Consider the following 55,368-nt stretch of genomic DNA (forward strand, 5'->3'; position numbering starts at 1 on the left):
CAGAACGCGGACATCATCGGCAATGGCCAGCAACAATTTGCGCAGGTTCTCGGCCTGCTTGGCCTCGCGCGACACCAGCTCCAGCCGCTTCAGCTTGGTCAGCCCCTCGACCAGCGCGCCGATCTCGGGCCCGAAGATCTGGTCGATCTCGGCACGCGTCGCCTCGGTGTCCTCGATCGTGTCGTGCAGCAGGGCGGCCACGATGGTGGCATCGTCGAGCTTCAGATCGGTGAGAATCGCCGCCACTTCGAGCGGGTGCGAGAAATACGGATCGCCCGAGGCACGTGTCTGCGAGCCGTGCGCCTTCATGGCGTAGACATAGGCGCGGTTCAGCAGGTCTTCGTTGGTATTGGGATTGTAGGACCTGACGCGCTCGACGAGGTCATATTGACGCATCATGCGCGCGCGAGGCTTGGCCGGGCGCCCCACCGGCGCAGTCGGGGCCACGGCAACCGATTCGGTTGCGGCCAGCATCTGCGTTTGTCTCCGGCGCCGATACACCATGCCATCCTGCCTTCAAACGGACCATGAGCTGCCCGTCGCATACATCTTAGCCCCGATCGCGCGTGCGTCCGATCAATTCGGTGACAGGCAAGCAACGCGATGCGGCAACGCTATGGTAACCACGAAAACGCCAACAAAAGCAAAGGCCCGAACACGGGTTCGGGCCTTTGATAAGATCACAAGAAATCGACGACTGCGACGGGACGATTACTCGTCCTCCTCGGGCTGTTCTTCCGGCGGCGCGAGGCCCTCGAGGCCCTTCAGGAGCTCCTCTTCGGTCATGCGCTCAACGGCAACTTCGGTATCGTCGGCATCGACGCTGGCACCGGCGGAACCGATCAGCGGGACCGTATCGGGCTCGGGCTCGTCGACCTCGACGAATTTCTGGAGCGAGTGGACCAGCTCCTCGCGGAGGTCCTCCGGCGAGATGGTCTCGTCGGCAATTTCGCGCAAAGACACAACAGGGTTCTTGTCGTTATCGCGGTCAACCGTTAGTTGTGAACCGGACGAAATCATGCGGGCGCGGTGGGCGGCCAGCAGGACCAGGTCAAACCGGTTGTCGACCTTGTCGATACAATCTTCTACGGTGACGCGAGCCATGGACTGTCGCTCCGTTGTGGGTGGGACGAAATATGTGGATGATTGGGGCTAGTTATAGGGGACAGGGCGATTTCGCAAGGCCAATTTGTGATTTGGCCTCGCCAAACGGCTCTGCTACCCCCACATTGGGGCTGGGATGGGTGGTTTGCCGGGCTGCTATTGAGGGTGGCACCGGGCGTATGCAGGTCCGCCATAACTATACCTTGATTGCCACGACTTCTCCGGATTTGCGGTTTCGACGGGCTTCGGCGGCACCATAGACCTGCGCGGCTTGCTGTCGCCGCGCCAACAATAAACGATCAATCACGAACGCTACGCGAGCAAACTGAATGTCACCTTCTGCCACTAACAAGATCGCGCTCTTCATCGATGGGGCCAATCTCTACGCGACGGCGAAAACTCTCGGCTTCGACATCGACTACAAGCGCCTGCTGAAGGAGTTTCAGAGCCGCGGGACGCTGTTGCGGGCGTTCTACTACACCGCGATCATCGAGGATCAGGAGTACTCCTCGATCCGCCCGCTGATCGACTGGCTCGACTACAACGGCTACACGGTCGTCACCAAGGCGACCAAGGAGTTCATCGACGCCTCCGGCCGCCGCAAGGTCAAGGGCAACATGGACATCGAGCTCGCCGTGGACGCCATGGAGCTCGCCGAGCACATCGACCAGATGGTGCTGTTCTCGGGTGACGGCGACTTCCGCTCCCTGGTCGAAGCCGTCCAGCGCCGCGGCGTCCGGGTTACCGTGATCTCCACCATCGCGAGCCAGCCGCCGATGATCGCCGACGAGCTGCGCCGCCAGGCCGACGTCTTCACCGACCTCGTCGAGCTGCAATCCAAGCTCGGCCGCGACCCGTCCGAACGCCCCGCCCCGCGTGACCGCGGCGAGCGTGGCGAGGGACGCCATCACGCCCCCCAGTTCCTCCAGCGCGCGACCACGATGGCGCCGAGGGGCGATGACGACTTCGAGGAGTGAGGCGGCCCGGTCAAGCCGCCAGCCTCTCACCCTCGTTCCCGACCGTGACTGTCCGCTTTGTCCGCGCCTGGTCGCCTTTCGCGAGGCGAACCGCGCGCGCGAGCCGTTGTGGCACAACGCGCCGGTCCCTCCCTTCGGCGACATCAAGGCGCGCCTGCTGATCGTTGGCCTTGCACCAGGCATGCAGGGCGCCAACCGCACCGGCCGCCCCTTCACCGGCGACTACGCCGGCGACCTGCTCTACGCCACGCTGCTCGAATACGGCTTCGCCAAGGGCACCTATCAGGCGCGGCCCGACGACGGCCTGAAGCTGGTCGACTGCCGGATCGCCAATGCCGTGCATTGCGTTCCGCCGCAGAACAAGCCGCTGCCGGTCGAGATCAACACCTGCCGCCAGTTCCTCGGGGCTACCCTCGCGTCGATGCCGAAGCTGCGCGCCATCGTCGCGCTCGGACGCATTGCGCACGACACGGTGCTCAAACCGCTGAACCTGAAGGCCTCGCAAGCTCCCTTCGGCCACGGCGCCGTGCATCAGGCCGGCGCATTCAGGCTCTACGACAGCTATCATTGCTCGCGCTACAACACGAACACCGGCGTGCTGACGACGGACATGTTCCGCAGCGTGTTCGCGAAGGTGAAGGCCGACCTGGACTAGGGCTCGGCTGGATTGGCCTTCAGCCAGTCCAGGACATCGCCGGCGTTCCGGTCGGGCGGAAACACCGGATAGAACACATGCGTGACTTTGGCGTCGTCGATGATCAGCGCAAGCCGCTTGATCAAGGTCAGGCCAGCGACCTCCATGGTCGGCAGATTGACGGCGCGCGTCAGCGCCAGCTTCTCGTCCGACAGCACGGGGAACGGCAGGTGCAGCCGCGATGCCATCTCGGTCTGGTACGCGTTGCTCTGGGTCGAGAGGCCGTACACCTGGGCGGCGCCGGCAGCTTTCAGCTCGGCAAACAGATCACGAAACGCGCAAGTCTGCGGCGTGCAACCGCGCGCGCCCGGGATCATGTCCCAATCGTCGACCAGTCCGATCTTGCCGGGCTCGCCGGTGCGCGGATAGGCGAACACCACGGTCCGGCCGGAGAGTGCTGACAGATTCACCGACGTATCGTCGGTCGCGAGCAGGCTGATCGCCGGCAGCGTCATGCCCTTGAGATGCGCGGCGCCGCCGTCGGCGGTGGGTGCGGGAATCTGGCTCCAATCGACCTCGAGCAGGTTCTTCTGAGTCATCCGCCAACCTCTTGCCGCTATCCCCTCGCCCGCAACAGTCGGCCCTTCTCCCGGCTCCAGTCGCGCTTCTTCTCGGACTCGCGCTTGTCGTGCAGCTTCTTACCCTTTGCAACCGCCAGCTGCAGCTTGGCCCGCCCGCGCTCGTTGAAATAGAGCTTGAGCGGGATCAGCGTCATGCCTTCGCGGTCGACCGCGCCCATCAGCTTGTTGATCTGCTTGCGATGCAGAAGCAGCTTTCGCGGCCGCTTGGGCTCGTGATTGAAGCGGTTGCCCTGGAGATATTCGGGAATGGTGGCGTTGATCAGCCAAATCTCGCCGTCCTTGGAATCGGCGTAGGACTCCGCGATCGTGCTCTTGCCGTTGCGGATCGACTTGACCTCGGTGCCGGTGAGCGCAATGCCCGCCTCGATCGTATCTTCGATCGCATAGTTGAAGCGGGCCTTGCGATTTTCCGCCATGACCTTGATTGGACGTTCGTTCTTATCGGCCATGGAAGACAAACCTGATCGAGATGCGCGAGGACGCTAACAGTTTGGATGAAGCGCGCGCGTCAAGACTTCTTGAGGAGATCGCGGATCTCGGTCAGCAGCTCGACCTCGGCCGACGGTTTTGCCGGAGCCGCAGGCGCCGCCTCCTCCTTGCGCTTCAGCGTGTTCATGGCGCGGATCACTAGGAACAACACGAAGGCGACGATGATGAAGTTGATCGTCAGCGTCAGGAAGCTGCCGTAAGCAAGTACTGCACCTTGCTTTTTCGCATCCGCTAAGTTGGTGGCGGTCACCGCCTTCGACAAGGGGGCGAAGTAGTTCGAGAAGTCGAGGCCGCCGGTCGCGGCGCCGATGATCGGCATGATGACGTCACCGACCAGCGACGTGACGATGGCGCCGAAGGCCGCACCGATGATGACGCCGACGGCGAGGTCGACGACGTTGCCTTTCATGGCGAACTCGCGGAACTCTGTGAGCATCTTCCTGCCCTTCTCGTCGACGCTCATGAACGGCTCCCCGGTTGGCTAAATCAGTTGATCAGCCCAGCATGAACCATCGCGCTGCGCACGGCAACGCGCGTCGGCTCGGTGACCGGAACCATCGGCAGGCGCAGCGTCTCGTCCAGCTTGCCGAGCAGCGACATCGCGTACTTGATCGGCGCCGGATTGCTCTCGATGAAGAGGTTGTTGTGCAGCGGCATCAGCTTGTCGTGGATTGCGAGCGCCGCCTTAGTGTCGCCCTTCGCCCAGGCGGCCTGGAATTCCGAGCACAGCCGCGGCGCGACGTTCGAGGTCACCGAGATGCAGCCATGGCCGCCATGCGCCATGTAGCCGAGGATGGTCGCGTCCTCGCCGGAGAGCTGGTTGAAATCCTCGCCCATCGCCGCGCGCTGCTGCGAGACGCGGACCATGCTGGCGGTGGCGTCCTTGACGCCGGCGATGTTCTTCAGCTCCCACAGCCGCTTCATGGTGTCGACCGACATGTCGATTACCGAGCGCGGCGGAATGTTGTAGATGATGATCGGGATGCCGATCGCATCGTTGATCGCCTTGAAGTGCTGGTACATCCCCTCCTGGGTCGGCTTGTTGTAGTAGGGCGTCACGACCAGCACGGCATCCGCGCCAGCCTTCTCGGCGTGCTGCGCGAGCTCGATCGCCTCTTTCGTCGAATTGGAGCCGGCACCCGCGACCACGGGTACGCGCCCCTTGGCTTCAGCGATGCACCATTCGACGACCTTCTTGTGCTCGTCATGGCTGAGCGTCGGGCTCTCGCCGGTGGTGCCGACCGGGACCAGGCCGTTGGTGCCTTCCGAGATCTGCCAGTTGACCAGCGAGCGGAACGCCGCCTCATCCAGCGAGCCGTTCTTGAACGGCGTGACCAAGGCGGTGAACGATCCCCGGAATTTCGTCTTGGCTGCCATGGACTTCCTCCGTACGCGGCTATCTCTTGAGCAAGCTGCATTCATATCGGGTCTATCCCGCCGGTAAAAGACCCGCTTCCGTGTGACGCACCGTTTAGGCCGCGATTTTGCCGCGGTGGTGGTGCAAACCGGGCAAAGGTAAGCAGCTGTTGGTATTTTGTCCGCATATTCAAGCGAATACAGCTAGGTCTTGAGCCAACTGACTGATTCGGGGCGACCAAACGCCGTGACCTCCTTTCCTCGTTCCGCATGGCGATCCACCGGTCTGGCCGTGTGCCTCATGGCCGGGCTGTCGGTCGGCTGCGCCGCCCTGGCCAAGTCCAATGAGACGACCGCGGACGGGGCCAAGGACACCGCGAAGCCGGCGGCCAAGGACGCCGCGAAGGGATCAGCCAAAGAAACAACGAAGGGAACCGGCAAGGAAACACCGAAGGGCGCGAGCAAGGGAGCAACTGCCGCCCCGGCCAAGGATGCCGCGAAGAAACCTGGCAAGGATGCTGGCAAGGACGCCGCCAAGGATGCAGGCAAAAGCGCCGGCAAGGAACCCGCCAAGGACAAGCCCAAGCCCGCAGCCGCCGCGCCAAAACCACAGCCGGCCGCCAACGGCTCGCCCCCCAAAACCGCACCCGCGCCGGCCGTGACAGCCACCGTCAGGCCTGCCGCCCCGGCGCCCGTCGCCAAACCCGTCGCAGCTCCTTTGCTTGCGCCGGCGACCCGCCAGCACGCCACGCCGCGCAAGCCGGTCACGCCGGCCGCGGTCGCTGCGACCTCCTCGACGTCGCAGGCCGACAAGGACACGCTTGAGAACGTCATCGAGCTCGTGCGCAAGCGCAAGGCGGCCGACGCCACCAATTACGCCGCCTCGATCTCGGATCCCGTCGCACGAAAGCTCGCCGAATGGATCATCCTGCGCAGCGAGGACAATGGCGCGACCGTGGAACGCTATCGCGCCTTCCTCTCCGCCAATCCGAGCTGGCCGTCGCAGACCTTCCTGCGCCGGCGCCTGGAGGCCGCGATGTGGGACGACAGGCGCGACGATTCGGTCGCGTGGTCGTGGTTCGAGAATGAATCGCCTGTGTCCGCCAAGGGCCGCTTCACGCTCGCCAAGGCGATGCTGGCGCGGGGCGACCGCGCCAACGCCGAGCGGCTGGTGCGCGAGGCCTGGCGCAGTGATCCGATGTCGGAGGAGACCGAGAACAACGCGCTCGACCAGTTCGGCGCCCTGCTGACGCCGGGCGACCAGAAGGCGCGGATGGACACCTTGCTCTACGGCAGCGAGAACGAAGCCGCGCTCCGCGCCGCAAAACGCCTCGGCGCCGGCTATCTCGCGCTCGCCAAGGCCCGCATCGCCTCCGTCAAGAAGGCGCCGAACGCGCGCGCGCTGCTCGACGCCGTGCCGCGCGAGCTGCACAACGATCCCGGCTTCATCTTCAGCAAGATCCAGCTCCTGCGCCGCGAGGAGAAGTTCGCCGAAGCCGCCCAGCTGATGTTGTCGGCGCCGAAGGATCCGAACCGTCTCTACAATCTCGACGAATGGTGGATCGAGCGGCGCCTGCTGGCGCGCAAGATGATCGACACCGAGGAATTCCGCAGCGCCTATCTGATCGCGCGCGACGCGGCCCTGCCCTCGCGCGACATCTACAAGACCGAGCAGGAGTTCACCGCCGGCTGGATCGCGCTGCGCTTCCTCAACGACCCCGCCGCCGCCACCCAGCATTTCGCCCGCATCGGCGTCGGCAGCGTCAATCCGACCACGCTGGCGCGCGCCGGCTATTGGCAGGGCCGCGCGGCGGAAGCGGCGGGCCGCCAGCAGGAGGCGCGCAACGCCTACGCCCGGGCGGCCGAGCAATCCACCAGCTATTACGGCCAGCTCGCGCGCGCAAAACTCGGCCTGCCGCAGATCGAGCTCAACAGCCAGCCGCGCGGCCGCGGCGCCGAACGGCTGGAGATCGTGCGCGCCGCGCACCTGCTCTACGAGCTCGACGAGCGGGAGATGGCGATACCTGTTCTCGCCGACATGGGCGAGAACGGCGATCCCGAGGCGCTTGCCGGCCTTGGCGAGCTCACCCAGCGCTACAGCGACGCGCGCGGCATGCTGCTGCTCGGCAAGGCTGCGCTCAACCGCGGCCTCCCCTTCGACTTCTACGCCTATCCCGTCAACGGCATTCCGCAGTTCACGCCGATCGGCCCCGAGGTCGAGCGCAGTATCGTGTATGCGATCGCGCGGCAGGAAAGCGCGTTCAACCCCTCCGTGGTCTCGCCGGCGCAGGCTTACGGCCTAATGCAAGTGACGCCGGACGCCGCGCGTTACGTCTGCAAGCGGCACGGCGCGACCTACGATCTGGGGCGGCTGAAAAACGATTCGGTCTACAACGCCACGCTCGGCTCGGCCGAGCTCGGCGGACTGCTCGAGGACTACCGCGGCTCCTACATCATGACCTTTGCCGCCTACAATGCCGGCCGCGGCAGCGTGAAGAAATGGGTCGACCGCTACGGCGACCCGCGCGATCCCAAGGTCGACGCGGTCGACTGGGTCGAGCTGATTCCGTTCTCCGAGACGCGCAACTACGTGCAGCGGATCATGGAGAATCTTCAGGTCTACCGCGCCCGCTTCGGCGGCGGCACACGGTTGCAGATCGAAGCTGACCTGCGCCGCGGCACCGGCAGCGTGGAATAGAGCCATCCTCCTGTGCGCTCCCGATTGACCGCCGAGAGCGTCGGCGGCGAGTGCCGCAGCGCGTCCGGACGTGAGCTGCTGAAGAAGAGCTGAAGCTCGCGCGTGATCTTCAGGCAAGCCTTGCTCGACACTGAGCCCCGAGCGCTCCCTGGTCGCAGTCCGATCGGCAAGCTCGCCGTTCCACCTCCTCGAGGATGAAGGCGTCGATTGCCGCCTGCTGCAGCGTCAGGACGATGGGGCGCTTGCAAGGCCATGCCGTCAACGGCAGTCGGCCCGTTGCATACATTGCGCGGAGATGCCCGCAGCGCAGGGGCCCCTCCTCCGTAACAGCCTCGTCCAGATCGTCACGGACGATGGAGCACGGGAGCAACGCCAGCCCTCCGCCAGCCCTCCGCGGCGTTAGAACAGCCATGCCGCCAAAAGAAAAGCCCCGGCGGTTTCCCGCCGGGGCTCTCTGTCAGGTCGTTAGACCAAACTTACCAGTTGCGCTGAGCGCGGAGGAGCAAGCTGACCGTGTTCTGATCCTTCAGCTCGTACACAGCACCCGGCTTTGCGACAACTGCCGCAGGGCCAGCAGCGAGCGTGCTGATCGTGCCCGCGAACTTCTGGTCGAGCATGGTGTAAGCCACGTCCGCCGAGAAGGTCAGGTTCTTCACCGGCGTCCAGCGGGTGATCAGACCGATCGTGCCGATGTTGAAGTTCGGGTTGCAAGAGGTGATACCCGCAGTGGCGGCACCCAACGTAGCGAGTTGGTTGCAAATGAGAGTCGCACCACCGTTGCTGTACGTCAGCTGAGCGTACGAACCGTAGATCGCGGTGTTCCAGTACGGATCCCAGTTGTGGGTGTAGGCGCCGCGCATACCCCAGCTCGTAACCGTGTTGATACCGGTTCCGTTGGCGAACACACCGTCAGCCGCACCGGCAATGCCAATGCTCTGATAGGCACCAGCCAGGTTGGTACCGCCGAACATTGCATAGTTCTGCGAAGCCAAGCTCTGGAAGTTGTAGCGGGTCGCACCGTCGGTGTAGACCGCCTGGACGTTGATCACGTCGCCCGCACCCGTCGGAATGTTCTTGATGGACAAGGCCGCCTGGACAGCCCAGCCCCACTTGTCGCCCGGATGACCGGCTGCTTCGGTTCCGACAAGCCCCGGAGTCGCGTAGTACGCTACGTGGTTGTTATGCGCCGCGGCAGACAACTGGAACAGACCCCAAGCCTGGTCAATACGGACCATACCCTGGATGTCAGGAGCCCGCGTGCCGCCGAAGGCATTGATGCCGTAGCCGCCGGTACCAACGTTCGCGACCGAAAAGCCGGCGCTGGTGTTGTACAGGTTGCTCTGATAGTAGGCCGTCGGATCCACCGCCGAAATCGCGGCAGTGATGCCCTGACCGAAGTCGGCAGTATAGGTGAACTGGTTCACACCAGTGACCGTGCCGCCGCCGCCGGTCAGACCGTCGAAGTTGTTACCCGGATAGTTGGTCCAGGGGGCGTCGAACTGGGCAACAGCTTTACCCATCGTGAAGCCCGCGAACTGGATGAAGGCGTAGTACACGCCGAGCGTACCGCCGGCGATTGCGCCTGCGTTGGCATTGTTGGGTGCGCCAACGCCCGTAGCGCCGAGCTGCGAGTAAACGGTGGAGCCGTTGCCGGTGCCGTTGCCCGTGTAGTTATCCGTCGTCCACGAGAACACCACGTCGGCGAAGGTACGAACCACGCCGTATTCGGTCGCGGTGCGCGTGTCGACGTTGAAGTCTTCACGGGCACGAGTGACGTAGTAGTTCGTCAGACGGTTCGCAGAACCGTTAACACTGCTGAAGTTACCGTTAAAATCGGTAGCGTTGATCGCGACTTCAGCACGCAGGTAACCACCCAGCTTGATGCAGGTGTCAGTGCCCGGGATGTAGTAGAATCCGGCACCGTACAGGGAGCAGATCTTCACGTATTCGACCGCTTTGGCCTTCACGGGGAGATCGGCTGCCTGTGCTCCGCCAACGGCAATCAGACCTGCCGCTGAACCGAGCAAAAGGCTCTTAACCAACTTCATGTTAAACCTCCAAGTTTGCTCTATAGGGAAGGTTCCGGATCCGCTGGGTGAGACACCCTAAGGTTGGTTCCCTTGTCCCTTAACTTACCGCTTAGTCGCTTCGCGCCTTCGGACACACCCGCTGAACGCGAGGGACTTAAGCGAACCACCTAAAACGGGACGACCTCGGGATGCCCCCCTCCGTCGCTCAGTCACAATTACCGAACGTCCTTGCACACACAACAAGAGAACGCTCCGCCGCGAGCCCATGACGTTTGTTTTCCGAAGGGTGTTGCACAAATAACACGCAGATGTGATCGAAGCGCTCTCGCAACATATTGTTTTTGCTTATTTTTCTAGGACGGTTCCGTTTGCCGTCAAAATTCCCCACCTGAGGCGTTGTGGACGGAACTCCGGCCTGAACAGGCTTTGACGCGCACGAATCGTGGAATCAGAAGGAGACTCAAGGAGAAGGCACACAGGTCTTCCCGCGACTCTCCACCGGGCGCAGACATGGTCGCGGCGACGCTCGAGACGCGCTGCGAAGGCTCTTTATCGATGGTGGGGATGATTGAGACCGGAGCGGACAGCTCGGCTGGCGGAGACGGAGGGATTCGAACCCTCGATAGGCCTTTACAAGCCTATAACGGTTTAGCAAACCGCCGCCTTCAGCCACTCGGCCACGTCTCCAATATGCCGGGTATGCCCGACACGGCGGCGAGCCGCAAGCGGCAGAATCAAGGTCTGTGCGTTCTTTCACCTGAAAGCGACCGCCGGACGACAGCGAAAGCCTGGCGCAAGGATCAGCGCGGCACGCGCAGCCGATTCGCGCTCTATATATATGTGTGCATCCAGAGGCGGGATGCCGGATCCGCCACTGCGAGGGCGCATTCAGCGCCGCCTCGCCGGCTCAGATATTGAACCAGACGCCGGCAGCTGCGCCGGGACGGAAGGCCCAGGACCTCTATATCCCCGGCAAGGGGCCCGTCTTGTGCGGCCGTCCGGGTTCCAGAGCGGAGTCGTCGGGCGGCGGCTCGGTCATGCCGCGCGGGTCCATGTGGCGACACGACGAAGGAACTTGATTGAGCGCAATCGGGCTGCCCCGTGAAGACAGGGGTGTGGATGCGATTCTCGGCTCAGTGAGCCGAGACCCACGCCCTCGCCTCGCGCTGCGCGGCCGAGATCTCGGCGTCCGACATCTGCCCGGCGACTTCCTGGCGCAGCGCCACGGCGTCCTTGCGGCCCTTCAGCGCGGCGAGGTTGAACCATTTATGTGCGGCGACGAGGTCGACGAGGCCGGAGCGGCCGCTCGCCCAATAGATCCCGCGCTCGAACAGCACGTCCGACAGCGCGCTCGCGTCGATCGGCGTCGCCGTCTCCAGATCGAAAGTACCCTGAAACATAACGCATCCCCTTTTTTTCTGCCGCCTCGTTCCCCCGAGCGCGGCTCCCGTCCAAAGAACTGTTCAACTCATCCCCATGCCGTTTGCCGGCTTGTTGGAGGCGATGATGGCGGGCAAATTTGAATGGCAGTTTAAGTATCGCGATGAAGCAGACGTAAACGCACCCGCACGGGGCGCGCGCGACGAATGCAAGAAGTCCCCACTTTGCAGGCACTTCTGCGATTCGTCAGATTCGGTTTACCCTGGGATTTTGGGAGAACGATAACCATCGCGCGCGGTGACGCGTGTCCTGCGGTTACAATTCGTGGGAGGGGCGCGTTGTGGGAGGGGCGCGCCGGCAAAGCCACACGGGCGCCTCGCGTGGCCACCCCGTGGCCGACAAGGCCGCGCAGCGCGAAGCGCGCGACTTTAGGAATCGGAGCGACGGCTTCGCATTGCGCCTGCGCGGCGCGCCGTCGCGGCAAACGACAGTTCGCCGCAGCCCTCGCCTGCCCCAAGGCAGCGCGGCCACGTCACGGTCAGATCAGCAATGTGGGAAAAGGGAATGCCGGCAATACCCCGGCCTCAAAAGAACGAGGGCGTCGGCGAACACGTCAGGACCAGATTCCACGTTGGCCCGAAGGCCGCTTGTGAAATTGCGGAGCCCTTGAGAAGGAGAACCGCACCGAACGAAGAAAACTTGTTTCTTCTGCCGGACCGTACTTTGGCGAGCGAACCCGCGAAAGAGAACGATCCGACCGTTGGCCTGATGTCTCGCCGACACCCTCTATCGCCGACCAGAACCTGTTAGAAGGCGCTGATGACGTGCCGGCTCTCTAGGAGCCGGCAACTTCAGAAGCGAAGTTACTTCTTCTTCGCGACCTTGCGGGTCTTCTTCGCAGTCTTCTTCACTGCGCTCTTCGCCTTCTTCGCCTTCTTCGCCTTCTTCGCTTTCTTGGCCATGTTGCCCTCCGATGTGTGAGATGGCTGTAATCGCTGCATGCAGTCGGGGATCGAATGCACACTCATCCCGAATACACCAACACGACGAAAAAAACAGCTTCTCGCTTAAAGAAGTGTTGACGGCACAACGCGCCTGCGCTTGGCGAGCGCGATGCGGGCGCACTGCATGACGCGTGCTTGCGATCGCGGGGAGTGCCCGCATCGTCGATGTTTGCGCGAGATGCGATTGCAGAAAAACACTACACGGCAAGTATTTTTCCGCACGCGCGCATTGCGCATGCGCGATGCGATGATGTGCATCGTCGATCCCACGATCGCCGCGCAAGGGCGCTTCGCGGACTCTGAGTCGCGAGTTTTGGCAACGAAAATATTTTCATGCTTAACGGCGCAAGCGCTCGTCAGCGCGTGTGGAAGCCGCCGTTTTGCGCGAATCGCGTGGCGGCGATTCGGCCGCCGCATCGCCGTCGGTCGGGATGGAGTTTGCCGCCGAGGGTGCGCGCGAGCGTCGCAGCGCGAACCGGAAGCGAGGTGACGAAGCGTATCCGTCACCTCGTTCGAACGTGTGACGTCAGATGCCGAGCTTCGACTTCAAGAGGTCGTTGACGCTCTGCGGGTTGGCCTTGCCGCCGGACGCCTTCATCACCTGACCGACGAACCAGCCGAGCGACTGCGGCTTGTCCTTGACCTGCGCGGCCTTGTCGGGATTGGCCGCGATGATGTCGTCGACCACCTTCTCGATCGCCGAGAGGTCGGTGACCTGCTTCATGCCGCGGCTTTCGACCAGCGCGCGCGGATCGCCGCCCTCCTGCCAGACGATCTCGAACAGATCCTTGGCGATCTTGCCGGAGATCGTGCCCTCGCCGATCAGGTCGATGATCGCAGCCAACTGCTCGGCGTTGACGGGGGAGGCCGTAATATCCCGGCCTTCCTTGTTGAGACGGCCGAACAGCTCGTTGATCACCCAGTTCGCCGCCATCTTGCCGTCGCGGGCGCGGTTGCCGAGCGTGTCCAGCACCGTCTCGTAGAACACCGCGCTCTCGCGCTCGGCGACCAGCACGCTCGCATCGTAAGCCGACAGGCCGAAGTCGGCGACGAAGCGCGCCTTCTTCTGGTCCGGCAGCTCCGGCAGCTCTGTCTTCAGCTCGTCGACGAAGCTTTGCGAGAATTCGAGCGGCAGCAGGTCGGGATCGGGGAAGTAGCGGTAGTCGTGCGCCTCTTCCTTGGACCGCATCGATCGCGTCTCGCCCTTGTTGGGGTCGTAGAGCCGCGTTTCCTGGTCGATCTCCCCGCCGTCCTCGAGGATCTCGATCTGGCGCCGCGCCTCGTACTCGATCGCCTGGCCGATGAAGGTGATCGAGTTCATGTTCTTGATCTCGCAGCGGGTGCCGAGCGGTGCACCCGGCTTGCGCACGGAGACGTTGACGTCGGCGCGCAAAGATCCCTTCTCCATGTCGCCGTCGCAGGTGCCGAGATAGCGCAGGATCGAGCGCAGCTTGGTCACATAGGCCTTGGCCTGCTCGGCGTCGCGGATGTCGGGCTTGGAGACGATCTCCATCAGCGCCACGCCACAACGGTTGAGATCGACATGGGACATGGCCGGCGACTGATCGTGCAGCAACTTGCCGGCGTCCTGCTCAAGATGAAGGCGCTCGATGCCGATGGTCGCGGTCTTGCCGCCATCCAGTTCGACCACGACCTCACCTTCGCCGACGATCGGCGACTTGTACTGGCTGATCTGGTAGCCCTGCGGCGAGTCCGGATAGAAATAGTTCTTGCGGTCGAACACCGAACGCAGATTGATCTGCGCGTTCAGCCCGAGCCCGGTCCGGACAGCCTGTCTGACGCATTCCTCGTTGATGACGGGCAGCATGCCCGGCATCGCGGCATCGACCAGCGACACGTGGCTGTTCGGCTCGCCGCCGAACGTGGTGGACGCGCCCGAGAACAGTTTTGAATTCGAGGTCACCTGGGCATGGATCTCCATGCCGATGACCATCTCCCAGTCACCGGTGGCGCCCTTGAGAAGCTTGTGCGTGGCCGTGCTCATGTCCTGCTCCCGAGCAGCGTGGTAGCGATCCGCTCCCACTCCGCCTCCAATGAATCCTTTGCCGCGGGTTGGCCGGCCTGGCGATACCAGTAGCCGGCATTGCCGAGATCGCCTTCGACCCGGTGCAGATAGGCGTGCACCCAGGCGGCGTCGCGGCTGCTCTCGTCCTGAACGATCTTGTGCGCCTGATCCCAGTCGCCCTTCGCGGCCCACCAGAGGCCGGCGAGCGGCGCGCTCAAATCCGGCGCGGGCGCCGCGCCGTCGAGGCTCGCGATGAACGCGGCGACATTCACCACCACCTCGCGGGCGTGAAGCGGCCGGCGGCCTGCTCGATCACCTCGCCGAGCGAGAACAGCGTCTCCTCGTCGAACGGGCGGCCGATCAGCTGCAAGCCGAGCGGCAGGCCTTGCGCGTCCTTGCCGGCGGGCACGGCGATGCCAGGCAGGCCCGCCATGTTCACGGTCACCGTGAAGATGTCGTTGAGATACATCTCGACGGGATCCGCCCCGCCCTTCTCGCCGATGCCGAAGGCCGCCGACGGCGTCGCCGGCGTCAGGATCGCGTCGACGCCCTTGGCGAAGCAGTCCTCGAAATCCTTCTTGATCAGCGTCCGCACCTTCTGCGCACGCAGATAATAGGCGTCGTAATAGCCGGCCGAGAGCACATAGGTGCCGATCATGACGCGGCGCTTCACCTCCGCGCCAAAACCCTCGGCGCGGCTGTTCTCGTAGAGCTCGATGATGTTCTTGCCCTGCTCGCGCAGTCCGTAGCGCACGCCGTCATAGCGCGCGAGGTTGGAGGACGCCTCCGCCGGCGCCACGATGTAATAGGCCGGCAGCGCGTATTTGGTGTGCGGCAGCGACACTTCGACGAGCTCGGCGCCGGCCGCCTTCAGCCAGGCCGCACCCTCGCTCCAGAGCTTCTCGATCTCGGCCGGCATGCCGTCGAGGCGATATTCCTTGGGGATGCCGATCCTGATGCCCTTCACGGACTTGCCGATCGCGGCCTCATAGTCCGGTACGGCAATGTCGACCGACGTCGTGTCCTTTGGATCGTGTCCGGCCATCGAGCGCAGCAGCATCGCGCTATCGCGCACGCTGCGCGCGATCGGACCGGCCTGGTCGAGCGAGGAGGCGAAGGCGACGATGCCCCAGCGCGAGCAGCGGCCGTAGGTCGGCTTGATGCCGACCGTCGCGGTGAACGCGGCCGGCTGGCGGATCGAGCCGCCGGTGTCGGTCGCGGTCGCGCCCATGCACAGCAACGCCGCCACGGCCGAGGCCGAGCCGCCGGACGAGCCGCCCGGCACCAGCGTCGTGTTGCTTCCCTCACGCCGCCAGGGATTGCCGACGGGGCCGAAGCAGGAGGTCTCGTTGGCCGAGCCCATCGCGAACTCGTCATTGTTGAGCTTGCCGAGCATCACGGCGCCGTCGCGCCACAGCTGCGAGGTCACGGTGGACTCGTAGGTCGGCACGAAATTGCCGAGAATCTTCGAGCACGCCGTGGTGCGCACGCCCTTGGTCGCGAACAGATCCTTGATGCCGAGCGGGATGCCGGCGAGCGGGCCGCCCTCACCCTTGGCGATCTTCTCGTCCACGGCCTTCGCCATGTCGCGCGCGCGATCGGGCGTCTCCATCACGAAGGCATTGAGCACGCGTGCGGCTTCGATCGCGTTCAGATGCGCGTCGGTCAGCTCGAGGGACGTGAAAGTCTTGGCCGCGAGGCCCTTGCGGGCCTCGGCGAGCGTCAGCGATGTCAAATCGGTCATTTATTGATCGGGCTGCAGAAGAACGGAGACAGGGTTTTGTCGTTGGCCGGGTCGTCTTTTTTCTTGGCGGCGGCGTTCGCGGCGGCCTCGATCTCGTCGAGCACGGCATTGACGGCGACGTTGGGATCGGCAGCCTTGCCCTGCCGCTCCATCTTGTCGAGATAGTTCATGTAGGCCTGATAGGCCTTCTCATCGTCGCAAAGCATGCACATCGGACTTGGTCCTAAGGCTCTTTAGTTTGACGCGTTTTCTTTACGCGAACCGGCTTCCACTTCGCTCGAAAACGCTACGTCACTCGACCACCTTGGGCACAAGAAAGAAGTGGCCTTCGGTCGCGGGCGCGTTGGCAACGATATCGTCGGCGATCTCGCCGTCATTGACCTCGTCCTGCCGCTTCTTCATCTGCATCGGGGTGACCGAGGTCATCGGCTCCACGCCCTCGACGTTGACCTCCGAGAGCTGCTCGACAAAGGCGAGCATGGCGTTGAGCTCGCCCTGCAGATGCGGAACCTCGCCCTCGGAAACCGCAATGCGCGCCAGATGCGCGATGCGGCGGACGGTAGCGTCGTCGACGGACATTATATAAGGCCTCTCACGGCAAAATCTAACTGCCGTATAGCAGAGGCCGGTTTTGCGCCGCAACCGGCGGCGCGACCTTAGCCAGCCAGTCCCTTCATGCGGGCCAGGGCCGATTTGGCAAAATCCCGGGTCAATTCGGCCGCGGGGACCTCACGGCCCAGGGCCACGGCCTGGCCGGCCCAGAGATTGGTGAAATCCACCCTGCCCTGCTTTTCGGCAACCGCCTTGAGCGGCCCCAGCGCGGTCGCTGCATGGGGAAACGGCGGCGCCTCGGGCGAGATCGGGCCGGCTTCGCGCATCAGGCGGTTCTGGACGCCGCGCGCCGGACGCCCGGTCATGACATTGGTGATGACGGTGGAATCGTCCCGCGCTTCAGCCAGCGCCTTGCGCCCGCCCGCGCTGACCTTGGATTCCGGGCAGCGCAGATAGGCGCTGCCGATCTGCACGCCGGATGCGCCGAGCGCGAAGGCTGCGGCGATGCCGCGCCCGTCGGCGATACCGCCGGCCGCGATGACAGGCACCTTCACGGCGTCGGCGACCTGCGGCACCAGCGCAAAGGTGCCGGGCTGCTCGGAGATCTTGTCGGTCAGGAACATGCCGCGATGGCCGCCGGCCTCGGCGCCTTGCGCAATCACGGCATCGACGCCGCGCTCTTCCAGCCAGACTGCTTCCTTCACCGTCGTGGCGGACGAGATGATGAGGCAGCCGGCCGCCTTGACGCGCTTGAGCAGCCCCTGCTCCGGCAGGCCGAAATGAAAGCTGACGATCTCCGGCTTCAGCTCCTCGACGACCTCGCAGAACGCGGCGTCGAACGGCGCACGGTTCGCGGCGTTGATGGGCGCTGCGGGATCGAGGCCGTGCTCGGTGTAATAGCCCGTGAGCCGCTGCTTCCAGCGCGCTTCGGCTTCGGCCGTGAGGTCAACCGGCGTGTGGCAGAAGAAGTTCATGTTCACCGGCGCCTTCACCCGCTGGCGAATGATGTTGACCTGCTCGCGCGCCTTCTCCGGCGACAGCATCGCGCTCGGCAGCGAGCCAACCCCGCCGCCCTCTGCCACGGCGATCACCAGTTCGGCATCCATCACACCGGCCATCGGCGCCAGCACGATCGGGAATTCGGTCTTGAAGAGATCGATCAGTCGACGGTCAGGCCACATAATTCTTGCCTCATGTTCGCTCTTCCCTCTCACCTTGTGCGAGAGGGTGGATCGCCGCGCAGCGGCGAGACGGGCGAGGGGTTTGCATCCGCGGAGACAGACCCCTCATCCGGCGCGGATTGCATCCGCGCCACCTTCTCCCACAAGGGGAGAAGGAAAAGAAGAAACCGAGTTGCGCCGGCCGGCGAGCAATTGCTCCGCTTCGATCGCAATCCGCTCCACGATCTCGGCCGCCGGTGCAATATCATGAATCAATCCGACCGCCTCGCCCGCAATCACGGCCGCGACATCGAAATTGCCGGCTGCTTTCGCGGCCGCATAGTCCGCCGCGACTGCGGCAACATTCTGCATCAGCTCGACCTCGCGGCCGATCCAGCGCCTGGCGTGGTCGTTGATGAGGCACCTTCCCGTGAACGGCGCCGGCCAGACATTGTTGCGCGAGAGATCGAAGATGATGCCGCGCACGGTCGTGCCGCTGTTCGCTGCGCAGATACGCCGCTTGGCCTCCTCCGCGCCATCAGCCTCCTGGCTCGCATAGAAGCGCGTGCCGAGCAGCACGCCGCTCGCGCCCAGCATCATCATGGCGGCGAGACCGCGCCCGTCGGCGATGCCGCCGGCCGCGACGACAGGCACGTGGCCCGCGGCAAGATCGACGATTGCAGGCACGAGATCGACGGTGGTGCGAGAGGCGCCGTGACCACCCGCCTCCGTGCCCTGCGCGATCAGGATGTCGGCGCCGGCATCGAGCGCCTGCCGCGCCATGGCTTCATCCTGCACCTGGCAGATCAGGCATGCACCTGCGGACTTGATCTTCGGCGCGAACGGCGCGGGATCACCAAACGACAACATGATCGCAGACGGTTTTGCGGCAAGAGCGACATCGAGAAGCTCGGGCCGCTTGGCGAGGCTCCAGGTGATGAAGCCGATCCCGAATGGCGCCGACAACCCCGCGAGCTTCCCAGTCTCCTGCTCCAGCCACACCTTCTCGCCATAGCCGCCGCCCAGAATGCCGAAACCGCCGGCACGGCTCACGGCCGTCACAAGCCGGCTGCCGGCAACGATGTCCATCGGCGCCAGCAGGACGGGATGCTCGATCTCCAGCAGCCTGGTCAGCGACGTCTCAATGGGCATAGCCCCTCCCTGATCTGGACAGGGAGATTAGGCGCGACTAGCATTCTCGAAAAATGAATTGTTGCGAACGCTGCCATCACAAAAGCGAAACGACGCCATGGAACTCAGCGATATCCAGACCTTTGCCGCCGTCGCCCGCACCGGCGGCATCACCCGCGCCGCCGAAGAGCTGAACACGGTGCAATCCAACGTCACCCAGCGCGTGAAGGCGCTGGAAGCGGAGATCGGCACACCGCTGTTCGAACGCCACAGCCGTGGCATGACGCTGACCGGCGCCGGCAAACGCCTCCTGCCCTACGCACAGCGGATGGCCGCGCTATCACGGGAGGCCGTGCTCGCCGCGCGCGACGACGGCGAGCCGAAGGGACCGCTCGCGATCGGCTCGATGGAGACGACCGCAGCCGTGCGGTTGCCGTCCCTCCTCGCCGATTTCCACCGCAACTTCCCTGCCGTGCGGCTGAGCCTGCGCACCGCGACCACCGCCGACCTCGTCGCGGGCGTGCTCGAAGGCACGCTCGACGGCGCCTTCGTCGCGGGTCCCATCGCACATGCCGACCTCACTGCGACGAGCGCGTTTCGCGAAGAGCTGGTGCTGGTCAGCGCGCGGCGCTGGGGTTCGCTCGCCGAGCTGCGCGCCGGCACGCCGGAGTCCGGTCCGACTGCGCTGGTGTTCCGCACCGGCTGCACCTACCGCCAGCGTCTCGAACAGATCTTTGTCGAGTTCGGCTGGCCGTCGGCGGCACGCTTCGAGCTCGGCACGCTCGACGGCATGATCGGCTGTGTCGCCGCCGGCATGGGCGTCACGCTGCTGCCGCGCGCCGTGGTCGAACGCAGCGCGATGGCCGGCAGCGTGTCGATCCACGCGCTGGGCCCGTCACATGCGCGCGTCGAGACGCTCTTCATCCAGCGCAGCGCCGGACATCAATACAGCGCGCTTCAAGGTTTCATGTCCTGCCTGAAGAAAGACAACGACGTCTTCGCGGCCTGACACCGGCGCAGCGTTCCACGCGGCGAAATTCGTCACAAATCCATCGCGCTTGAATTAGTCTGCGCTGCGTTCAGCCGCCGCAGCGCGGCAGCTCGAAATGCTTTGAAGCACGCATCCGTTCTACGTTAGGATGTGTCACTGGCCAGCGCGAAAACATAACGAAGCCAAAACATCGGGAGGACTATCGATGCGCAATACGCTCGTGTTGTGCTGTGTCGCCGCGTTGTCGGCGATATCAGGAACTGCAAGCGCACAAGACTGGACCAAATCGAAATGGGGACCGAACGACGAGATCGGTGCCGCCAATTACATGACGCCGGAGCTGGTGGTGAAGGCCGCCTCGCTGGTGAAGACCGGCAAGACCTACGCCCTCGGCATTCCCGTCACGCCACAGACACCCGCCTATCCGCCACGCACGTTCAAGCTCACCATCGTTCAGCCCGGACAGGCCGGCAGCCCGGGTCTCGGTCCGAACAAGGCGACCTATAACGACGACATCCTTGATACGTGGGTCGGCATCGGCAGCCAGCTCGACGGCCTCGGCCATCTCGGCGTCGAGCACGTCTATTACAACGGCAACAAGCTCGCCGATTTCGCCGATCCGAATGGCTTGAAGAAGCTCGGTATCGAGAAGGTCCCACCGATGGTCACGCGCGGCGTGCTGCTCGACATGGCCGCCTATTTCAAAACCGACATCGTGAAGGAAGGCACCGCCTTCAACGTCAAGGAGATCGAGGAAGCCGCCAAGCAGCAGAACGTCGAGATCCGCCAGGGCGATGTCGTCATCTTCCACACCGGCTGGCTCAGCCTGATCGGCAAGGACGACAAGCGCTACTCGGCCGGCGAGCCCGGTCTCGGCGTCGAAGGCGCGAAGTACCTGACCGGCAAGGGCGTGGTCGCCATCGGTGCCGACACCTGGGCGCTCGAGGTGCTGCCGTTCGAGTCCAAGAACGTATTCGAAGTGCACCAGATCCTGCTCGCGATGAATGGGACCTACATTCTCGAGAACATGGACACCGCGCTCGCTCGCGACAAGGGCTACGAATTCCTGTTCGTGCTCGGACAGCCGCGCTGGACCGGCGGCGTGCAGGCGATGATCAACCCGATCGCGATCCGCTGATCGGCGACGTACTCAGCGGGCGAGGATCGGCCTGCCGCCCGGCAGGCGCCCTCGCCGGACCTGTCCGTCATCGCGGCCTCAGGTGCCATCGCCGCAATGCAACGAAGGCCCAGATGGCTTCGACGAGGCCAAACGGCCAGGCGCCTTGCAGGAAGCCGTAAGCCGAGCCGAGCGCGCAGGACACCGCGAACAGCAGCACGAACCAATGGCTGCGATCCTCCAGGGCATAGCAGACCAGCATCGCCGTCACGGCAAACAGGCCGAATAGTGTCAGTGCATCCATGTTCCGGGTTCACTCCGCAGCGCGACGCGTGATAAGCGCTAGTCCCATGCCGGCTCTTATCCTGCCCCTGATCGATGCTGCAACCCACTGGCCCGAACGCGGCGGGTTGGTCGGCCTTGACCTCGGCACCAAGACCATTGGTGTTGCCGTGTCCAATCCGGACCGGCGGTTAGCTACAGGCGTCGAGACCATCCAGCGCAAGGCGTTCAAGCAGGACGCGGCGCGGTTGCTCGCGATCGCGGCCGAGCGCAAGGCGGTCGGCTTCGTGCTCGGCCTGCCCATCAACATGGACGGCAGCGAGGGCCCGCGGGCGCAGTCGACCCGCGCCTTCGCCCGCAACCTTGCCGGGCTGACCACACTCCCCATCGGCCTCTGGGACGAGCGTCTGTCGACCGCAGCGGTCGAGCGCGAGCTGATCGGCATGGATGTCAGCCGCGCCAAGCGCGCCGAGGTGATCGACGAGCACGCCGCGATCTTCATCCTGCAAGGCGCGCTCGACCGCCTCGCCAATCTTCGCGCGGCATCGGGCTGATCCATGGCCGTCGTGATCGCGGCGCTGCTGCCGGTCTTCATCCTCATCGTGCTCGGCGTGGTGCTCAGGCGCACCCTGATGCGGCTCGACACGCAATGGCACGGGCTGGAGCGGCTGACCTATTTCGTGCTGTTCCCGATGCTGCTGATCCAGACGCTGGTGAAGGCCGACCTCTCCAGGGTGCCGGTCGCCGGCGTCGGCGGCGCGCTGCTGCTTGCGGTGCTCGCGATGTCGCTGCTCTGCCTCGCGCTGCGCCCGGCGCTCGCGCGGTTCGACATCGACGGTCCCGCCTTCACCTCGATCTTCCAGGGCGCGACGCGCTGGCAGACCTATGTGGCGCTCTCGGTGTCCGCCAACATGTTCGGCGATGTCGGGCTGGCGCTGGCGTCGGTGGCGATGGTCGCGATCATTCCGCTGGTCAACGTATTCAGCGTCGCCGTGCTCGCGCACTATGCATCGCCCGAGAAGCAATCGGCGCGCGCCATCGTCATGACGGTGGTCCGCAATCCCCTGATCTGGGCTTGCGTGATCGGCCTCGTCATCAACGTCATCCATCTGCCGCTGCCAAAGATCTGGCACGAGGTTGCGGACGCGCTCGGCCGGTCCTCGCTCGCCATCGGCCTGCTCGTCACCGGCGCCGGCCTGCAGCTCAAGGGCCTGCTCCGCCCGAGCGTGAGCGCGACCATCGGCGTGGCGTTCAAGCTGGCGCTGATGCCCGTGCTCGCGCTGGCGCTCGCCGCCTGGTTCGGGCTCTCGGGCGACAGCCTGGCGATCGTCGCAATCTGCGCGGCGGTGCCGACCTCGCCCAGCGCCTATGTGCTGGCCCGCCAGATGGGCGGCGATGCGCCGCTGCTGGCGCAGATCATCACGTTGCAGACGATCTTGGCGGCGGTCACGATGCCGATCGCGATCGCGCTGGTGGCTTAGGCCTCGTGCGAGGCCTCAGCTCCCCAGCCACATCGTCAGCACCACCGCCGTCAGATTGTTCAGCGCATGCAGCACGATCGTCAGCCAGAGCGAGTTGGCGCGATAGCGCATGTAGCCGAACCACAGGCCGATGGAGAAGACCTCCGCGAGGAAGTACAGGTCGTACTGCAGGTGCACGACCGTCCACACCAGTGACGACAGGATGATCGCGCCGGGCACGCGCAGGAAGCTCGCCGACCAGCCGCGAAACAGGAAGCCGCGCGCCAAAACCTCTTCCGACATCGGCGCAGCGACACTGAACGCGAACAGCAGCATCACAGCCGCGCCCTTGTCGCGGCCCGATTTCAACAGATCGGTCATGAAGCCCGGCGTCGCCTCGCGGCCAAGGCTCCGCGACATCGTCTCCCAGGCAACCACGATCAGGACAAGCCCGATGGCGCCGAACAGCATTTGCTTCCAGGACGGCCAATGCAGCGCGAGGTAATCGACGAACGAGGCCTTCTTGATGCGGATGGCGAGCCATACCGCGGCCAGCGTCGCCGGCAGGCCCATGGTCACCGACAGCGCGAGCGCCGCGGGCTCGCGACCGACACGCTGGATCGACATCAGGTCGAGGGGATCGCCACGGTCCCAGGCCAGATAGAGGATGGCACCGATCTGGCCGACAAACATCGCGACGAAGATAAGCAGGCCCCACACCGCCGTGCCCCAGAATTTCCAGACGCGCGGTGCGGCTGGCGTCACGGTCATCGGCGGGAGATCGGGATTGAGGGAGTCCATTCAAGCGCTTTCGTTGGGACGGCACCGTCATTCCGGGGCCGTTCGCCCGACGATCTACTTCGTTCGCGGCGGAATCGGGAAATCATAGGCCGCCCCGCCCGCCCCCGGCAGGGAAAAATGCCACCACTCCTTCGCATAGTTCACAAAGCCTTGCTTCGCCATCGCGGCCACCAGCCGCTTGCGCCAGGCGCGCTGGTCCGGATTGATCGACGTTACAGCGGTATGCCCCTTCGCGTCCGTGCAGTCATAGCCCGTGCCCATGTCGACGCTGCCCTCCGGCAATCGCGCCTCGACCGGCGCCGTGCAATCGGCATAGGTTTTCGACGGGTCGTATCTGGCGGAATTGTCAGCCTCGAGATCGACCAGCGTGAGATCGAGCGCCGCGCCCGTGGAATGCTGCGAGCGGCTCGCGATGTAGCCGAGGCGGAACAGCTCGCTCTTCGGGATCTTCGGATTGTAGCGCCGCTCGGCCGCCGTCTCGTGGCCGTTCTGCGACCACCTCACCATGTCGAGCGAGGCCCGCGCCGGCCGGTAGCAGTCGAACATCTTCAGCGACAGGCCTTGCGCCGCCAGTTCCTGCTGAACCGCCTTCAGCCGCAGCCCCACCTCCCGCTTCACTACGCATTCGCCGGCGCCGTAACCGGCGAGCGGACGGCCGACGAAATTGTTCGAGCTGGCGTAGCGGATGTCCTGGATGATGCCGGGGTCGATGTCGCGCAGATAGACGAAGCCGCCGGGAAGCGATTGGGCGTGGGCCTCGGCCGTTATCATCGTCAGCGCAATCACAATTCGGATTAACTTCACGTGATCCATCCCCATCGTCATGGCCGGGCTCGTCCCGGCCATCCACGTCCTTTTGCCTCAAATGCGATAGAAGATCGTGGATGCCCGGGACAAGCCCGGGCATGACGGAGATATTGGCGACAGGCCACGCCAGAGCGACGAACCTGACAGATCAGGGGATAACTTCCCGCCCCGGCATTGGCCCTTGCTCCCCCCGCCATCCCCGCCTATAGCTCTCGTTTTAATGACATCGAAATCGACCTTCGTCCTCGGCCACCGGCATTTGCTGGGCATCGAGGGCCTTTCCGCGGCCGACATCACCGGCCTCCTCGACCTGTCCGAAGAATATGTCGAGCTCAACCGCCAGGTTGACAAGAAGCGCACCGTCCTGCGTGGACGGACGCAGGTGAACCTCTTCTTCGAGGCCTCCACCCGAACCCAGTCCTCGTTCGAGCTCGCCGGCAAGCGGCTGGGCGCGGACGTCATGAACATGTCGGTCTCCTCCTCGTCCATCAAGAAGGGCGAGACGCTGGTCGACACCGCGATGACGCTCAACGCCATGCATCCAGATATCCTGGTGGTGCGCCATCACGCCTCCGGCGCGGTGGAACTGCTGGCGCGCAAGGTCGACGGTTCCGTGATCAATGCCGGCGACGGCGCGCACGAGCATCCGACGCAGGCGCTGCTCGACGCGCTGACCATTCGCCGCAACAAGGGCCGGATCGAGGGCCTCGTGGTCGCGATCTGCGGCGACGTGCTGCATTCGCGTGTGGCCCGTTCCAACATCATCCTGCTCAACACCATGGGCGCCCGCGTCCGCGTCGTCGGCCCCTCCACGCTGCTGCCACCCGGCATCGAGCGGATGGGGGTCGAGGTTGCGCGCGACATGCGCGAAGGGCTCAACGGCGCCGATATCGTCATGATGCTGCGGCTCCAGCGCGAGCGCATGAACGGCTCCTTCGTGCCGTCGACTTCCGAATATTTCAACTATTTCGGGCTGGACCAGAAAAAGCTCGCTTATGCCAAGCCGGACGCGCTCGTCATGCATCCCGGTCCGATGAACCGCGGCGTCGAGATCGACACCGCGGTCGCCGACGGCGCGCAATCGCTGATCCGCGAACAGGTCGAGATGGGCGTGGCGGTACGGATGGCCGTGCTCGAAGCGCTCGCCCGCAACTTGCCGAACGCGTGATGCTCATGCTGACTGACCGCCGTCCCATCCTGCTTGCCAACGCCCGCGTCGTCGATCCCTCCAGGGATTTCGACGGCCCCGGCGATGTCCTGATTGCCGACGGAATCATCCGCGAGACCCGCCGCGGCATTGGCGCTGCCGGCGTCCCCGAGGGCACCGACGTCGTCAACTGCGCCGGCAAGATCGTGGCCCCCGGCCTGGTCGACATGCGCGCCTTCGTCGGCGAGCCCGGCTTCAGCCACCGCGAGACCTTTGCCTCCGCGAGCCAGGCGGCTGCGACCGGCGGCATCACCACCATCATCTGCCAGGCCGACACGTCTCCGGTGATCGATAATTCGGCGACCGTCGACTTCGTGATGCGCCGCGCCCGCGACACCGCGATCGTCAACATCCAGCCGATGGCGGCGCTCACCAAGGGAATGCACGGGGAGGAGATGACCGAGTTCGGCCTCCTCAAGGCCGCCGGCGCGATCGCCTTCAGCGACAGCGACAAGAGCGTGATCAACGCGCAGGTGATGCGCCGCGCGCTGACCTACGCGCGCGATTTCGACGCGCTGATCGTGCATTACACCGAGGATCCCGATCTCGTCGGCGAAGGCGTGATGAACGAGGGCGAGTTCGCCTCGCGGCTCGGCCTGATGGGCATCCCGAACGCGGCGGAGGCCGTGATGCTCGAGCGCGACATGCGTCTCGTCGCGCTCACCGGCGGGCGCTATCACGCGGCGTCGCTGACCTGTATCGACTCGCTCGACGTCCTCAAGCGCGCCCGCGACGCCGGCCTCGCCGTGACCGCCTCCGTCTCGATCAATCATCTTGCGCTGAACGAGAACGACATCGGCCCCTACCGTTCCTTCCTGAAGCTGTCGCCGCCGCTGCGGACCGAGGACGACCGCCGCGCGCTGGTCGCAGCGGTCGCCTCCGGCCTCGTCGACGTCATCATGTCCGACCACAATCCGCAGGACGTCGAGGTCAAGCGCCTGCCGTTCGCGGAAGCCGCACCCGGGGCCATCGGGCTCGAGACCATGCTGCCGGCGGGCCTCCGCCTCGTGCACAATGAGGAACTCGACCTCAAGACGCTGATCCGGGCCATGTCGACGCGGCCGGCCGAGATCCTGGGTCTGCCGGGTGGAACCCTACGCGCCGGCAGCCCGGCCGACGTCATCGTGATCGACCCCGACGTCCCCTGGGTGGTCGATCCCGCCGACCTCAAATCGCCCTGCAAGAACACCCCGTTCGACGAGGCCCGCTTTACAGGCCGCGTGGTGCGCACCATTGTCGGCGGACGGACGGTCTACGAACATGTCTGACGGGCAGATTCATGCGTGGCGTCGCAGTTCAGCATGGAGATGCGGCCATGGGGCTTGAAGCCTTCCTGCCGGTGGCCTTCGTCATCGGCTACCTGCTCGGCTCGATTCCGTTCGGGCTGGTCCTGACCAAACTCGCCGGCACGCAGGATATTCGCTCGATCGGCTCCGGCAGCATCGGCGCCACCAACGTGCTGCGCACGGGCCGCAAGAGCCTTGCCGCGGGCACCCTGCTGCTCGACGCGCTCAAGGGCACGGTCGCGGTGGTGATCGCCGGCTACATCGCGGGACCCAATGCCGCCATGGTGGCCGGGCTCGGCGCCTTCCTCGGCCATCTCTTCCCGGTCTGGCTGAAGTTCAAAGGCGGCAAGGGCGTCGCCGTCTATATCGGCATCCTGCTCGGCCTGTTCTGGCCCGGCGCAATCGTGTTCTGCCTGCTTTGGCTCGCCACCGCCTTCACCACCCGCTACTCCTCGCTGTCCGCGCTGGTGGCGGCATTCATCACCCCGATCTTCCTGTGGTGGTTCGGGCACCTCGCGCTTGCATCGCTGTTCGCCGCGCTGACGCTGCTCTTGTTCTACGCGCATCGCGAGAACATCAAGCGACTGCAATCCGGCAAGGAAAGCCGGATCGGCGAGAAGGCCTAGAGCGTTTTCGAGCGAAGTGGATACCGGTTCGCGTCAAGAAAACGCGTCAAAACAAAATCCAAGGCCGGAAAAAGTACGGATATCGCCGCACCGCCTCCGCATTATGTGCCAATTCCTGTTCGCAACTTGGAAGCTGCTCGCGGCCGGAGTGGCGAACGAGTTCCACGCCTGTCATCCTGACAGCGGAAATGGCGTTACGCGGTAGCTCAGAATGAGCGAGAAGATTGTCGGCGCGCATGACGGGCCTGGTTCGCACGGTGCTTCCAGCACCGCAGCAAGCCGGCTGCTCTCGATGACCAATGTCTGGTCCGATGCGCCCTCGCCGCTGCCCGCGCCCGAGCCTGCTCCCGTACCCCCGCCAGTGACCCGGCCTGCGCCCGTCGCGCAAGCCGCCGCGCCAGTCGAGATCGTGACCATTGCCGCGCCGGTCGCGCCCGTGCAGCCGCGCTCCAGCCAATGGCCGCCGCAAAGAGTGTCGCTGGCCCTTCAGGGCGGCGGCACTTTTGCGGCCTTCACCTGGGGCGTGCTGGAGCGGTTGCTGGAACACCCGACCATCCAGATCGACACCATCAGCGGCGCCAGTGCCGGCGCCATCAATGCGCTGCTGGTCGCCTCCGGCCTTGCCGAAGGCGGACGCGAAGGCGCCCATTCGCGGTTGAACCGGTTCTGGGCCCGCCTGATGCACGAGGCCTCGTTCCGCTCCTTGATGCTGGTCGGCGGATTCTCGCCGGCGGGAAGCTCGGTCGCGTTCGGTCCGACGCTGCGCTCCGGCCAGTTCGATCCGTTCGATCTCGATCCGCTGCGGCTGGCGCTATCGCGCGACATCGATTTTGCCGCCTTGCGCGACGCGGCCTGCCCAAAACTGCTGATCGCCGCGACGCGGATCCGCGATGGGCAGCAGCAGATCTTCCGCAACGATTGCATTACCGCCGACGTCGCGCTGGCCTCGACCTGCCCGCCTTTGGTTCACTGCGCCGTCGAGATCGACGGCGAGGCCTATTGGGATGGCGGCATTGGCGGCAATCCGCCGCTGGTGCGCCTGGCGCAGGAATCGACAGCCTCCGATCTGCTGCTCGTCCAGGTCACGCCCACGCGCGACAGCTACGTGCCGATCACGCTCGCCGCGATCGACCGCAGGCTCGACCAGATCGCAGCCAACGCCGCCCTCAACGCCGAGATCGCGGCACTGGAATGGGCGCGAGCCACCGCCGCACCTTCGCTGCGGCTCTCCAGGATCGCGGCCGAAGACTCCATTGAGGGCCTGGCGCAGCGCTCATCCACCGATCTCGGCCGCGGCTTCATTCGTACGCTGCACCGGAGTGGCCGCGAGGCCGCCGAGCGCTGGCTCGGACAAGGCGCGACAGGCACCGAGGCCGAACGCGCGCTGCCCGCCGCTGAGCCGGCGCTAGCCTGATTTCGCCAGCGCGTCCTCCAGGAACCATGCCGCCGCAAGCGCGCCCGGATCGTTGCCGAAGCGCGCGATCACCTGGACGCCGATCGGCAGGCCGCCGACCTTCAGCACCGGCACGTTGACGCAAGGATTGCCCATCAGCGTCCAGAGCCGGTTGTAGCGGGGCGAGCCGGTCGAGGCGAGCTCCTTGGCCGGCGCGGTGCCCGGCGCCGAATAGGTCAGCAGCACGTCAAAACCCTCGAACAGCTCGCCGAGCTCGCGGCGGCCACGGCGGGCGATCCGACGCGCGTCGTCATACTGCTTCGGCGTCAAGCCGACGGTGTCATCGAGGCTGGCACGCAGCATCGGCGCGATCTCGTCATGATGCTCCGAAAACTCCCACGCCAACGCGCGATGCGCCTCGAAATCCTGGATGATCGGATGGATGCGCCAGGCTTCCTGCACCGACTCCGGCAGATCGATGGTCTTGACACTGGCGCCGGCCTTCTCGGCCGCCTTGATCGCAGCCTGCAAGCCCTCTTCCGCCGCCGGCTCCACGGCCTCGGCAAACTCCTGCCTCACCACGCCGATGCGCGGCGCCTTGGCCGCGGCGATGCCATCGAATTCAGTGCGGCCGGTGATCGCCAGCAGTCCGCGCGCAAGATCCTCCGCACGGCTGCCGAACAGGCCGACCGTGTCGAGCGCCCACGAATAGCACTTCACGCCGATGGTCGGCAGCATCCGGAACGACGGCTTGATCGCGGCAGCCCCGCAATAGGCGGCGGGCCGGATCACCGATCCGCCGGTCTGGGTGCCGAGCGCCAGCGGAATCATGCCGGCGCCGACGGCCGCAGCCGAGCCCGAGGACGAGCCGCCCGGCGTATGGCCGAGATTGTGCGGATTGAGCGTCGGGGTCGGATCGCGCGAGGCGAACGCCGTGGTGGTGGTCTTGCCGATGATGGTGGCGCCTGCCCGCTTCAGCATCATCACGACCGGCGCGTCCGAGCGCGGCTGCCAGCCGCGATAGATCTCCGAGCCCATCTCGGTCGGCATGTTGGCGGTGTCGATGATGTCCTTGATGCCGACGGCGATGCCGCGCAGCGGGCCGGAGGCTTGCGCCTTCACGGATTTGTCGTGACGGACGAAGGCGTGGACGTCCTTCTCCCTGGCCTCGATCGCCGCGTGCGACTGGGCGATGGCGTCATCGGGCGAAAGCTCGCCCGCTTCGATGCGGCGCTGGAGGTCGGCGAGTGAGATCATGGCAATACCCTTCTTATTGCCATCGCTTTTAGCATCGGGACGAGGTCGCGCAAGCGCACGTGGACGCGGTCGATCCATGCGTGCAGTCGACCGGGACCAGCGGCTCGACCAGAGCATCCGCGTCCGCGGGCGCCGCGCGGATGAGATCAAAAATGGAAACAGTATCTTTCAATTATTTCTATTTTTATCGCGATTCAATCGAGCCAGTGTGAGGTCACGACGCAGGGCCCTGCGGCGCGCACTCTCTACGAACCACAAACGCCTGGTGCGTCACCGCCGTCGGACCTCAACCAAGCACAGGAGCGATGACCATGGATACGACCCGTTATGCTTCCCTCGTTGGCCGCCTGCTGATCGGCCTCCCGTTTGCAATGAGTGGCTTCAGCAAGCTCACCGCTTATGGTGCGACGACCGCTTACATCGCCGCTGCGGGATTGCCGGTGCCCCCGTTGGCATATGCGATCGCAGTTCTCGTCGAGCTCGGTGGCGGTCTCCTGCTGATCGCGGGCTATCAAGCCCGCTCGGTCGCGCTGGCGCTCGCCATATTCTCGCTGGCCGCGGCAGTCTCGTTCCACAACAACTTTGCCGACCAGAATCAGATGATCCATTTCCTCAAGAACGTGATGATGGCAGGCGGCCTGCTCCAGATCTTTGCCTTCGGTGCCGGTGCGCTCAGCCTTGACGCTCGCGTCTCGCGGAGCGGCGTCGCTGTCGCTCAGGCGGCGCACGCGCGTTGATAAGACGACCTTGCGGAAGACCCGTCGACCACGTCGGGTCTTCCGGCAGCGCCCTTGAAGCCCGATCAAGCGCACGCAGCTGTTGCCCACGCCCTCAGGTTGTTCCATGTTGCCTCCATAAGGAGACGCCGTGGACGCCATCAATCCGAGCGTTGAGCTGACCGAGGCTGAGCGGATCGACCGCCTGCGGCTGATCCGCTCTGACAATGTCGGGCCGCGTGGCACTAACGCGGAAACGCCGCAACCTTTGCGTTAGTTCTAAATTGCCCCGACAATCAAGGCGATGAGATTCGAATTGCCGGACTGTTGGACGCTCACGCCGTCTCGGCTTAGGCTGTGCGCCTTCTGACCCAACCTGTTCATTGACGCGGCTGGACCAATGTCGAAAAATGCTTACTCTCTGCCAGAGGATAAGCGATTTAGCGGTGCTATGAAACGACGCGGATTCATCACTTTGGCTGGCGGGGCGTTGGCGTGGGCAACGGCCGCACGCGCTCAGCAAGTGAAGCGCGTCTCGCGGATCGGCCTTTTCCTCCCCCCACCGCGAAATTCGGAGGTCGACGCGTTCCTCGTTGCGCTTCGCGGTCTCGGTTGGGTTGAGGGCGAGAACGTCCACGTTGAATATCGCGACGCCGACGGCGACGATAACCGGCTTCCGGCGCTGGCTGCTGAACTGGTCGCCCTCGGCGTCGACGTTCTCGTGACAGCCACATTTCCCGGGGTTCTTGCCGCGCACCGTGCGACGACCACAATTCCAACCGTGATGATCGTGGGTCCCGATCTGGTGACCTTGGGCCTTGCAGCCAGCATGGCTCATCCCGGTGGCAACATTACGGGACAGACCTTTTTCCTTACAGAACTAGCTGCGAAGCGGTTAGAGGTTCTTGCGAGCATAGCTCCCTCGATGACCCGCGCAGGGGTGCTCATGCAGCGAGGCAACCCCCTGAACAACGGCACCATGAGTGCCATGACGAACGCCGCGCGGGCAATGAAGGTTGAGCTGCGACCGATCGAGCTTGACGTCCCCGGCGACCTCGACAACGCGCTATCAATCTTCGGCTCCACCGCCATGGACGGTCTCGTCATCACGGACGCCAATGCGTTTGTCACCAATTCGGCGTTGGTCGCGGCGATTGTCGACAAGTGCCGCGTGCCATCGATTGCCGCACCCATCGTCGCGTCCCGGGGGGGCGCACTGGTAGGGTACGGGGTAGACTTCACCTCCATGTTTCGCCGCGCCACTGTTTTCGTTGACAAGATATTGAAGGGCGCGAACCCGGCCGACATCCCCATCGAGCAGCCGACGCTGTTTAAGACGGTCATCAACTTGAAGACCGCCAAGGCGCTCGGCCTCGAGATACCGCAGTCGTTGCAGGTGCGCGCGGACGAGGTCATCGAATAGCAAAAGCCTTGAGGAATGAGGCAGCGCGTTGCTCCATTCCTCCTCCGCCCATGATTGGGGCGATAGAAACAACCACACGCCACTGTTGCCCACGCCCTCAGGTTGTTCCATGCTGCTCCCACAAGGAGACGCCGTGGACGCCATCAATCCGAGCGTTGAGCTGACCGAGGCTGAACGGTTCGACCGCCTGCGGTTGATCCGCTCCGACAATGTCGGGCCGCGCACCTTCAAATCGCTGGTCGATCATTTCGGCAGCCCGCGCGCCGCACTGGAGCGCCTGCCGGATCTGGCGCGCCGCGGCGGCGCTCAGCGATCGGGGCGCATCTGTAGCGTGGACGAGGCGAAGGCCGAGCTCGCCGCGAGCCGCAAGTTCGGCATAGCTTGGCTCGCGCCCGGTGAGGACGGCTATCCATCGCGGCTCGCCACGCTCGACGATCCGCCGCCGCTGCTCGCCGTACGCGGCGACACCACGACGCCGATGCGTCCGATGATCGCGATCTCGGCTCGCGCAATGCCTCTGGCGCGGGACTGAAATTCGCCGGTCAGTTGGCCCGTGAGCTTGGCGAAGCTGGCTTCATCGTCATCTCGGGGCTCGCCCGCGGCGTCGATCAGGCCGCACACCGCGCCAGTGTCGAGAGCGGCACCATCGCGGTGCTCGCCGGCGGACATGATTGCATCTATCCGCCCGAGCATGGCGACCTGCTCGCCTCGATCCTCGATCACGCGGGCGCTGCGATTTCCGAGATGCCGCTCGGCCACGAGCCGCGCGCCCGCGACTTCCCCCGCCGCAACCGGCTGATCTCGGGCGCAGCCCTCGGCGTGGTCGTGGTCGAGGCGGCGCACCGCTCGGGCTCGCTGATCACCGCGCGCATGGCGGCCGAACAGGGCCGCGAGGTATTCGCGGTGCCCGGCTCGCCGCTCGACCCGCGCGCCGCCGGCACCAACGATCTGATCAAGCAGGGCGCAACGCTCGTCACCGAAGCCGCCGACATCATCAACGCTGTCGCACCGATCATGGAGCGGCCGCTGATGCATCCGGCGAGCGAGCCCGATAGCGAACCGTTCGAGAGCGACCCGCAATCACACGACCGCGACCAGATCACCGGCCTGCTCGGCCCTGCCCCCATCTCGATCGACGATCTCGTGCGGATGTCCGGCGCCTCGCCCGCGATCGTCCGCACCGTGCTGCTGGAGCTCGAGCTTGCGGGCCGCCTCGAACGCCACGGCGGCGGTCTCGTTTCTCTTCTCTAGGTGTCGTTGCGCTCATCGAACCGCGTGCGTGCCGCCGCGATCTGCGCCTGGTGCTCCTTCGCCCATAGCCCAAGCGCCATCACGGGCTGCTGGAGCCCGCGGCCAAGATCGGTCAGCTCATAGTCCACGCGCGGCGGAATGGTCGGGAAGATCGTGCGCGTGACGAGGCCGTCGCGCTCCAGCCCGCGCAGGGTCAAGGTCAGCATCCGCTGCGAGATGCCGTTGATCATCCGCTTCAGCTCGTTGAAGCGCTTGGGCCCGTCGCTCAGCATCATGATGACGAACACGCTCCATTTGTCGCCGACGCGCGCCAGGATCGAGGCGACCCCGCGGCAGTCCGCGTGGTCGCGATCCGGCATCTGGGGAGCAGGAAAATCGGTGTGTGCAGGTCTCAAAGATGTGCCCATGGCTCAAAAAAGTGCGTTCTTGCGGGGAATTTGACAGTCACTCATGTAGTGCGGGTTACAAATCTATACCATAGGTGAACCCCAATGAAACTCCTCCATATCGACTCCAGCGTGCTCGGCCCCCACTCCGTCTCACGGCAGGTTTCCGCCGCCATCGTCGACCGTCTCAGGCAGGCGACGCCGTCGCTCGACCTCGTCTACCGCGATTTGACGCAGATTCCGCTCGCCCACCTCTCCGGCTCGCACCTTGCGGCCGCGCAAGGCGCGCCGGCGCCGGCGGAACTCGGTCCCGACCTGGCCGCGAGCGCGGCCGTGCTCAACGAGTTCCTCGATGCCGATATCGTCGTGATCGGCGCGCCCATGTACAATTTTACGATCCCGAGCCAGCTCAAGGCCTGGATCGACCGCGTCCTGGTGGCGGGGAAAACGTTCAGATACGACGCGAACGGCCCGCAGGGCCTTGCCGGCAACAAGCGCGTGATCGTGGCGATCTCGCGCGGCGGCTATTACGGCCCGGGCACGCCGGCCGCCTCGCTCGAGCACCTCGAAACCTATTTGCGTGGCGTGTTCGCGTTCATGGGCATCACGAGCCCCGAATTCATCGTCGCCGACGGCATCCAGGTTGGCCCTGAGCATCGTGAGAAAGCGCTGGCCGGAGCGCTTCAGGCTGCCACCAGCCTGCAGGCGGCGTAAGACTTACGCCGACACCAGCCGCTGCCGGAGCCCGGCGGCGGCTGAGAATTCGACAGCGCTAAAACCAGGCGCCCTGAACGCCAAGAATGACGGCGACGAGCGAAATGAAAAGCCCGATGCCTGAGAAAAGTGCCACCCCGATGAACTCGGACGTATCGGAGTGCTTGGCTGGAATGGCGGAATGTTCGGTGTAAATACGTGGTTCTGAAATCGACGAAGAAATACGAGCTGCTTTTGACATCGCGGGCTCCCTGAAAGTGAGTCTTATGACCCTGCCCGCAAAAGGGTCTTGGCAGCGCAAGCGAAGGTTCAACGCCTCACGGAAGGTTCAGAGGAATACAGCCACCGAGGTGCAGGAACCGGCCGGCGCAACCGATGTCGTCGCGCCGACCGATTCAATTTTCGCAAACGTTGATCAGCCGCGATAGATCGGTGCGCCCGCGGGAGAGGCAACCGCGCCACCATCGACGAAGATCTCCTGGCCCTGGATGTGCCCGGCATCGTCGGAGGCGAGGAACAGCACCGTCTTCGAGATGTGATCCGGTTCAGCAATGCGGCCGAGCGGCGTGGATAGTCCAAGGCGCTTCTCGAACGCCTTCTCCGCTTCAGGCGTTGCGATCGCGGCGCCCCAGATCGGCGTGCGGGTCGCGCCGGGCGCAACGACGTTGACGCGGATGCCGCGCGGCGACAGTTCCGAGGCCATGATCCGCGCCAGCGCGCGCACGCCGGCCTTGGCGGCCCCGTAAGCGGAGTAGCCGGGAACGCCGAGCACGGAGATCACCGAACCGTTGAGGATGATCGAGGCGTTGTCGTTGATATAGGGCAGCGCCGACTGCACCGTGAAGAACACGCCGGTGAGGTTGGTGCTGATCACCTTCTCAAAGACATCCAGCGTCGTCGAGCCCAGCGGCGTGCTGCCGGGGATGCCGGCATTCGCGAACACGATATCGAGCTTGCCGAATTTTTCGGTGCCCTTCTTGATCGCCGCTTCAGTCGCGGCGACGTCGGTCGCGTCCGCAACCAGCGCGAGCCCGTTCGGCCCGAGTTCCTTTGCCGCGGCCTCCAGCGTCTCCTTGTTGCGCCCGGTGATGATCACCTTCGCGCCCTCGGCCACGAACAGCTTTGCCGTTGCCAATCCAATTCCGCTGTTGCCGCCGGTGATGAGTGCCGTCTTGCCGCTCAGTCTCATGCTCGCCTCTCCAATAGTTTCATTATGAAACCATGTTGCAATCTAGGCGGATGGTTTTATGATGCAACCACACAAGCGCGTGATTGGCGCCGACATCGTGCGAATGTGAGGGGACCTCAGACGATGGTGAAACGAACGAGTTTTGAGGGTGACGGCTGCCCGGTCGCGCGGTCGCTGGAGGCGATCGGCGACTGGTGGACGCTGCTGATCATCCGCGAAGCGATGCTCGGTGTGCGCCGCTTCGGCGAGTTTCAGGGCAAGCTCGGCATGGCCAAGAACATCTTGTCGGCGCGCCTGCGCTCAATGCTCGAACACGGCATCCTGGCGACCGCCCCCGCCTCCGATGGCAGCGCCTACCAGGAGTATGTGCTGACGCCGAAGGGACTTGGCCTCTTCCCGATCCTGGTCGCGCTCCGGCAATGGAGCGAGGAGTTCGACGACACGCCCGAGGAGATCGACACCGTCATGGTCGATCGCGTCAAAGGCCGCCCGGTGAAGAAGCTCGAGCTGCACGCCGAGGATGGACGGTTGCTCAGCCTGGCCGACATCACACTGAAGCCCCGACCGGCACCGCGGCGGCGGTCAGCCTGATCGCGGCACGCTGCCACCACACCGTCATTGCGAGCGCAGCGAAGCAATCCAGGATTTCACCGCGGAGGGATTCTGGATTGCTTCGCTGCGCTCGCAATGACTGCGTTGGGGGGACTTGTACAAAATATCGACGGCGTCAAAGATGGCTGAACACCCCAAAGTGGCACCGCCATGCCCCTGCTCGCTATCGTCTATTTTTCCATCTCCTGCACCACTGAGAAGCTGGCGCATGCGTTGGCGCGCGGAGCGGATGGCATGGCAGACGTCGCGCTTTGCCGAATCACAGGCGGCGACATCATGTCAGGCCGGTTTCAGAATGAGAGGTTCCTGGAAACGATTGACGGCGCTAGCGCCGTTGCATTTGGCAGTCCCACCTACATGGGCGGACCTGCGGCCCAATTCAAAGCTTTTGCGGACGCCTCGAGCGACAGATGGAGCCAGCAAAGACGGGCCAACAAGATCGCAGCCGGGTTCACCACGGGCGCCTGCGCAAGCGGCGATCAACTCCACACATTGACCTACTTCTCCATTCTCGCCGCGCAGCACGGCATGCTCTGGTGCGGACTGGATATTCCGGGTGGGGAGGATCTGAGTGGCCGGAATCGTCTAGGTAGTCAGCTTGGCCTGGCGACACACTTGGTCGACGCCTCGCTACCGCAGAGCGACCTCAGCACGGCCGAATATCTCGGCCGGCGACTGGCGAGAATGGCGGGCCGTAGCGGCTGATCCCCTTGTCATTGCGAGCGCAGCGAAGCAATCCAGAATCCCTCTGCGGAAAGACTCTGGATTGCTTCGCTGCGCTCGCAATGACGACGTTGATGCGGCGCGCCTCCATGTATCGCCGTCACCCTGAGGTGGCCGCTTCTTCAGCGGCCCTCGAAGGGCGACGGCCCGGCTGCGGCATCTCGGCCGCTCATCCTTCGAGGCTCGCTACGCGAGCACCTCAGGATGACGGATTGGACGGTGAGCGCCGCTACGACAGCTTGCGCTTGCTCCGCAGCCGCAGGTGCTCGTCGGCCTCCAGCTTGGTCATGCCCAGGAGATAATGCAGCACATCGAGCTTGTGGCGCTCGGCGAGCTTGCGCAACGCCCCGACCTGCTCGGCGATGAAGGCGACGGCCTCATCGACGCCGCCCTCCCCTGGTTCCTCACCGCGCGAGCCCCCCGGCGCGCCTGATGCGGCGCGCGCCCGTTTCTTTCCTGGCTTAGTCACCAGACCCCACCCGAATCCATGCCCCGGGCGACTCTACGCCGACATTGACCGCAACTCCAAGGTGGTATTTTGCAACTTTCTCGATATGAAACTTTTCCCATTTGAGGTGCTTTCAACACCCCTCGATTTGACAGCGAGGGCCTCACCACCCATGTTCGGGTCGAAACGGCCGATCCGAATCTCATCGAAACCGGCTCGTAATTTCCCCGTAAGTTACTGGAACTACATGAATATCGTCATTGTGGAGTCGCCGGCGAAAGCCAAGACGATCAACAAGTATCTGGGCTCGTCCTACGAGGTTCTGGCCTCGTTCGGCCATGTCCGCGACCTCCCGGCGAAGAACGGTTCCGTCGATCCGGACGCAAATTTCAAGATGATCTGGGAGGTCGACCCCAAGGCGGCCGGCCGGCTCAACGATATCGCCAAGTCCCTGAAGAACGCCGACCGCTTGATTCTCGCCACCGACCCTGATCGCGAGGGCGAGGCCATCTCCTGGCACGTGCTGGAGGTGCTGAAGGAAAAGCGCGCGCTGAAGGATCAGAAGATCGAGCGCGTGGTGTTCAACGCCATCACCAAGCAGGCCGTCACGGATGCGATGAAGAATCCGCGCCAGATCGACGGCGCGCTGGTCGACGCCTACATGGCGCGTCGGGCGCTGGACTATCTGGTCGGCTTCACCCTCTCCCCCGTGCTGTGGCGCAAGCTGCCGGGCGCCCGCTCGGCCGGCCGCGTGCAGTCGGTGGCGCTGCGGCTGGTCTGCGACCGCGAGCTCGAAATCGAAAAGTTCGTGCCGCGCGAATACTGGTCGCTGATCGCGACCCTGCTGACGCCGCGCGGCGACGCCTTCGAGGCGCGGCTCGTCGGCGCCGACGGCAAGAAGATCCAGCGGCTCGACGTCGGCAGCGGCGCGGAAGCCGAAGACTTCAAGAAGGCGCTGGAAGCAGCCGCCTATGCCGTGACCGCGGTTGATGCGAAGCCGGCCCGGCGCAATCCGCAGGCCCCTTTCACCACCTCGACGCTGCAGCAGGAAGCCAGCCGCAAATACGGTTTTGCGCCGGCGCACACGATGCGCATCGCCCAGCGCCTTTATGAAGGCATCGACATCGGCGGCGAGACCACCGGACTCATTACTTATATGCGTACCGACGGCGTGCAGATCGATCCGTCCGCGATCACCCAGGCGCGCAAGGTGATCGGCGAGGATTACGGCAACGCCTATGTGCCGGAGGCCCCGCGCCAGTATCAGGCCAAGGCCAAGAACGCCCAGGAAGCGCATGAAGCGATCCGCCCGACCGACATGTCGCGCCGCCCCGACAGCATGAGCCGCAAGCTCGATGCCGACCAGGCGCGACTCTATGAGCTGATCTGGAAGCGCACCATCGCGAGCCAGATGGAATCGGCCGAGCTCGAGCGCACCACTGTCGACATCACCGCGAAGGCCGGCGGCCGCACGCTGGAGCTGCGGGCGACGGGTCAGGTCGTCAAGTTCGACGGATTCCTCGCGCTCTACCAGGAAGGCCGCGACGACGAGGAAGACGACGATTCGCGCCGCCTGCCCGCCATGAGTGCGGGCGACGGCTTGAAGCGGCAGTCGCTCGCCGTCACCCAGCACTTCACCGAGCCGCCGCCGCGCTTCTCGGAGGCCTCGCTGGTCAAGCGCATGGAAGAGCTCGGCATCGGCCGTCCCTCGACCTATGCCTCGATCCTCCAGGTCCTGAAGGACCGCGGCTACGTCAAGCTGGAGAAGAAGCGCCTGCACGGCGAGGACAAGGGCCGCGTCGTGGTCGCCTTCCTCGAAAGCTTCTTCAGCCGCTACGTCGAATATGACTTCACCGCAAATCTGGAGGAGCAGCTCGACCGCATCTCCAACAACGAGATCTCCTGGCAGCAGGTGCTGAAGGACTTCTGGACCGGCTTCATCGGCGCCGTCGACGAGATCAAGGATCTGCGCGTCGCTCAGGTGCTCGACGTGCTCGACGACATGCTGGGCCAGCACATCTATCCGCCCCGCGCCGATGGCGGCGATATCAGGCAGTGCCCGAGTTGCGGCAACGGCAGGCTGAATCTCAAGGCCGGCAAGTTCGGCGCCTTCGTCGGCTGCTCGAACTATCCGGAATGCCGCTACACCCGCCAGCTCGCCGCCGACAGCGAGACCACCGCCGACCGTTCGCTCGGCCAGGACCCCGACACCGGTCGCGATGTCTGGGTCAAGGCCGGCCGCTTTGGGCCCTACATCCAGCTCGGCGAGCAGAAGGATTATGAGGAAGGCGAGAAGCCGAAGCGCGCGGGCATCCCGAAGGGCACCTCGCCGGGCGACGTCGAGCTCGAGCTTGCGCTGAAGCTGTTGTCGCTGCCGCGCGAGATCGGCAAGCATCCGGAGACCGGTCAGCCGATCACGGCGGGTCTCGGCCGCTTCGGGCCGTTCGTGAAGCACGAGAAGACCTACGCCAGCCTGGAGAGCGGCGACGAGGTCTTCGATATCGGCCTCAACCGCGCGGTGACGCTGATCGCGGAAAAGATCGCCAAGGGCCCGAGCCGCCGCTTCGGCGCCGACCCCGGCAAGGCGATCGGCGATCATCCGACGCTGGGCACTGTCACGGTGAAGAGCGGCCGTTACGGCGCCTATGTCACGGCAGGCGGCGTCAACGCGACGATCCCGGCCGAGTTCGAAAAGGACACCGTCACGCTGCCGCAGGCGATCGCGCTGATCGACGAGCGCGCGGCCAAGGGCGGCGGCAAGACCAAGGCGAAGAAAGCCGCGAAGCCGGCCAAGGCCAAGAAGGCTGCGGCGAAGGCCACCGACGGCGATGACGCCGCGCCGAAGCCGAAGAAACCGGCCGCGAAGAAGGCGGCCAAACCCAAATCCGAATCCACCAGCAAGGCGCGCGCCGCCGTGTCGTCGACCGCAAAAACGTCGCCGACCAAGGCCGCCGCCCCCAAGGCTCCGGCCAAGAAGAGTGCCGGCAAGACCTAGATCAAGAATTAGAGGTTAAGTGAAACGCAAGAATGACCATGGCTTTCCCGACCGGAGCGCCATCGTCGCCTTCATCAAGGCAAATCCCGGAAAGGTCGGGACCCGCGAAATTGCGCGCGAGTTCGGCCTGAAGAACGCCGATCGCATCGAGCTCAAGCGCATGCTGCGCGAGCTCGCCGACGACGGCACCATCAAGAAAAAACGCCACAAGGTTTCCGAGCCGGACGCGCTCCCGTCGACGCTGGTCGCCGACATCACCGGCCGTGACAGTGACGGCGAGCTGATCGCCTCCCCCACCGAATGGGACGAGGTCGAAAGCGGCGAGCCGCCGAAAATCCTCATCGTAATGCCGCGCCGGCCGAAGCCCGGCACCGCCGCCGGTGTCGGCGATCGCGCGCTGCTGCGCGTCGAGCGCTCGGACGAGAACGAAGGCCCGGCCTATCGCGGCCACATCATCAAGGTTTTCGACAAGACGAAGAGCCGCATCCTCGGCGTGTTCCGCGAGCTTCCCGAAGGCGGCGGACGGCTGGTCCCGGTCGACAAGAAGTCTGCCGACCGCGAGCTGAACATCGCCGCAGCCGACACGCACGGCGCCCGGGACGGCGACCTCGTCAGCGTCGACATCGTCCGCACCCGCAGCTTTGGGCTGGCCTCGGGCCGGGTCAAGGAGAAGCTCGGCTCGGTCAAGTCGGAGAAGGCGATCAGCCTGATCGCGATCTACGCGCACGACATCCCCCTGCAGTTCCGGCCCGCGGCAGAGCGTGAAGCCGAAGCGGCAGAGCCGGCCAATCTGAAGGGACGTGAAGACTGGCGCGACGTGCCGCTCGTCACCATCGATCCCCCGGATGCGAAGGATCACGACGACGCGGTGCATGCGCAGCCCGATCCTGATCCGAACAACAGAGGTGGCTTCATCGTCGATGTCGCCATCGCCGATGTCAGCTTCTACGTGCGGCCGGGCACCGCGCTCGACCGCGACGCGCTCGATCGCGGCAACTCGGTCTATTTCCCGGACCGCGTCGTGCCGATGCTGCCCGAGCGCATCTCCAACAATCTATGTTCGCTGGTGCCCGGCGAGCCGCGCGGCGCGCTCGCAGTGCGCATGGTGCTCGGCTCCGATGGTCGCAAGCGCTCGCACAGCTTCCACCGCATCCTGATGCGCTCGGCGGCGAAGCTAAACTACGCCCAGGCGCAGGCCGCGATCGACGGCCGGCCCGACGACACCACCGGACCCCTGCTCGATCCGATCCTGAGGCCGCTCTATGCCGCCTATGCCTGCGCCAAGCGCGCCCGCGACGAGCGCGATCCGCTCAATCTCGATCTGCCCGAGCGCAAGATCCTCTTGAAGAGCGACGGCACGGTCGATCGCGTCGTCGTGCCTGAACGTCTCGATGCGCACAAGCTGATCGAGGAGTTCATGATCCTCGCCAACGTCGCGGCGGCCGAGATGCTGGAGAAGAAGTCTCTCCCGCTGATCTACCGCGTGCATGACGAGCCGACGCTGGAGAAGGTCCACGCGCTCGCGGAGTTTCTGGAGACGCTGGACGTTCCGTTCGCGAAAGGCGGCGCGCTGCGCCCGGCTTTGTTCAACCGCGTGCTGGCGCAGCTCGAAGGCCACGACCACTTCCCGCTGGTGAGCGAGGTCGTGCTGCGCGCGCAGGCACAGGCCGAATATTCCGCCGAGAATTACGGTCATTTCGGCCTGAACCTGCGCCGCTACGCGCATTTCACCTCGCCGATCCGCCGCTATGCCGACCTCGTCGTGCACCGCGCGCTGGTCCGCGCGCTCGGCCTCGGCGAAGGCGCCCTGCCCGACAGCGAGACGCCGGAAAGCCTTGGCGAGGTCGCAGCCCACATCTCGGTGACCGAACGGCGCGCGATGAAGGCGGAGCGCGAGACCGTCGACCGGCTGATCGCCCATCACCTCGCCGACCGCATCGGCGCGAGTTTCCAGGGCCGCGTCTCCGGCGTCACGCGCGCCGGCCTGTTCGTCAAGCTCGCCGAGACCGGCGCCGACGGCCTGATCCCGATCCGATCCCTCGGCACGGAATATTTCAACTATGACGAGAGCCGGCACGCGCTCGTCGGCACGCGCAGCGGCACCATGCATCAGCTGGGTGACGTCGTTGACGTCCGTCTGATAGAAGCAGCTCCCATCGCAGGCGCGCTACGCTTCGAGCTGCTGTCGTCGACCGGCGAGACCGCGCCGCGCGGCCGCAGGCCATCCGGTCCGCAACGCCGCCCTTCGTTCAAGGCGCATCCCGGACGCAGTCCAGCGAAGAAACATAAGGCGGCGAAACAGAAGAAGCCCGGCAAGGGCAAGAAAGCCAAAGGGAAAGGCAAGGGCCAGAAGGGCAAGGCATGGTGACGACGAGCACGGCCCCAAAGATCTGGACGCGCGAGACCGGTCTCGTCGAGAAGCGCGACGTCTGGACGGCCATGAAGCGCGGTTTCCGCAGCCGCTGCCCGCGCTGCGGCGAGGGCAAGCTGTTCCGCGCCTTTCTCAAAACCGCGGACAATTGCTCGGTCTGCGGCCTCGACTTCACGCCGCATCGCGCCGACGATCTGCCGGCCTATCTCGTGATCGTCATCGTCGGCCACATCGTGGTGCCCACGATCCTCTGGATCGAGACCAATTACACCACGCCGGTCTGGCTCAGCTTCGCGGCCTATCTGCCCTTCACCTTCGTCGCCTCGCTCGCGCTGCTCCAGCCGGTCAAGGGAGCTGTCGTCGGCTTGCAATGGGCTCTGCGCATGCACGGCTTTGACGACAACCCTCCGGATGGTATTCCGCCGGTCTAAGCAAATAATCAAAAAGCGGTTTGGGTGAGGACATGACGGATACGTCGCAGGGAGCCGAGAAGGCCAAGATCCACGAGGGCAAGGAAGCCGACCATCATCCCTATTTCCGCCCCCGCGATGCGGCAACCCTGATCCTGGTCGATCGTAGCGGCAACATTCCAAAAGTCCTGGTCGGCAAGCGCCACGACAAGGTGGTCTTCATGCCCGGAAAGTTCGTCTTCCCCGGCGGCCGCGTCGACAAGGACGATTACCGCGTGCCGTGTGCTGCACCCATCACCGCCGAGCTGGAAGCCAATCTCGCCAAGGGCAGCCCGAAGACTCCGGCCTCGCGCGCAAAGTCGCTGGCGATTGCCGCAATCCGCGAGGCCTGCGAAGAGACCGGCCTCTGCCTCGGACGCAAGACCGAGGGGAAAGCAAAACTCGAGGGTGCCTGGAAGCCGTTCGCGGATGCGGGCCTGCTGCCCGACCCCTCAAGCCTGTTCCTGATCGCACGCGCCATCACCCCGCCCGGCCGCGTCAAGCGGTTCGATACCCGCTTCTTCACCGCGGACGCCTCCGCGATCACCCACCGCGTCGAGGGGGTGATCCATGCGGATGCCGAGCTGGTCGAGCTGGTCTGGGTCGAGCTCGGCTCAAAGCCGCTCGCCGATCTGCATCCGATGACACGCAACGTGCTCAACGAGCTCGACACCCGCCTTGCCACCGGCCCGCTCCGCCACGATGCGCCGGTGCCGTTCTTCCATTTCTACGGCGGCAAGATGCAGAAGGATATTTTGAGCTGATCCGGCCACCGAACTCCCCAGGCTCGTTCACGCGATCAGCAAACTCAGCGCGGCACCTCTGAAGGCGCGGTCTTCGCTGCCACCTTGTCCGTGGCCGATCGCCCATTGCTGCGGCCACACAAGCTGCTCCAACCCTCGCGCCGTCGCAGAGGTGAAGGACGACCAACGCGGGGAGCCGTGATCGCGGTACAAGAGACCGCCGGGGCCCATATCCGGGTAGATCGCGACGTGAATATCGAAACCCTCGCCCGCCGGAAGATCAGGTCCAAACCAATAGGTTGGGCTTCGCCCCGGCTCACGAGCAACGATGGCTGTCAGAGTTTGCCTCGGTCCCCGAAGACCAAGCCAGAACGGCGCGATCGAACCCGGCGCGAAAGCCGTGAAAATCGTCTGGGCCGCTGCGACATCGGTCGCAGCGCTTTGCCCCACGAGCCTCAGCTCGATCCGGCGCCCGCTCTCCACACATCCGCTGAACGGCGCTTCGACATCTCCGGGCCGCAGCTCTCTCCATTTGGCGGGATCAGGATCCGGTAGCGGCCATTCCATCCTCTCCCTGACAACGCCGTCAGTATCGAGCACCTGATAACGCAGGCCTTCCTCGTCAAGCGCGACCTGAATGCAATGCAGATACTCGACGCGTTCCGGCATCCTGTGAGCCGTTCCCGCGCCCGCAGTGCAGATCTGCAGGACACCGCGATGCGCCTGGACATCGAAGGCGAGGATGTGGCTGCACAGATAGGCGAGCACGTTTTCGTTCACCAGGATGTCCCAAAACGGGCGAGCGTATTCGTGGCCGATCTCGCGCTGATACGTCCCGGTAAAGCCGTTGACCGGAAACACCGGGTGATGACCAAGGACGAGCTTGTGCCGGGCATCGCCATGCTCTCTGAGCGTCGCTTCGAGCCACGCGAGCTCGACATGGCCCTCACCTCCCAGGCCGCTCCAGAGCGTGTTGACGAACACCATCAGGAGGTCGCCGCGCCGCACGAAGTAGGAGAGACCCGCCTGTCCCGGCGGTCCATTTTTCGGCAGCTCGAGCACTGCACGAAACACCGCCTCGCTCATCAAATCATAGGTCGTGTGGTTGCCGGTTGTGTGCCACATCGGAATGGCCGCACGGTCGAGCCATGCCATTTCCGTATCCAGCCAATAGCGCCACTGCGCGCGGAGTGCGTCCGGATCCGGCGTCAGCCCGATGATTTCATCGCCCGGGAAAAGAACGAATTCAGGCTGCGGCCTCAGGCGTTGAACGACCGCATTGACCGAGGCGAAGGTCTTTTCGTGCAATCCACCCGGAACGCCCGAACAGGAGTCGCCATACAACAGGAATTGGTGGCCCTTGCCGCGCGGTCGAAGCGCGGGAATGGAATTATTCGCTGAGGTCATGGCCTTCCATTGCGGTGTGAGGCCGCGAGGATGGCAATTTCCGCAACGGCTAGCAACAGGCCGTGGCTGGACCTAATCAGGAATCATCAGGCTCGGCGCCGACATAGTCGCGCGCCGGCAGCTTGAGGACGCGGCTGATCTCGCTTGCGAGCTTGTCCGCCTCCTCGCGCCTGGTGAAGCTCTGAAGCGTGATCGGCTCGGTGCCCCTGTTACCGCAGAGATTGACGTCGTAGGTCGTCAGATCCGTATCATAGTCGTCGGTGATGCTGATGAAGTGATAGTCGGCGAGATCGCGGTGCTTGCGAATATTGAGCGGGCCGAACTGCCTGGTGACGACGATCTGGCGCAGCGTCTCGTTGAGCACGACGAAAGTACGGAACGTCAGCAGGATGATTCCGGGGATACCGACGAGCAGTCCGAGCCCCGTGAACACCAGCACCGGCACGAGATCATCGGCGAGCCGGCCGAAGCCGGAAAAATCCTGGCGCAGGCCGAGGCCGACATTCCACAAGAGATAACCGCTCGCGGCCAGCAGCGGCAGCGACAGCAGGCGGCCGACCCAGGGCATGGGCCGGTCGATGCGAACGGTGCCGCCGTCCACGGTCATTGCGCCTGCCATTGAAGGTCTCCTCACGGGTCCTGGCTTGGTCGGGGCGAGCGCGGGATTGGTTCGATGCGGGCCGCATTCGTCATGCCCTTGCCGCTGCGCGCGGCCTTGAATGACGCGATTGTGCTGAGCGCGTCGCAAAAAACGAAAAAATCTTCCCGCCTCCCCCAATGGCGGAGTCCCCACGCGTCCCTATGTCTTCCCCAACGACACCCAGAGCGGATACGGGGCGATGGCACAACGGCAACTCAAGCTTGGCGCGTTCATGCGCCCGATCAGCATCCACACCGGCGCCTGGCGCTATCCGGGGGCCTGGCCGGACGCCAATTTCAACTTCAGCCATATCAAGACGCTGATCCGGAAGCTCGAGGCCGGCAGGTTCGACGCCTTCTTCATGGCCGATCACCTCGCCGTGCTGAACATGCCGGTCAACGCGCTCAAGCGCAGCCACACCGTGACCTCGTTCGAGCCGTTCACGCTGCTGTCGGCGCTGTCCGCCGTCACCGAGCGCATCGGCCTGATCGCGACGGGCTCGACGACGTTTGACGAGCCCTACCACGTGGCGCGCCGCTTCGCCTCGCTCGACCATCTCAGCGGCGGGCGCGCGGGCTGGAACATCGTCACCACCTCGAATCCGGACGCGGCGCTGAATTTCGGCCTCGACGACCACATGGAGCATGCCGAGCGCTACAAGCGCGCCCGCGAGTTCTACGACGTGGTCACGGGCCTCTGGGATTCCTTCGCCGACGACGCCTTCGTGCGCGACGTCGAAAGCGGCGTGTTCGTCGATCCCGCGAAGATGCACGTGCTCGACCACAACGGCAAATATCTGAAGGTGCGCGGCCCCCTCAACATCGCGCGGCCCGTGCAGGGCTGGCCGGTGATCGTGCAGGCCGGCGCATCGGAGGACGGCAGGCAGCTTGCGGCGGAGACGGCGGAAGCCGTGTTCACCGGCGGCGGCCCCCTCGCCGACGGCCAGAAACTCTATGCCGACATCAAGGGCCGCATGGAGAAGATCGGCCGCGATCCTGAACATCTCAAGATTCTTCCCGGCGCCTTCGTCGTGGTCGGCGACAGCGTCGATGAGGCCAAGGAGAAGCGCGCGCTGCTCGACAGCCGCGTGCACTACGACAGCGCCATCGCCTCGCTCTCGGTCATCATCGGCACGGACGCCTCGGGCTTCGATCCGGACGGGCAACTGCCGGAGATTCCGGAGACCAACGCCAGCAAGAGCGGCCGCCAGCGTATGGTCGACCTCGCCAGGCGCGACAAGCTCACCGTGCGCCAGCTCGCCCAGCGCGTCGGCGGCTATGGCGGGCTGTCCTTCGTCGGCACCGCCAAGACCATCGCCGACCAGATGGAGGAATGGCTGGTCGGGCGCGGCTCCGACGGCTTCAACATCATGTTCCCGTTCCTGCCCGCCGGCCTCGACGATTTCGTCGACAAGGTGGTGCCGGAGCTGCAGCGGCGCGGGATTTTCCGCAAAGAGTATGAAGGGGCCACGTTGAGGGAGAATCTGGGCCTGCCGCGGCCGAAAAACCGGTTCTTCGAGGCGTAATGGGACCGTTTTGGGTGGTTTTCCGCTCTAGAGCCCCGTTCGGGGCTCTAGGTTGTTGTTTTTGACGCGTTTTCTTGACGCGAACCGGTGCCCACTTCGCTCGAAAACGCTTCGAAACCTTGACATCAGGCGGTTTCTGGCTAGGTTGCCGGCCAACGCGGGCCGTTTGGCCGGCTCCAGATTCCCTTCATTCCTGAGGTTCTGAACATGGCCAAAGCGGTCACCATCAAGGTCAAGCTCGTGTCCTCGGCTGACACCGGCTTCTACTACGTCGCCAAGAAGAATTCGCGCACCATGACCGACAAGCTGGTCAAGAAGAAGTACGATCCGGTCGCGCGCAAGCACGTCGAATTCCGCGAAGCCAAGATCAAGTAAGAAGATCAAGTAAGATCGCGGAATAAGCTACGGACTTTTGACGGGGCCTCACGGCCCCGTTTTTATTTTGCGGCTCACGTCTCGGACGGCCGGCTCAGTCGTTGCGGAAAGCGGTGTCGGACCGAACACGCGTCACTTCGGCTGCATCGATCGGGGCAGCGGCACCACCCCAGCTATTTCTGACAAAGCTGAGCACCGCCGCGACCTGGCGATCATCGAGCTGCCAGCCGTAGGACGGCATGCCGGGTGCCGTCGGCTCGGCCTTGGTGCCGACGCTTCGCGCACCACGGAGCACCATTCGGATTGCCGTTGTGGGATCATTTGATTGCACCATCGTGGACTCTGCGAGGGCGGGAAACAGGTGTGGAACGCCCTTGCCTTCGATCCCGTGGCAGGCGGAACATTGGTCTCGGTAGATCGCGCCTCCGGCCGCCATCACGTTCGCACCCACCGGGGCAAGCCTCGCCTCATCCTTGTTGCCCGGCAATGATTTCAGATACGTCGCAATAGCCTTCGTATCCTCATCCTTCATCCTGGACGTCGACAGCTCGACGGCCTCCGCCATCGGCCCTGTCGCAGCGGTAGCGCGATTGTGCCCCGTCTTGAGGTAGAGCGCGACATCGTCTGCCGTCCAACTGCCCAGTCCTGTCCGCCGGTTGTTGGTGATGTCAGGCGCCGACCAGCCCTGAAGATTTGCTCCCTGCAGATATTGATCGGTTCGGTCGCCTCCGAGCAGCGTCTTCGGCGTGTGACAGGCTCCGCAATGCGCCGGCCCGTCGACGATGAACTTGCCGCGATTCCATTCGGCGGATTTGGTCGGTTCCGGCTTGTATTCACCTGCCGCGAAGTAGAGCGCGTTCCACACGATCATCGTTGAGCGGATATTGAATGGAAACGGAAGCGTATCCGCGTTGCGCGAATTTCGGACCGGCTCCAGCGAAGTCAGATAGGCCCGGATTGCCATCACATCGTCACGCGACATCCGGGTGTACGCATTGTAAGGCATGGCCGGATAGAGATGCGCGCCGGTTCGTCCGATACCCTTTCTCACCGCGGCATCGAATTGATCGTCGCTCCAGGCTCCAATGCCCGTTTCCAGATCGGGCGTGACATTGGGCGATATGATGTTGCCGAACGGCGTTTCGATCGGCCGCCCACCCGAAAACGGCTTGCCGCCGGGAACGGTATGGCAGCCGGCACAGTCCGACAGGATCGACAGATAGCGCCCGCGTTCGATCTGGGTGAACTCTTGCATGTTTGCGGAGCCGGCATGCGCGCGGCCGGCCAGCGACGCCGAAGCGAGCACTGCGCAAACGAGCGTGCATACGCGAGGAATCCTACGCATCGACCAGCCTTCCGGGATTCTTGAGGTACTGGTTCCGGATCGCGGCCGCCGACCAATAAGCGAGCGCGCCGACCGTGAGCGTCGGGTTGTAGCCGGCGTTCTGCGGAAAGGCGCTTGCCCCCATCACGAACAGATTCGGGACATCCCAGCTCTGCAGATATTTGTTGAGGACGCTTGTCTTGGGATCGGCCCCCATGATCGCACCGCCGTTGAGATGCGTCGTCTGGTAGGTCGTTATGTCGTATGGCGCGGTTCGATACTGCACGGCGAGCTTTTCAGCGCCCATCGCCTTGATGATCTCGGCGAACTTGTCGGTGAGAAACTTGTTCTGCTTGATCTCGTTCTCCTTGAGATCCATCGTGATCCGCATCAGCGGACGCCCGAACCGGTCCTTATAGGCGGGGTCGAGATCCAGGTAGATGTCGCGGTAGGCGTAGAAGCTGCCATGCACACCGGTGCCGGGCTTGACCGTGCTGAGATAATTGTCCTTCACCGCCTTCTTCCAGTCGGCGCCCCATGCCGGCGTTCCCGGCGGCACCAGGGTGCTTTCGATCGGACGAGCACCTGTCTGCACCTGGCCGACATAGCCGCCGCCGACGAAACCATGCGGCCCGTGATCGAAATTGTCGCCGTTGAACTCGTCGATACACATCCCGATCGAACCCGATGCGATGAACGGGTTGAAGTTGAACTTCTTGTTGTCGAAGAAGCCATTGACCGACGAGATCGTCTGGTGGGTGTAGTTTCGGCCGACGACCCCAGTGTTGGTGACGGGGTCGTAGGGCTGCCCGACTTGCGAATGCAGAAGAAGCTGCACGTTGAACATCGTGTAAGCCGACAGGATCACGAGGTCGGCCTGCTGCTCCCATTCTTCGCCGCTCGAGTCCACGAATGTCACGCCGGTAGCGCACTTGCCTGAACGATCGACATTGATCCTAACAACCTCTGAATTGTCGCGGAGGCTGAAGTTCGATTTTCGAATGAGATGCGGCAGGATGGTTGTTTGCGGGCTGGCCTTGGAATAATTGCCGCAGCCAAACCACTCGCAGAAGCCACAATAGGTGCAGGGGCCAAGGCGCATGCCCAGCGGGTTCGTATAGGCTTGCGAGAGATTGCCCGAAGGCTGCGGGAACGGCTTGTAGCCGAGCTCGCGCGCGGCTTTCCCGAACAGCGTATGGCTGAACGGCTGGGCCTGCGCCGGGGTCGGATAAGGACGGGACCGCGGCCCTTCGAACGGATTGCCGCCGTCCATGATCTTGCCGCTCAGATTTCCGGCCGTCCCCGACGTGCCGCACAGATATTCAAAGCGATCGTAATGCGGCTCGAGCTCGTCATAGGTCACGCCCCAATCCTGGATCGTCATATCCGGGGGCAGGAACGCCGCGCCATAGCGTTCGGTCAGATGTGTCTTCAGCACGAAATCCGACGGGAGAAACCGCCACATTTCCGCATTCCAGTGCACGCCCCCGCCGCCGACGCCGTTCGGCGGCATGAACGCGCCCCAGCTCCGGATCGGCAGCGCCGTCTGGTCCATCTTGTTGCGGAACGTGAACGTCAGCTGGTCCGGACGCAGGAACAGCTCGTGCCGGATGCGATAACGAAGTTCGTCCTGCATGTAGCCCGGCGGAAAATCCGTCGGCGCGTCGCGCCATGGACCGCGCTCGAAAGCGATGACCTCGAGCCCCTCGTCGGTCAGCTCATTAGCCATGATCGCGCCGGTCCAGCCGAAACCGACGATGACGACGTCTTTCCTGGGAAGCCTTCGGGACATGCTACGACCTCGTCCATTGCGCGTTGCCGGTCATGCCAACCGGCGGCAGCGGAAAGCGCTCGTTGTGGCGGTTCACCCAATCGAGATAGTTGTAGCGCGCGCCCGGATAGCCGATCATCTTCCACGCGACCATGTCGCGGTTCCCGCCATAGATCGGGTCCGCGAAAAATCCCATCTGGGCGTCCTTGACGAGTTGCGTGAAGAACGCCTTGCCGTCGACGCCGTCGAGCTTGAGCTCGCCCTTGTCGACCGCCTTCAGAAGCGCGATCCTGTCGTCGCCGGAGAGCTCGGCGAAGGGCTTTCCACCACTGTGCTGCTTGCACGCACGATCGAATGCAGCGAGACCGTCCCGATAATCCTGTGCCGGACCGTTCGCCGACTGATGGCCCTGATTCTTCAGGCCGGCCTGAAACGGTGGGCGCACATACAATCCCTCCTGCCGGCCGTAAGGCCCAGCCAGCTGCCGGTCGATGAACACGGCGCAGCCGGCATCCTTGCCGCCCGGCGTCTCCGGATCCGGCGGGATGATGCAATCAACGAGTGCCTCCATGGCTCTGCCTTCTTCGCCGTTGAAAAACTCCCACGGCCCAAGCTTGATTGGCGGCGGCGGATTTCCCGCATTTGGAGCCCAGGGCAACCTCCCTGCGATTGTGGCGGCTTTGACGGTCGTCGCGCTGAACAGCAGCAGGGCCGTCCCAGCAAGAAATTCCCTGCGTCGCAGGCCGATCATTGTGGGCGTCCCCTGTTTCATTTTTTCTTCCTCGTCGGTCCACCGCGCTGGAACTTCGATGAGCTTTCGGAGAAGTGAAACGCCTCCACGTCGTCGCTCACGACCTGCATCTATCGGTCATGATCGACAACAATTGCCCGTGAACACCTCACCGACTCTCAACGCGCGGCTTCTCGTTGTACGATCGCAAATTGATCGCGTATTTCACGAAGCCGGCGCGTTTCCAAAAAAACACGGAGCCGATTGCTGCGAGCAGGCAGCGGAATCTCGCGGCAAGTCTCCTGTGTCCCGGACGCGCTGCAGTGCGCAACGTTGCTGCGCTGCGTCCGGGGCACGAGACCGAAGTTGACGCGCTGCTCTTTCTCCACGCCGTCGTTGCGGGGAGTTCTTGCGACGGAGCAATCCAGAGCCGTTCCGCCGAGGGCCACGCTTTGTGTGGATGGCGCGTTTATAGGCAGATGCCCCCTCAACCCTCGGTTGCCCAATCCGAAATGTATGTTACCGTGCATTTACCGGGGCGGCATCTCCGTCCCGAATTTGGGAAGGACATGCTCATGAAATTCTCGTCAAGCTTTGTCGTGCCCTCAGCCGTCGCTGTCTTATCAACTGCCTTGCTGTGCGCCCCGGCAGCGTCGCAAATCCCGACTGGGTCCGCCGCCACGATTCCCCCTGTCACGGTCGACGCGCCGAAACAGGTGGCAAAGCCGCACGTGTCGGAGCGGGGAGCAAACACAACGGCGCCGCGTCGGACTGCGTCAACCGCTCGAACGTCAACCGCGAGCACGCCTTCGTATGCGCCGGGCTCGGTGATGGGGAGGATTGCCAGCCTGGAGAAAGTCGCCAGCAGCTGCAACGGTGGCTGTGCATCAAGCTTCCCAAGCGGCAAAGATCCCTGGGTCGGATGCAGCGAGTCGGGCGGCGGTACGAACTATGGACCTTTCTCGCCAACGTGCCGAGACACCATCACCCATACATCCTACGAGGGTTGCGTTGAAACCAAGGTGTTCCTGGGCGAAAACCGAAACAAGGCCCACTGGTTTTGCAGCAGCCTGCAGGCCGGCAACAGGTTTAAAGTTGCCGAACTCAAGCGATCAGGACGTCGCTAGTCCATACCGCCCGCTGGCTTTCTGTTTCAGTTGAACCTAGACCCGATGTCGGCCAGCGCTGGCCGCAGCTAGCCCAGCGTCGCCCGCCGGTCGCGCGCAAGCGCACCGTCGAGGTGACGCTGCGCTGCGCCCGGGGCACGAGAGCATGGCGGCGGTGGACCATTCTTTTGCGTTCCGCAAGCAAACGATTCTTTCTGCATTTGAACGACGAGATCGCGTCAGGTCGCGCGCATGGGATCAAGCGAGCTTGTTCAGCGCAGATGTCGATCCAACTCCTCTCGCACCGGCAGCACGATTGCACCGGGCAATGATGGAGATGGACCATGACTGGACTTAAAATTCTCGCTGCCGTGGCTTTGTTGTCGGGCCTGACCGCAAGCACCGCCTACGCGCAATCCGGCTTTGCGAGCAGCCATCCCGACACGTACGAGGCCGAGAACCCCAATCGCAACCTGAACGGCACGCTGACGCCGGCCGGTCGGCTGGGCCTCGAGTTGCCGGATGGCGCAGCTCCTGCGCAAGGCGCGGACAGCGCCATGGCTCGCGCGGATGGCACTGCTTCACGTTCCTGCGCGGAGCGTTATCGATCCTACGATCCGGCGACGAGCACCTACCTCGGGTGGGACGGCAACCGCCATATCTGCAGGTAACGCTAAGCCGCAAGTCACCGGATCAGATGGAGTTCGAACGGATGGCCAGATGACCGGTTGGATTCGAGGCGCCGTCGAGATGGCGTCTCGAACTTTCCATGACACCTTACGCGTCACGGCCAACGCGTGACTCTCCTCGGGTCTTCATGCTCGTCGTTCTGCCGGAGACGCCTCGGGTGCCGACGCTTGTGACAGCGCGCCCCCAAAGCGCCGCGTTGCGTCCAAGGCACGAGCGCAGAAGTAGATGTATGCTCCTGAATTGTCGCGTCCGCCATGCGCATGGAAGACGACGTTGATACCTAGTTGCCCATGTCAATGATGGGCCACGATCCGGCACGCTTCCCAATCCCTCGAAAACGCGGTCATATGGCGTCCGGGTACACTTGGCGTTTTGGCGCGAGGGTATCCGCTTGCACGGGGAGAACGCGCGTGAAGGAACTCGCTGGAAAGACTGTGTTCGTGACCGGTGCAGCGTCAGGCATTGGACTGGGGATCGCGACCGCCTTCGCCCAAGCGGGGGCGAAGGTCATGCTTTGCGACATTGAAGAAGCGGCTCTGTCCGCAGCGCTCGAGCAACTGAGGCTCACCAACGTCGATGTCGACGGCGTGAAAGCGGACGTTTCACTCAAAGCCGAACTCGCGGCGGCCGCCGAAGCCACGACTGCTCGCTATGGCAAGGTGCATATCCTCGTCAACAACGCGGGCGTCGGCGGCGGTGGGCCTTATGGCGCCTGGACCGAGGCGTCGTGGAACTGGACCTTGGGCGTCAACCTGATGGCGACCATTTGGGGGATCGAGATTTTCGGGCCGTTGATCGAGCAGCATGGCGAGGGTGGACACATCGTCTCCACAGCCTCGATCGCTGGCCTCATTTCAGGGGAGAGCAACGCATACAACGTCTCCAAGTATGGCGTTGTCGCGCTGTCCGAGGGCCTGCGGCGTGAACTCGCGCCCCGAGGGATTGGCGTATCGGTGCTGTGTCCAGGGATCATCCGCACTCAAATCATGGACTCGAGACGCAATCTCCCCAAACGCTTCGAGGGGGCGCTTCCTCCCTTGCCGACTTCGGGCCCACGTGCCGAGTGGATCAATATGCTCCGGGAACGCATCTCTCAGGGCATAGAACCCAACTATGTCGGCGAACTCGTCCGCGAAGGCGTCGAAAAGGACTTGCCATATATCTTCACCGACCTCGAATTTGAGCCGATGATCGAAGCGCGCTTCGCCGCAATCAAGCAAGGCTTTGACCACATCCGCGGGCGCACCCCGAAACGTTGAGCGCGCAGCCCTTCCACCAGCCTTAGCGGCTAACACGAATATTCGGATAGGGCTGAAACCGGCTTCAAAGCCGTTGCGCAGTGGACCGCCAATGTCTCAGTTGGATCAAAATGCGAAGAACTCAGAGTGAGCAAAGTCAGTCCGCTCTACCTCACCAGGCGGACCTCAATGAAAGGTGTCGCCACTTCGCTGATGGGCCAGAAGCGGACGACGAGACCGAGCGTCTTGGCATCCCCAAGGCCAACGATAAGCTCGAACTTCTCCGGTGACTGCGTCCATCTGGGCTTGCCTTACGAACCCACTGACTACACGCTACCCAAATGAGCAGATTCCACGCCCGAGGTAAGGTCGTGATCGGCGCCACGGCA

53 protein-coding genes, 1 tRNA gene and 1 pseudogene (1 of these 55 running past the window's edge) are annotated in these 55,368 nt (G+C 64.2%); 26 read left to right on the top strand and 29 right to left on the bottom strand.

Translation table 11 applies throughout. The annotated features are described in order from the left end of the window. Both CT676_RS26870 and rpoZ read right to left on the bottom strand, forming a co-directional pair. Positions 1-504, bottom strand: partial view of a bifunctional (p)ppGpp synthetase/guanosine-3',5'-bis(diphosphate) 3'-pyrophosphohydrolase gene (locus tag CT676_RS26870; RefSeq protein WP_071913178.1) — the 5' portion only. The gene continues 1,782 nt to the left of window position 1, outside the view; only the first 504 of its 2,286 coding nucleotides appear in the window; the start codon lies at positions 502-504; its stop codon lies off the left edge, out of view. A gap of 207 nt (positions 505-711) precedes the next feature. Next, positions 712-1,104, bottom strand: coding sequence for a DNA-directed RNA polymerase subunit omega (gene rpoZ, locus CT676_RS26875; protein ID WP_014494742.1), 393 nt, complete (start codon positions 1,102-1,104; stop codon positions 712-714). A 329-nt stretch (positions 1,105-1,433) separates the two neighbouring features. Between rpoZ and CT676_RS26880 the strand changes: the two genes are divergently transcribed. Next, positions 1,434-2,081: an NYN domain-containing protein gene (locus tag CT676_RS26880; RefSeq protein ID WP_014494741.1), complete on the top strand. Its 648-nt coding sequence runs from the start codon at positions 1,434-1,436 to the stop codon at positions 2,079-2,081. Then, positions 2,062-2,736, top strand: a complete 675-nt coding sequence (locus CT676_RS26885; protein WP_063982832.1) for a uracil-DNA glycosylase — start codon at positions 2,062-2,064, stop codon at positions 2,734-2,736. The genes CT676_RS26880 and CT676_RS26885 overlap by 20 nt, the downstream gene beginning before the upstream one ends. On the opposite strand, the gene CT676_RS26890 is transcribed toward CT676_RS26885, so the two are convergent. From CT676_RS26890 to dapA, 4 genes are read right to left on the bottom strand one after another with little or no spacing between them, the layout of a single operon-like run. Continuing rightward, entirely contained in the window at positions 2,733-3,314 is a 582-nt protein-coding gene (locus tag CT676_RS26890; RefSeq protein WP_135215715.1) for a peroxiredoxin, read from the bottom strand. The two genes, CT676_RS26885 and CT676_RS26890, sit on opposite strands and share 4 nt — an antisense overlap. Before the next feature lie 17 nt (positions 3,315-3,331). Then, the gene (gene smpB / locus CT676_RS26895) at positions 3,332-3,805 is read right to left on the bottom strand and encodes an SsrA-binding protein SmpB (RefSeq protein WP_008133025.1); all 474 of its coding nucleotides are present in this window, start codon (positions 3,803-3,805) and stop codon (positions 3,332-3,334) included. 59 nt (positions 3,806-3,864) lie between these two features. Continuing rightward, positions 3,865-4,308: a large conductance mechanosensitive channel protein MscL gene (gene mscL, locus CT676_RS26900; RefSeq protein WP_224517296.1), complete on the bottom strand. Its 444-nt coding sequence runs from the start codon at positions 4,306-4,308 to the stop codon at positions 3,865-3,867. Positions 4,309-4,331: 23 nt separating this feature from the next. After that, positions 4,332-5,222, bottom strand: coding sequence for a 4-hydroxy-tetrahydrodipicolinate synthase (dapA, locus tag CT676_RS26905; RefSeq protein ID WP_038975901.1), 891 nt, complete (start codon positions 5,220-5,222; stop codon positions 4,332-4,334). A gap of 280 nt (positions 5,223-5,502) precedes the next feature. Here dapA and CT676_RS26910 point away from each other — a divergent pair, with 280 nt between their 5' ends. Then, entirely contained in the window at positions 5,503-7,899 is a 2,397-nt protein-coding gene (locus CT676_RS26910; RefSeq protein ID WP_167768173.1) for a lytic transglycosylase domain-containing protein, read from the top strand. Between the two features lie 476 nt (positions 7,900-8,375). Here the strand turns inward: CT676_RS26910 and CT676_RS26915 are convergent, their stop codons facing one another. The 10 genes from CT676_RS26915 to CT676_RS26975 all read right to left on the bottom strand — a co-directional run bounded on the left by CT676_RS26915 (position 8,376) and on the right by CT676_RS26975 (position 18,947). Next, entirely contained in the window at positions 8,376-9,947 is a 1,572-nt protein-coding gene (locus tag CT676_RS26915) for a porin (RefSeq protein ID WP_135215717.1), read from the bottom strand. 575 nt (positions 9,948-10,522) lie between these two features. Next, positions 10,523-10,616, bottom strand: a tRNA-Ser gene (locus CT676_RS26920). A gap of 446 nt (positions 10,617-11,062) precedes the next feature. Further along, complete coding sequence (locus CT676_RS26925) at positions 11,063-11,329, bottom strand: hypothetical protein (protein ID WP_014494734.1); 267 nt, start codon at positions 11,327-11,329, stop codon at positions 11,063-11,065. Positions 11,330-12,839: 1,510 nt separating this feature from the next. Then, positions 12,840-14,318 (bottom strand): Asp-tRNA(Asn)/Glu-tRNA(Gln) amidotransferase subunit GatB, encoded by a 1,479-nt coding sequence (gene gatB, locus CT676_RS26945; protein WP_063982826.1) that lies wholly within the window; start codon positions 14,316-14,318, stop codon positions 12,840-12,842. Then, the gene (locus CT676_RS26950) at positions 14,315-14,617 is read right to left on the bottom strand and encodes a hypothetical protein (RefSeq protein ID WP_135215719.1); all 303 of its coding nucleotides are present in this window, start codon (positions 14,615-14,617) and stop codon (positions 14,315-14,317) included. The genes gatB and CT676_RS26950 overlap by 4 nt, the downstream gene beginning before the upstream one ends. Beyond that, the gene (gene gatA / locus CT676_RS26955) at positions 14,608-16,083 is read right to left on the bottom strand and encodes an Asp-tRNA(Asn)/Glu-tRNA(Gln) amidotransferase subunit GatA (protein ID WP_063982825.1); all 1,476 of its coding nucleotides are present in this window, start codon (positions 16,081-16,083) and stop codon (positions 14,608-14,610) included. The genes CT676_RS26950 and gatA overlap by 10 nt, the downstream gene beginning before the upstream one ends. Continuing rightward, on the bottom strand, positions 16,080-16,295 hold the full coding sequence (locus tag CT676_RS26960) for a hypothetical protein (RefSeq protein WP_014494728.1): 216 nt from the start codon (positions 16,293-16,295) through the stop codon (positions 16,080-16,082). Before CT676_RS26960 ends, gatA begins: the two co-directional genes overlap by 4 nt. A gap of 79 nt (positions 16,296-16,374) precedes the next feature. Further along, on the bottom strand, positions 16,375-16,662 hold the full coding sequence (gene gatC / locus CT676_RS26965; protein WP_135215720.1) for an Asp-tRNA(Asn)/Glu-tRNA(Gln) amidotransferase subunit GatC: 288 nt from the start codon (positions 16,660-16,662) through the stop codon (positions 16,375-16,377). Positions 16,663-16,739: 77 nt separating this feature from the next. Beyond that, positions 16,740-17,816 (bottom strand): nitronate monooxygenase family protein, encoded by a 1,077-nt coding sequence (locus tag CT676_RS26970; protein WP_135215721.1) that lies wholly within the window; start codon positions 17,814-17,816, stop codon positions 16,740-16,742. 105 nt (positions 17,817-17,921) lie between these two features. Then, positions 17,922-18,947: a nitronate monooxygenase gene (locus CT676_RS26975; RefSeq protein WP_135215722.1), complete on the bottom strand. Its 1,026-nt coding sequence runs from the start codon at positions 18,945-18,947 to the stop codon at positions 17,922-17,924. Positions 18,948-19,044: 97 nt separating this feature from the next. On the opposite strand from CT676_RS26975, the gene CT676_RS26980 reads away from it, so the two are divergent. Both CT676_RS26980 and CT676_RS26985 read left to right on the top strand, forming a co-directional pair. Beyond that, the gene (locus CT676_RS26980; protein WP_135215723.1) at positions 19,045-19,935 is read left to right on the top strand and encodes a LysR family transcriptional regulator; all 891 of its coding nucleotides are present in this window, start codon (positions 19,045-19,047) and stop codon (positions 19,933-19,935) included. A gap of 187 nt (positions 19,936-20,122) precedes the next feature. Next, on the top strand, positions 20,123-21,055 hold the full coding sequence (locus CT676_RS26985; RefSeq protein WP_135215724.1) for a cyclase family protein: 933 nt from the start codon (positions 20,123-20,125) through the stop codon (positions 21,053-21,055). Positions 21,056-21,122: 67 nt separating this feature from the next. Here the strand turns inward: CT676_RS26985 and CT676_RS26990 are convergent, their stop codons facing one another. Then, positions 21,123-21,338 carry a hypothetical protein gene (locus CT676_RS26990; RefSeq protein WP_028155062.1) on the bottom strand — a complete coding sequence of 72 codons (216 nt, stop codon included), beginning with the start codon at positions 21,336-21,338 and terminating at the stop codon, positions 21,123-21,125. Between the two features lie 46 nt (positions 21,339-21,384). Between CT676_RS26990 and ruvX the strand changes: the two genes are divergently transcribed. Together ruvX and CT676_RS27000 are read left to right on the top strand one after the other, a co-directional pair. Beyond that, on the top strand, positions 21,385-21,870 hold the full coding sequence (gene ruvX, locus CT676_RS26995) for a Holliday junction resolvase RuvX (protein WP_028150651.1): 486 nt from the start codon (positions 21,385-21,387) through the stop codon (positions 21,868-21,870). A 3-nt stretch (positions 21,871-21,873) separates the two neighbouring features. Further along, complete coding sequence (locus CT676_RS27000; RefSeq protein ID WP_135215725.1) at positions 21,874-22,797, top strand: AEC family transporter; 924 nt, start codon at positions 21,874-21,876, stop codon at positions 22,795-22,797. A gap of 15 nt (positions 22,798-22,812) precedes the next feature. Here the strand turns inward: CT676_RS27000 and CT676_RS27005 are convergent, their stop codons facing one another. Then, on the bottom strand, positions 22,813-23,577 hold the full coding sequence (locus CT676_RS27005) for a type II CAAX endopeptidase family protein (protein ID WP_135215726.1): 765 nt from the start codon (positions 23,575-23,577) through the stop codon (positions 22,813-22,815). Positions 23,578-23,631: 54 nt separating this feature from the next. Continuing rightward, a complete protein-coding gene (locus tag CT676_RS27010; protein WP_135215742.1) occupies positions 23,632-24,390 on the bottom strand; it encodes a M15 family metallopeptidase in 759 nt (252 codons plus the stop codon). 214 nt (positions 24,391-24,604) lie between these two features. Between CT676_RS27010 and CT676_RS27015 the strand changes: the two genes are divergently transcribed. The 4 genes from CT676_RS27015 to CT676_RS27035 all read left to right on the top strand — a co-directional run bounded on the left by CT676_RS27015 (position 24,605) and on the right by CT676_RS27035 (position 28,917). Next, on the top strand, positions 24,605-25,552 hold the full coding sequence (locus CT676_RS27015) for an aspartate carbamoyltransferase catalytic subunit (RefSeq protein WP_014494716.1): 948 nt from the start codon (positions 24,605-24,607) through the stop codon (positions 25,550-25,552). 5 nt (positions 25,553-25,557) lie between these two features. Then, positions 25,558-26,859 (top strand): dihydroorotase, encoded by a 1,302-nt coding sequence (locus CT676_RS27020; protein WP_135215743.1) that lies wholly within the window; start codon positions 25,558-25,560, stop codon positions 26,857-26,859. Positions 26,860-26,906: 47 nt separating this feature from the next. Further along, positions 26,907-27,503 carry a glycerol-3-phosphate 1-O-acyltransferase PlsY gene (gene plsY, locus CT676_RS27025; RefSeq protein ID WP_063986317.1) on the top strand — a complete coding sequence of 199 codons (597 nt, stop codon included), beginning with the start codon at positions 26,907-26,909 and terminating at the stop codon, positions 27,501-27,503. A 211-nt stretch (positions 27,504-27,714) separates the two neighbouring features. Next, positions 27,715-28,917, top strand: coding sequence for a patatin-like phospholipase family protein (locus CT676_RS27035; RefSeq protein ID WP_135215727.1), 1,203 nt, complete (start codon positions 27,715-27,717; stop codon positions 28,915-28,917). Here CT676_RS27035 and CT676_RS27040 read toward each other — a convergent pair. Then, complete coding sequence (locus CT676_RS27040; RefSeq protein ID WP_135215728.1) at positions 28,909-30,153, bottom strand: amidase; 1,245 nt, start codon at positions 30,151-30,153, stop codon at positions 28,909-28,911. The genes CT676_RS27035 and CT676_RS27040 overlap by 9 nt on opposite strands. Before the next feature lie 305 nt (positions 30,154-30,458). Here CT676_RS27040 and CT676_RS27045 point away from each other — a divergent pair, with 305 nt between their 5' ends. From CT676_RS27045 to dprA, 4 genes and pseudogenes are all read left to right on the top strand, one after another. After that, positions 30,459-30,890 (top strand): DoxX family protein, encoded by a 432-nt coding sequence (locus CT676_RS27045; protein WP_199877134.1) that lies wholly within the window; start codon positions 30,459-30,461, stop codon positions 30,888-30,890. A gap of 130 nt (positions 30,891-31,020) precedes the next feature. Then, on the top strand, positions 31,021-31,146 hold the full coding sequence (locus CT676_RS46105; RefSeq protein WP_256376491.1) for a hypothetical protein: 126 nt from the start codon (positions 31,021-31,023) through the stop codon (positions 31,144-31,146). Between the two features lie 123 nt (positions 31,147-31,269). Further along, positions 31,270-32,292 carry an ABC transporter substrate-binding protein gene (locus CT676_RS27050; protein ID WP_244623277.1) on the top strand — a complete coding sequence of 341 codons (1,023 nt, stop codon included), beginning with the start codon at positions 31,270-31,272 and terminating at the stop codon, positions 32,290-32,292. Positions 32,293-32,401: 109 nt separating this feature from the next. Further along, positions 32,402-33,543 (top strand): annotated as a pseudogene (gene dprA, locus CT676_RS27055) (DNA-processing protein DprA). Here the strand turns inward: dprA and CT676_RS27060 are convergent. Next, positions 33,540-33,950, bottom strand: a complete 411-nt coding sequence (locus CT676_RS27060) for a helix-turn-helix domain-containing protein (RefSeq protein ID WP_028152772.1) — start codon at positions 33,948-33,950, stop codon at positions 33,540-33,542. The pseudogene dprA and the gene CT676_RS27060 overlap by 4 nt on opposite strands. A gap of 84 nt (positions 33,951-34,034) precedes the next feature. Here CT676_RS27060 and CT676_RS27065 point away from each other — a divergent pair, with 84 nt between their 5' ends. After that, entirely contained in the window at positions 34,035-34,643 is a 609-nt protein-coding gene (locus tag CT676_RS27065) for an FMN-dependent NADH-azoreductase (protein ID WP_135215729.1), read from the top strand. A 58-nt stretch (positions 34,644-34,701) separates the two neighbouring features. On the opposite strand, the gene CT676_RS27070 is transcribed toward CT676_RS27065, so the two are convergent. Beyond that, positions 34,702-34,884 carry a hypothetical protein gene (locus CT676_RS27070; protein ID WP_071917406.1) on the bottom strand — a complete coding sequence of 61 codons (183 nt, stop codon included), beginning with the start codon at positions 34,882-34,884 and terminating at the stop codon, positions 34,702-34,704. A gap of 174 nt (positions 34,885-35,058) precedes the next feature. Next, the gene (locus CT676_RS27075) at positions 35,059-35,832 is read right to left on the bottom strand and encodes a glucose 1-dehydrogenase (protein ID WP_071913097.1); all 774 of its coding nucleotides are present in this window, start codon (positions 35,830-35,832) and stop codon (positions 35,059-35,061) included. 123 nt (positions 35,833-35,955) lie between these two features. Here CT676_RS27075 and CT676_RS27080 point away from each other — a divergent pair, with 123 nt between their 5' ends. Both CT676_RS27080 and CT676_RS27085 read left to right on the top strand, forming a co-directional pair. After that, entirely contained in the window at positions 35,956-36,423 is a 468-nt protein-coding gene (locus CT676_RS27080; RefSeq protein WP_071913095.1) for a helix-turn-helix domain-containing protein, read from the top strand. Positions 36,424-36,594: 171 nt separating this feature from the next. Then, the gene (locus tag CT676_RS27085; protein ID WP_135215730.1) at positions 36,595-37,149 is read left to right on the top strand and encodes a flavodoxin family protein; all 555 of its coding nucleotides are present in this window, start codon (positions 36,595-36,597) and stop codon (positions 37,147-37,149) included. 247 nt (positions 37,150-37,396) lie between these two features. Here CT676_RS27085 and CT676_RS27090 read toward each other — a convergent pair whose 3' ends face one another. After that, complete coding sequence (locus tag CT676_RS27090) at positions 37,397-37,636, bottom strand: hypothetical protein (RefSeq protein WP_014494703.1); 240 nt, start codon at positions 37,634-37,636, stop codon at positions 37,397-37,399. Positions 37,637-37,862: 226 nt separating this feature from the next. Here CT676_RS27090 and topA point away from each other — a divergent pair, with 226 nt between their 5' ends. The 4 genes from topA to CT676_RS27110 are packed head-to-tail and all read left to right on the top strand — an operon-like array spanning position 37,863 to position 44,194. Then, positions 37,863-40,610, top strand: a complete 2,748-nt coding sequence (gene topA, locus CT676_RS27095; RefSeq protein ID WP_135215731.1) for a type I DNA topoisomerase — start codon at positions 37,863-37,865, stop codon at positions 40,608-40,610. Between the two features lie 19 nt (positions 40,611-40,629). After that, positions 40,630-42,978, top strand: coding sequence for a ribonuclease R (rnr, locus tag CT676_RS27100; protein ID WP_135215732.1), 2,349 nt, complete (start codon positions 40,630-40,632; stop codon positions 42,976-42,978). Then, entirely contained in the window at positions 42,972-43,412 is a 441-nt protein-coding gene (locus CT676_RS27105; RefSeq protein ID WP_063982804.1) for a DUF983 domain-containing protein, read from the top strand. The genes rnr and CT676_RS27105 overlap by 7 nt, the downstream gene beginning before the upstream one ends. Positions 43,413-43,444: 32 nt before the next feature. Further along, on the top strand, positions 43,445-44,194 hold the full coding sequence (locus CT676_RS27110) for an NUDIX domain-containing protein (protein ID WP_135215733.1): 750 nt from the start codon (positions 43,445-43,447) through the stop codon (positions 44,192-44,194). A gap of 27 nt (positions 44,195-44,221) precedes the next feature. On the opposite strand, the gene CT676_RS27115 is transcribed toward CT676_RS27110, so the two are convergent. Together CT676_RS27115 and CT676_RS27120 are read right to left on the bottom strand one after the other, a co-directional pair. Continuing rightward, positions 44,222-45,580: a metallophosphoesterase gene (locus CT676_RS27115; RefSeq protein WP_135215734.1), complete on the bottom strand. Its 1,359-nt coding sequence runs from the start codon at positions 45,578-45,580 to the stop codon at positions 44,222-44,224. Positions 45,581-45,656: 76 nt separating this feature from the next. Further along, on the bottom strand, positions 45,657-46,199 hold the full coding sequence (locus tag CT676_RS27120) for a hypothetical protein (RefSeq protein ID WP_167768175.1): 543 nt from the start codon (positions 46,197-46,199) through the stop codon (positions 45,657-45,659). Positions 46,200-46,419: 220 nt separating this feature from the next. Here CT676_RS27120 and CT676_RS27125 point away from each other — a divergent pair, with 220 nt between their 5' ends. Further along, entirely contained in the window at positions 46,420-47,745 is a 1,326-nt protein-coding gene (locus CT676_RS27125) for an LLM class flavin-dependent oxidoreductase (RefSeq protein WP_135215736.1), read from the top strand. A gap of 207 nt (positions 47,746-47,952) precedes the next feature. Then, positions 47,953-48,120: a 50S ribosomal protein L33 gene (rpmG, locus tag CT676_RS27130; RefSeq protein ID WP_007603295.1), complete on the top strand. Its 168-nt coding sequence runs from the start codon at positions 47,953-47,955 to the stop codon at positions 48,118-48,120. 94 nt (positions 48,121-48,214) lie between these two features. On the opposite strand, the gene CT676_RS27135 is transcribed toward rpmG, so the two are convergent. The 3 genes from CT676_RS27135 to CT676_RS27145 form a co-directional block, all read right to left on the bottom strand. Further along, on the bottom strand, positions 48,215-49,375 hold the full coding sequence (locus tag CT676_RS27135; RefSeq protein WP_244623278.1) for a cytochrome c: 1,161 nt from the start codon (positions 49,373-49,375) through the stop codon (positions 48,215-48,217). An 82-nt stretch (positions 49,376-49,457) separates the two neighbouring features. Then, complete coding sequence (locus CT676_RS27140) at positions 49,458-51,236, bottom strand: GMC family oxidoreductase (protein ID WP_135215737.1); 1,779 nt, start codon at positions 51,234-51,236, stop codon at positions 49,458-49,460. Position 51,237: 1 nt separating this feature from the next. Beyond that, positions 51,238-51,987, bottom strand: a complete 750-nt coding sequence (locus CT676_RS27145) for a gluconate 2-dehydrogenase subunit 3 family protein (RefSeq protein WP_245343938.1) — start codon at positions 51,985-51,987, stop codon at positions 51,238-51,240. Positions 51,988-53,395: 1,408 nt separating this feature from the next. Between CT676_RS27145 and CT676_RS27155 the strand changes: the two genes are divergently transcribed. Continuing rightward, positions 53,396-53,722, top strand: a complete 327-nt coding sequence (locus CT676_RS27155; protein ID WP_071913076.1) for a BA14K family protein — start codon at positions 53,396-53,398, stop codon at positions 53,720-53,722. A gap of 429 nt (positions 53,723-54,151) precedes the next feature. After that, positions 54,152-55,000 (top strand): SDR family NAD(P)-dependent oxidoreductase, encoded by an 849-nt coding sequence (locus CT676_RS27160; RefSeq protein ID WP_135215738.1) that lies wholly within the window; start codon positions 54,152-54,154, stop codon positions 54,998-55,000. Positions 55,001-55,368 lie beyond the last annotated feature (368 nt).

This window comes from Bradyrhizobium sp. MOS001 (assembly GCF_004634465.1).
GTDB lineage: Bacteria > Pseudomonadota > Alphaproteobacteria > Rhizobiales > Xanthobacteraceae > Bradyrhizobium > Bradyrhizobium barranii.

Coding starts and splice junctions, on each gene's coding strand:
- rpoZ (WP_014494742.1), bottom strand. CDS start 1,104: ATGGCTCGCGTCACCGTAGAAGATTGTATCGACAAGGTCGACAACCGG.
- CT676_RS26880 (WP_014494741.1), top strand. CDS start 1,434: ATGTCACCTTCTGCCACTAACAAGATCGCGCTCTTCATCGATGGGGCC.
- CT676_RS26885 (WP_063982832.1), top strand. CDS start 2,062: ATGACGACTTCGAGGAGTGAGGCGGCCCGGTCAAGCCGCCAGCCTCTC.
- CT676_RS26890 (WP_135215715.1), bottom strand. CDS start 3,314: ATGACTCAGAAGAACCTGCTCGAGGTCGATTGGAGCCAGATTCCCGCA.
- smpB (WP_008133025.1), bottom strand. CDS start 3,805: ATGGCCGATAAGAACGAACGTCCAATCAAGGTCATGGCGGAAAATCGC.
- mscL (WP_224517296.1), bottom strand. CDS start 4,308: ATGAGCGTCGACGAGAAGGGCAGGAAGATGCTCACAGAGTTCCGCGAG.
- dapA (WP_038975901.1), bottom strand. CDS start 5,222: ATGGCAGCCAAGACGAAATTCCGGGGATCGTTCACCGCCTTGGTCACG.
- CT676_RS26910 (WP_167768173.1), top strand. CDS start 5,503: ATGGCCGGGCTGTCGGTCGGCTGCGCCGCCCTGGCCAAGTCCAATGAG.
- CT676_RS26915 (WP_135215717.1), bottom strand. CDS start 9,947: ATGAAGTTGGTTAAGAGCCTTTTGCTCGGTTCAGCGGCAGGTCTGATT.
- CT676_RS26925 (WP_014494734.1), bottom strand. CDS start 11,329: ATGTTTCAGGGTACTTTCGATCTGGAGACGGCGACGCCGATCGACGCG.
- gatB (WP_063982826.1), bottom strand. CDS start 14,318: ATGAGCACGGCCACGCACAAGCTTCTCAAGGGCGCCACCGGTGACTGG.
- gatA (WP_063982825.1), bottom strand. CDS start 16,083: ATGACCGATTTGACATCGCTGACGCTCGCCGAGGCCCGCAAGGGCCTC.
- CT676_RS26960 (WP_014494728.1), bottom strand. CDS start 16,295: ATGTGCATGCTTTGCGACGATGAGAAGGCCTATCAGGCCTACATGAAC.
- gatC (WP_135215720.1), bottom strand. CDS start 16,662: ATGTCCGTCGACGACGCTACCGTCCGCCGCATCGCGCATCTGGCGCGC.
- CT676_RS26970 (WP_135215721.1), bottom strand. CDS start 17,816: ATGTGGCCTGACCGTCGACTGATCGATCTCTTCAAGACCGAATTCCCG.
- CT676_RS26975 (WP_135215722.1), bottom strand. CDS start 18,947: ATGCCCATTGAGACGTCGCTGACCAGGCTGCTGGAGATCGAGCATCCC.
- CT676_RS26980 (WP_135215723.1), top strand. CDS start 19,045: ATGGAACTCAGCGATATCCAGACCTTTGCCGCCGTCGCCCGCACCGGC.
- CT676_RS26985 (WP_135215724.1), top strand. CDS start 20,123: ATGCGCAATACGCTCGTGTTGTGCTGTGTCGCCGCGTTGTCGGCGATA.
- CT676_RS26990 (WP_028155062.1), bottom strand. CDS start 21,338: ATGGATGCACTGACACTATTCGGCCTGTTTGCCGTGACGGCGATGCTG.
- ruvX (WP_028150651.1), top strand. CDS start 21,385: ATGCCGGCTCTTATCCTGCCCCTGATCGATGCTGCAACCCACTGGCCC.
- CT676_RS27000 (WP_135215725.1), top strand. CDS start 21,874: ATGGCCGTCGTGATCGCGGCGCTGCTGCCGGTCTTCATCCTCATCGTG.
- CT676_RS27005 (WP_135215726.1), bottom strand. CDS start 23,577: ATGGACTCCCTCAATCCCGATCTCCCGCCGATGACCGTGACGCCAGCC.
- CT676_RS27010 (WP_135215742.1), bottom strand. CDS start 24,390: ATGGATCACGTGAAGTTAATCCGAATTGTGATTGCGCTGACGATGATA.
- CT676_RS27015 (WP_014494716.1), top strand. CDS start 24,605: ATGACATCGAAATCGACCTTCGTCCTCGGCCACCGGCATTTGCTGGGC.
- CT676_RS27020 (WP_135215743.1), top strand. CDS start 25,558: ATGCTGACTGACCGCCGTCCCATCCTGCTTGCCAACGCCCGCGTCGTC.
- plsY (WP_063986317.1), top strand. CDS start 26,907: ATGGGGCTTGAAGCCTTCCTGCCGGTGGCCTTCGTCATCGGCTACCTG.
- CT676_RS27035 (WP_135215727.1), top strand. CDS start 27,715: ATGAGCGAGAAGATTGTCGGCGCGCATGACGGGCCTGGTTCGCACGGT.
- CT676_RS27040 (WP_135215728.1), bottom strand. CDS start 30,153: ATGATCTCACTCGCCGACCTCCAGCGCCGCATCGAAGCGGGCGAGCTT.
- CT676_RS27045 (WP_199877134.1), top strand. CDS start 30,459: ATGACCATGGATACGACCCGTTATGCTTCCCTCGTTGGCCGCCTGCTG.
- CT676_RS27050 (WP_244623277.1), top strand. CDS start 31,270: ATGTCGAAAAATGCTTACTCTCTGCCAGAGGATAAGCGATTTAGCGGT.
- CT676_RS27060 (WP_028152772.1), bottom strand. CDS start 33,950: ATGGGCACATCTTTGAGACCTGCACACACCGATTTTCCTGCTCCCCAG.
- CT676_RS27065 (WP_135215729.1), top strand. CDS start 34,035: ATGAAACTCCTCCATATCGACTCCAGCGTGCTCGGCCCCCACTCCGTC.
- CT676_RS27070 (WP_071917406.1), bottom strand. CDS start 34,884: ATGTCAAAAGCAGCTCGTATTTCTTCGTCGATTTCAGAACCACGTATT.
- CT676_RS27075 (WP_071913097.1), bottom strand. CDS start 35,832: ATGAGACTGAGCGGCAAGACGGCACTCATCACCGGCGGCAACAGCGGA.
- CT676_RS27080 (WP_071913095.1), top strand. CDS start 35,956: ATGGTGAAACGAACGAGTTTTGAGGGTGACGGCTGCCCGGTCGCGCGG.
- CT676_RS27085 (WP_135215730.1), top strand. CDS start 36,595: ATGCCCCTGCTCGCTATCGTCTATTTTTCCATCTCCTGCACCACTGAG.
- topA (WP_135215731.1), top strand. CDS start 37,863: ATGAATATCGTCATTGTGGAGTCGCCGGCGAAAGCCAAGACGATCAAC.
- CT676_RS27105 (WP_063982804.1), top strand. CDS start 42,972: ATGGTGACGACGAGCACGGCCCCAAAGATCTGGACGCGCGAGACCGGT.
- CT676_RS27110 (WP_135215733.1), top strand. CDS start 43,445: ATGACGGATACGTCGCAGGGAGCCGAGAAGGCCAAGATCCACGAGGGC.
- CT676_RS27115 (WP_135215734.1), bottom strand. CDS start 45,580: ATGACCTCAGCGAATAATTCCATTCCCGCGCTTCGACCGCGCGGCAAG.
- CT676_RS27120 (WP_167768175.1), bottom strand. CDS start 46,199: ATGGCAGGCGCAATGACCGTGGACGGCGGCACCGTTCGCATCGACCGG.
- CT676_RS27125 (WP_135215736.1), top strand. CDS start 46,420: ATGGCACAACGGCAACTCAAGCTTGGCGCGTTCATGCGCCCGATCAGC.
- rpmG (WP_007603295.1), top strand. CDS start 47,953: ATGGCCAAAGCGGTCACCATCAAGGTCAAGCTCGTGTCCTCGGCTGAC.
- CT676_RS27135 (WP_244623278.1), bottom strand. CDS start 49,375: ATGCAAGAGTTCACCCAGATCGAACGCGGGCGCTATCTGTCGATCCTG.
- CT676_RS27140 (WP_135215737.1), bottom strand. CDS start 51,236: ATGTCCCGAAGGCTTCCCAGGAAAGACGTCGTCATCGTCGGTTTCGGC.
- CT676_RS27145 (WP_245343938.1), bottom strand. CDS start 51,987: ATGAAACAGGGGACGCCCACAATGATCGGCCTGCGACGCAGGGAATTT.
- CT676_RS27155 (WP_071913076.1), top strand. CDS start 53,396: ATGACTGGACTTAAAATTCTCGCTGCCGTGGCTTTGTTGTCGGGCCTG.